Source organism: Empedobacter sp. ULE_I140, assembly GCF_053482575.1.
In genome coordinates this window covers 865,070-922,740 of the sequence record NZ_JBQMTX010000001.1, presented here as the reverse complement: position 1 = coordinate 922,740, position 57,671 = coordinate 865,070, and the positions used below count along the sequence as shown (strand labels likewise).

Sequence of the window (57,671 nt, the reverse complement as noted above, 5' to 3'; positions counted from 1 at the left end):
ATTGGTCGACCTTCTACGCGTGCAAATATTATCGAAACCTTGTTTCGTAGAAAATACATAGAAAAGAAAAAACGTAATATTATCGCCACACAAACTGGTATTGATTTGATTGATACCATTCAAAATGAATTATTAAAATCTCCTGAATTGACAGGTGTTTGGGAACGAAAACTTCGTTTGATTGAAAAAGGTGAATACGAATTAGAACAATTCAAACAAGAATTGATCGAAATGGTTTCGAAACTAACATTTGATGTAAAAAATAGTTATTTCAGACCGATTGCTTCGCATCAAAATTCAGTTCAAACAGAGGAAAAACCTAAAAAGGAACGTAAACCAAAAGAAGAAATTAATTTGGAAGACGCTACTTGCCCAAAATGTAAAACACATAAACTAGTAAAAGGAAAAGCAGCTTATGGTTGTGCAAACTTTGCAGCATGTGGATTCAAAATTCCATTTGAGTTTATGAGTAAAAAATTAACCGATAAACAAATTTTGGATTTGTTAACCAAACAAAAAACTGGCAAAATGGCTGGTTTAATCAATCCTGAAAATGGAGAAAAAGTTACTGGTAAAGCTATTTTTGGAATGAATTTCGATTTAGAATTTGAAGAAATGTAAAAATAAAGTGAGTTTCGAAATTCGAAACTCGCTAATTATATTTCTCCAACGTTTCTTTTAAAATTGTTTTGACTTTTTCTTTCAATTTTTTAGGTTCGATAATTGTAACTGAACGACTCATAGAAAGAATTTCGCTGATAAAATCTTCGGTCAAAAATAATTCTAATCCAATTAAAACTTCATCGTTTTTAGTTTCTAAAATTTGTTGAGATTCATGCAAAGGCAAAGATTCTAAATACGCTGCTTGTTTTTTGGTCACAGAAAGCACTATTTTTTCTGGTTTTTCTGAACATGGAACAATAATCCCGAACGAATATTTGTACTTATCATTGTAATTAAACTCGATATTATCGTCAATTTTATCTCTAAAAATCGAAACTCTATTCATTCGTTCCAAACCAAAATTTTTGACAATTCCTTTATCATCCGCAATCAAATACCATCGGTTATTGTGCTCTCTAATTGCAATTGGAGAAACTTTACGAATCGTTTCTTTTTCCTCTCCAAATTTTTGATAATGAAATTCAATTTTCTTTTTTCCTTGAATTGCTTGTACAATATCTGGTAAAAATTCGGCGCGTTTTGGCTTTCTTTTTTCCAAATACACAATAGATTCGAGCGAATTTGTCAATTTCAAAGCAGAAAAACTATTAATTTCTTCTAAAGTTTTCAGAAATAAATCAGAGCTATAATCGTCTTGAATAATATAATATCCACGCTGACTGCGACTATACATTATATCAATTCCCAATATATTTCTGATTTCTTGAATATCGCGCTGTAATGTACGTTTAGAGAAATTAAACTCTAATGTATCATCATTAAGTTGAAGCATTTCAAATTCTCGTTCCAAAAAACGCTCTAAATCTTCATAAGAACAATATTTTTGTTGTGATAATTTACGAACAATATTGAAATAACGCGCGATATAACCTTGTTTTGACATTGAATTGGAAGTGTTTGAGCAAACTTAAGTTATCTGTAATTAAAAACAAAAAAAAGTAACATTTCATTACAAAATGTTACTTTTTCTTCATTAATAAAAATGAAATATTCGAAAAAACGGATTCTATTTTTTAGATTTTTTTACTTTTGTTTTTGCATCTTTCGTAGCTGCTTTTACATCTTGTACCGCCGCTTCTATTGTTGTTGTAGCTGAGTCTACCGTAGCTGCCGCTGAATCTACTACTACTTCTGATGTTATTTCAACTGGAGTTGTGCTATCTTCAACTTTCGCTGTTTCGATGAAATTAGAAAGTTTATCAACAATTTCTGCGTTAGAAGTTGGTTCATTCTTCACTTTTACGCTTAAGAAAATTGATGGTGCAGCATTATCTTGAATATAATTTGATTCGTTTTGATAAACTCCGTCATTTTTAACAGCTGTTGAATTTAAGTTTTCTGTTAACTCTTTTGCTACTTTAACTGTTTCGTTAAATGCAACATTTTGTTTAAAAACAACTGCGGCAACTTTATTTGTATTATCATCAGTTTTTTCAAAATTTAATGTCATGATTAACTCAGGTTTTAAACTATCGATGATTGATCTTTTCTCTTCATCTTTTAATCCTTTCGTTAAATCTTTCCATAAAAGAACCTGAACATTTTCTTTATTCAAAGATTCTAACTTTGTTTTAAATTCTGATGCGATATTTGTTCCTGATTCTACAGCGATATTATCTACAATATCTAAAATGACAACTTTAGGTGCATCTTCTACAACTTTATTTGTAATTTCTGTTGTAGGAACTTTTATTTCATTTTTTGTAGTAAAAGAGAAAGAAACTAACCCTATTGCTACGACTCCTAATACTTGCGTCAATTTTTTCATAATAAATGTGTTTTGTTTAAAAATGATACTTTTTAAATAGTTAGTACATTTTAGAACTTTGCAGACACTGTTCCGAAAACTCTTAATTAATCCTAATAAATGTTATAGTTTTCTTAATTGACTGATTTTATAAGGGATTCAGAGGAGTTAAATTTATCATTTTTCAAAATTTAGAAAATATAAAACATAAAAAAAGCTCAACTAAGTTGAGCTTTTATATTATTTACATGCAGCAATTATCTGCACAAAATCATCATATTTTAATGAAGCACCACCAACAAGACCACCGTCGATATCTGGTTGAGCAAAAATTTCGTTCGCATTCTGTGCATTTACACTTCCTCCGTACAAAATACTTGTATCATTCGCGACTTCTACGCCAAATTCATCCTTCAAAACTTTACGAATAAATGCATGAATTTCTTGCGCTTGCTCTGGTGTAGCTGTTTTTCCTGTTCCAATTGCCCAAACTGGTTCGTAAGCAATAATCAAACGAGAAAGATCTTCTGGTTTTTGTGCAACTAAAGCATCCATTAATTGAGTTTTTACAACCTCAAAGTGTTTATCAGCTTCACGTTCTTCTAATTTTTCTCCAACACAAAGAATTGGATTAATTTGATATTTAAAAGCTTGTTTCAATTTTTCAGCAATCACAATATCCGTTTCTCCTTGGTATTCTCTACGCTCAGAATGTCCAATTATAGCGAAATCTAATCCGATACTATCCAATTGTTCTGCAGAAATATCTCCTGTATAGGCTCCTTTCTCGTGAGCAGAAATATCTTGCGAAGAAATCTTAACATATTGTTCATCTACAGCTTCTAACAATGTTTGTAAATAAATAGAAGAAGGCGCAATAATAACTTGTGCAATTGGATGATTATCTGCCACCCAAGCATTAAGGTTTGTTGCTAAATGAATCGCTTCTTCATAATTTAAGTTCATTTTCCAGTTTCCTGCTACTATTCTATCACGCATAAAAAAGTGTATTTTATTTGATTTTGGTTTTAATATTTACTGCAAGATAATTATTTATCGTGAAATTATTACTGATTTATTTTATGCGAACGCGAGGATCTAAAATTCCGTAAAGAATATCGACCAAAATATTAATCACAATAAACATCACAGCAATCACTAAGACAGCTCCCATCACAATTGGTAAATCTAATGTATTCAATGCATTTACGATTTCTTTTCCTAAACCATTCCAACCAAAAACAAATTCCACAAAAACCGATCCTGCCAACATCGACGCAAACCAACCTGAAATTGCTGTAATTACAGGATTTAAAGCATTTCGTAATGCATGTTTTGTAATCACCGTTTTTCTAGAAAGTCCTTTTGCAAAAGCTGTTCGGATATAATCTTGGTTCAAAACTTCTAACAACGAATTTCGTGTTAATTGCGTAAAAACCGCTAACGGACGCGAACCTAATGTAATTGCTGGAAGAATTAAATTTTTCAACATCAAATGTTTTCCTTCTCCCAAATCATCCACTTCATATAGACTTCCAATCATATTCAGCCCTGTAATATCATGCATTAAAAAAGCAAAAATATAGGCAATGATAATTGCCGAAAAGAAAGACGGAATACTCATACCAAAGCTTGTTACGACCAACAAAACTCTGTCAATCCATGTATCTTTCATCAAAGCAGAAACAATTCCCAACACAACACCAATTATCGTTGCAATAATAATGGCTGCAATTGCCAAAACCATTGTATTTGGTAAAGTTTCTCCAATAATTGTACTGACGCTTTTTCCTTGTTTTTGAAAAGATTCACGCAAATAAGGCGTTTTCAAAACCATTTCATTTGTTCCGAAATCTATCAATTTTGTGTAATTGTATTTATCAGAACTTAATGAAGTATATGTTGTATTGTTTTCGTCAATATTATGAAAAGAAATCGGTGACAAATCATTAATATAAAACGCATATTGTTTCCATAAAGGTTGATCTAAACCTAAGTTTTTTCGAATTTGAGCCAATTGCTCTGGATCTTCTTTTTGATCAAGCATCATACGCGCAGGGTCTCCAGGAAGTACCGAAAACAATAGAAAAACTACACTTACTACACCAAAAAGTGTCAAAAATCCGTAGAAAATTTTATTTAAAATATAATTAATCACTTGTTAAAATAAATCTTCTAATTGATTAAGCGAAGGAAAATCATTGTCATGATATTTCGCTTTCACCGTTCCTTTTTCTAAAATCATCACACCTGGATTAGAGCGAATAATTGTTTTCATTGTTGTTTGATCCATAAAACAATTTTCAAGTTCCAAACCTTTAATCGGATTATTTGAAACCGAAACAACTCTATATCCTTTATATTTAGAAGCTTCTTTTCCTAAAATATTCAATTTTTCAATTTGCTTCTCATTTACCTTTTCAACAAAAGAAACAACAAAAACAATCGCTTTCGGAGCATTTAGAATCTCAGAAGTTTTATCAATGCCATTACAATCAAAACTAAAATCATGAATTGGAGGTTCGTACCCTTTTTTCTCGACAATAGTTCGTGTTTTATCCGCTTCAATTACCCAAGGCGTTCCGTGTTTGTACCATTTGTCATCAGCAATATATTGCGCATCATCAATTTCGACTACTTTACCATCAACACTGTTTTTCATCGTGTAAATCGTTTTATACGTTGTTGGTTTCAAACCTAACTCTTGCGGAGATTTCATTCCTTCAATCAAATTTTTGCCAACTGCATAAGATCTAAAATCGATAATTGGTAAATGATTAATTCCGATATAAGCAATAATTGCAGAACCTAAAATTGTTATAAAATTGATTACGTAATTCGCTTTTTCGACAAATAATGGTTTGATATATTTTTGACCAATCACTAAAATAATGATCAACACCAAAAGCACAACATCTTTGTAAAATGATGTCCAAGGTTCTAACTTTAGTGCATCACCAAAACATCCACAATCGGTTACTTTGTTGAAATAAGCTGAATAAAATGTCAAAAATGTAAAGAAAATAATCGTTAACAATAAAGCTATTGTTGTAAATCTTTTCCAAACGCCAAGCAATAATAAAACGCCTAAAACTATTTCAAAAAGTGAAAAGAAAGTTGCCAAAGGCAAACTCAAACCTTCTAAAAATGGAATGTTAAGAACTGTTGGCGAAAAATATTCTTCTAATTTGAAACTTAACCCAATTGGATCTACATTTTTTACAAATCCAGAAATTATAAAAATAACTCCAACTATAATTCGGGCAAATTGAACTAAATACCTCATGAAGCTTTCTTTTCGTTAATTAAAATCATTGCGAAAATCGAATAATTAATCATATCCAAATAATTTGCATCTAAACCTTCAGACACAATTGTTTTTCCTTTATTATCTTCGATACTTTTTGTGCGCAAAACTTTCTGATAAATTAAATCTGTGATCGAACTTACACGCATATCTCTCCAAGCTTCACCGTAATCATGATTTTTTTTCATCATCAAATCGTGCGCAATTGTTGCATATTTATCATAAAATTCGATAGCTTGTTCGTCTGTCAAATCTGGCTGATCTGCAAAACCAAGTTCCAACTGAATCAATGCCATAATCGAATAATTAACGATTGCCACAAATTCTCCTTCTTCGTCTTCATCAACCAAACGCTCCGCTGCTTCTTGCAACGTACGAATACGGTTTACCTTGATAAAAATTTGATCTGTTAAAGACGGCAAACGCAGTACACGCCAAGCTGGACCGTAATCTTGTAATTTTTTTGTATATAAATCTCGACAAACAGAGATGATTTCTTTAAATTGAATTGAGGTATTTTTCATAATTTCGTTTCGATTTCAAAAATAATTGAAATTGCTTAAAGAACTTCTAAGATATGACAATTAATTGTAATGGTCGTTTGATTGATTTGAACGAGCCTAAAATTATGGGAATTTTGAATACAACGCCAAACTCTTTTTACGATGGTGGCAGTAATCAATCGATGAATTTGATTTTAGAAAAAGTTGAAAAACACTTGTCCGAAGGTGCCGATATGATTGATGTTGGTGGTTATTCGACAAAACCTGGAGCAGAAAATATTTCGGAGCAGGAAGAAATTGATAGAACTGCACCAATTATCGAAAAAATTATTGAAGAATATCCAGAATTGATTATTTCGATTGATACTTTTCGAGGAAATGTTGCACGTGAAGCTGTAAAAGTTGGTGCTTCTATTATAAATGATGTTTCGGGTTGGGAGTTAGACGAAAATATGTTTGATGCAATCAAAGAACTTCGAGTTCCATACATTTTAATGCATATGAAAGGAACGCCAAAAACAATGCAAAATAATCCTGCATATGCAGATATTACGCTGGAAGTAAACGAATATTTTTCCAAAAAAATTGCGCAATTAAAAGCTGCAAAAGTGAATGATATTATTTTAGATCCTGGTTTTGGTTTTGCAAAAACATTGGATCATAATTATGAATTATTCAATAAAATGGAAGCTTTAGGTTTTGAAGGTTTTCCTTTGCTGATCGGAATTTCGAGAAAATCGATGATTTATAATTTATTCGAAACAACTCCGCAAGAAGCTTTAAACGGAACTTCTGTCCTGAATATGGTTGCGTTACAAAAAGGTGCAAAAATTTTGCGTGTGCACGATGTAAGAGAAGCAAAAGAAACCTTACAAATTTTCCAAAAATTGAATCAAAAATAAATAAGAAAGCCACTAAAAAGTGGCTTTTATTTTTAATCAATGATTTTACTATTTGGAAAGAAAACTTTGAACGTATCAACAATATTGATATCCGAAGTCAAAATTTGCCAATGTGAATCTTTCACAAATTCAAACACAACTTCGTTGTCGTATAAATTTTCATCCTCAATATTTACATGCAAATTATTTTCTTTTCTATCTCCAATAATCAACGCCTCCGTTACATGTTCCATTTTATAACACAAACTTTCTAACTGATCATATTCCACAAAAATTCCGTCTTGTTGATCAATCACTTCTTGCAATTCGAAAACCGAATATTCGTCCGTTTCACTTTCACCATCAACCCAAAGAATTTTCCAAAAATAATCCTGTATATCTTTTATTGGAGCAATCACCTCTTCCATTCGTTGAATTTGGTTTTCGTCTTCTCCGTAAATTTCTATTTTATAAGTTTCCATATCTATTACAAAATTAAAAAAGTAACTTCAAACGGAAGTTACTTTTTTACAATTTTATACTTTTTCTAACTCATGTTTCACACGTTTTTCAGATTTGATATCCATAACCTGAATCGATTCTTTGCTAAAAATCTTGAACGAATGTTCATGTTTTTCTAAGAGAAAATCATAAGGTCCTTTTGGTGCAATTAATTTCACTAAAACTGGCGCAGTTTCTAACGAGATAAACACAAGAGCTATAAAAATAGCTGCAGTCCCTAAAATTGGATTATTAACTGACAATTCGTCTAAAGCCTGCATACGTGCAGCAAAACCATTGTAATTCTCTTCGGTTGGTTTAGCCGCATCAATTTCTTTTTCTTTTGCAACATTCAATCGATCTAATTCTTTATTAATTTCAGCTAAACGAGGCGCAGATTGTTGAATATAAGTTTCGATTTCGGCAGCTTTTTGTTTTTTCAATTCTGCTTTTCGTTTCGCATTTGGTCCATAACCTTCGCGTCCAGTTGTTGTTTCAGTTTGTGTACCAACAACTTCTTTTTCCAACTCGGTAGAAGCTGAATTATACTCATTTCTTAATTTATCAATTTCTGCATAAATTTCTTTTCGTTCATTCGAAAAAGGCGTTCCCAATTCAGCATAACGCGCATCAATTCCTTTTTGTAATTCCGTTTTATTTCGATTGACAATAATATTTAATTGCTTGTTAATTTCTTTCTCGAAAATTTTTAATTCTAACGGTTTCGAAATCACAATACCTAATAAAATTGCAACCAAAATACGTGGCAAAGCAATAAAAAACTGACGAAAAAATCCACCTGACTTTTTCATTGATGTGACAATATATCGGTCAAGATTAAAAATCATTAATCCCCACAACAAACCAAAACCTGTTGCTGCATATATATTATCAAAAACAGTATTCAGCGCATATCCAGCAGACAAAGCCGCCAAAATTCCTGTAAATAATATGACACCTCCAATACCAACATGTTTGTTGATATCTGTTGGTGTTTTTTTCAAGAGTTCAAGACTACTCCCTGAACAGATGATTAAAAATTTCTGTAGTCCATTCATTTTGCAAATATAGTACTTTGTATAACATATTATTAAATATCGTGCCAAAAAAAGCTGACAATCAAATTGTCAGCTTATATTTTCAAAAAATTTACTTAAACAAAATTAAGCTTGTTTTTCGATTTTAATTCTCCATCCATAAGGATCTTCTGCTAATCCGTATTGAATATCTTTTAATTTCTTTTTCAATTGTAATGCAAAAGAATCTTCTTCAGCTAAAGTTGGTAATTGAGCACGCTCTTCACCAAATCCAACTGCATCGTATTGTGTAATTACAACAGCAGTTCCACATCCAAATACTTCTTTTAATTCTCCTGATTTGTAAGCATCATACAATTCTTGTACTTCTACAGGACGTACTTCTACTTCATATCCACTATCTTTTGCTAAAGTTAAAACAGAATCACGTGTTACTCCGTTCAAAATACGCTCAGACGTTGGCGCTGTTAAAATTTTATTTCCGATACGTACCATCACATTCATTGTTCCTGCTTCTTCAATGTATTTATGCTCGATAGAATCTGTCCAAATTACTTGATCATAACCATCTTTTTGAGCTTCAGAAGTTGGAAAGAAAGATCCAGCATAGTTTCCTCCACATTTTGCAAAACCAACACCTCCCTGAGCTGAACGACTATAATAATCAGCAATTTTTACTGATAAAGGTTTATCGTAATAATTAGGAGCATAAGCTAATAAAATAGCAAAAATATATTCGTTAGATGCCCTAGCAGAAACTGCTTCTTCTGTTGCGAACATTACTGGACGAATATATAATGACGTTCCGTAATCTTTTGGTACCCATTGACGATCGATATCAATAATAGCTTCTAAACCATCAATAAAAATTTCTTTCGGAATTTGAGGCATATTAAGACGTGCCGCAGATAAATTAAAACGCTCGAAGTTTTTCTCTGGACGGAAAATAAACACTTCTTCGTTATCATTTTTGTAGGCTTTCATTCCTTCAAAAATTGTTTGACCATAATGGAAAGACATCGCTGCTGGAGTCATTGAAATTGGTCCGTAAGGAACAATTTTTGGCTCATCCCATTTACCATCTTTGTAATGCGCGATCAACATGTGATCTGTAAACTCTTTCCCAAAAGTAGTAGAGTTAAAAACTGAATCGTTAAATTTTGATTCAGCAATTTTTTCTATAATCATTTTATGATATATTTTGTTTGTGCTTATCAAAGGTACATTTTATTTGCACTTTTTCATAATAAATATCATAACTTTCGACGATGAAAAGAATTATTCAAGAAACGGAAGATGGATCTAAAACTATCTATATTGAAGATTGGGATGAATCTTATCATTCTAAGCATGGCGCTGTACAAGAGGCTTTTCATGTATTTATAAAAAATGGATTTCATCATTTTACAGAAACAAAAAATCCTATAAAAATTATAGAAATTGGATTAGGTACGGGACTTAATTCTTTCATTACTTTGATGGAAGCTGAAAAACATAAAACTCCAGTGCAATATGTTGGAATTGAAAAATTTCCAGTTTCTGATGAAGAATTTGAATTGGTGAATTATTTCGAAAATGTTTTCAAACTTTATCCGGAATTTGAACATCGAAAAGAAGAGTTTTTAGATTATTATCAACAATTATTTCATTCAAATTGGGAAAATTGGAATAAAATTTCTCCATATTTTGAAGTTAAGAAAGTAGAAGAAGATTTTTTCAATCTGAAAAATATCAACGAAAATAATTTTGATTTAGTTTATTTTGATGCATTTGGTTCTCGTGTTCAACCAGAATTATGGGAAAAAGAATTGTTAGAAATTGTTGATTCTTTAACTAAAAAATCTGCCATTTTTACCACTTATGCAGCGAAAGGAACCATAAAAAGAGGTTTGAAAGATTTGGGCTATATTGTACAAAAACGTCCTGGGCCTCCAGGAAAACGTGAAATGATGGTTGGTTTGAAGGACTTTCCATTTGATAAATAATCTCCTTTATCATTAATTATAAAAATCGTAAATTTGCGCTGGAAAACAATTTGATGTTTTCTACATTTTTTTATGACAAATTATATCGAATATAAATTTAAAGTTGCGGAAGTAGAGCCTTTTAATGAAATTATTATTGCAATGATTTCTGAACTACCCTTTGAAAGTTTTGTTGAAAACGAAGAAGGTTTTGATGCTTACATGCCAAAAACTGACGAAAATATTGACCAAGTAAAAGAAGTGATTGATTCTATCGAGAATATTGATTTTTCTTATACGCGTCAAGAAATTGAACAACAAAATTGGAATGCAACTTGGGAAGAAAATTTCACGCCAATTTTAGTGAATGACCAATGTTTGATTCGTGCAGAATTTCACGAAACAGTTGAAAATATTCCGTACGAAATTATCATTCAACCAAAAATGTCTTTTGGGACTGGACATCACTCTACAACACATTTGATGGTAGAATATATCTTGGAAACTGAATTTACAGGAAAAGATATTTTGGACATGGGCTGTGGAACGTCAATTCTTGCAATTTTAGGAATGAAACGTGGTGCAAATTATGCAGAATGTATCGATATTGACGAGTGGGCTGTGGAAAATTCTATCGAAAATGGAAAACGAAATGGTGTTAGTTTAGATGCGAAAATGGGTGATAATTCACTTTTGGGAAGCAAACAGTTTGACATTATTTTAGCGAATATCAACAAAAATATTTTAATCAGTCAAATTCCTTCTTACATCAATGTTTTGAATGAAAATGGTGATTTATTTTTAAGTGGATTGATGGAGCAAGATTTTGATGATATCTTAGCTTTTTGTACAGAAAATGGTTTGAAATTTGTATCTAAAAAACAACGAAATGAGTGGATTGCGCTACATTTCAAAAAATAAAATGATATGACAAAATACGCAACGCAACCCATGTGGGAAACGGAAAAAGATTCGGCTGTTGATGTATTGGAACAGGAATCACACAAATATCAAATTATTGTTTACAATGATGATGTGAATACTTTTGATTGGGTAATCGAATCGTTGATTGATGTTTGTGAACACACGCCAGAGCAAGCGGAACAATGTTCTATTTTGATTCACTACAAAGGTAAATGCGAAGTCTTGACGGGTGAATTAGAAGATTTAAAACCTCGATGCACAGAATTATTGAACCGAGGTTTAAGTGCAGAAATTATTTAGAATTTCTTAATAATCATATAAAGCAAAATCAGAATCGTCTAATGTTACATTGGACGATTTTTTGTTTTGATCACTCACTATATACGAATCATAGATCTTCTCGTAAACATGATTTTCTGTTTTTGTATCCACAACTTCTGTAGATTTTTCTGTAGAATTAATCACAAAAGGAGTTACAACCAATGCTAATAGCAATATACAAGCAGCAGCCCACCAAATATTGAAATGTACAACTTTTGTTTCTTTTTTATCAATAGTTTTCGATAAAATTGACTGTTCTAAATCGTCAAAATAATTAGTAGGGGTTGTATAATTTTCCTTTTGTTTTAAGCTTTTAAAATAAATTTCATCTTCTAAATTCTTAAAATAATTCTCTGGAACCTTAAAATTATTTTTTAATCCATTTTCTTTCATATCATTCATAAGACAAAAAAAAGTTAAAAAGGTTTAATCTTCATCCTCTAAAAATTCTTTAATTTTTGTAACTGCATGATGATAAGACGCCTTTAGCGCACCAACAGATGTTCCTGAAATTTCAGAAATTTGTTCATATTTCATTTCATCATAATATTTCATCATAAATACTACGCGCTGCTTTTCTGGCAAACTTGCAATCGCTTTTTGTAGTTTCAACTCAATTTCATCACCTGTAAAATACTCATCCGTAGATAAATCATCTGCAATATTCATCGAATAATCTTCAAACGAAACATTTTGTTCTTTAGCATTTTTATGAATAAAATTGATGGTTTCGTTATAAGTAATCCTAAAAATCCATGTCGATAATTTTGATTCATTTTTGAATGAATTCAAATTTTGATAGATTTTTATAAAAACATTTTGAGCAATATCATCTGCGTCTTCATGAATCAAAACCATACGACGAATTTGCCAATAAACTCTCTGATGATAATCTTTTACAAGAAGTTTAAAAGCCTGTTCCCAATCCTTATCTAAAATGTGATCTAATATTTTCTGATCCAATTAAGTAATATTAAGCTGTAAAGCTATTAAATTTCAAATGATAAACTTCTAATAATTTTGAACATAGTTTATATTTTATATTTTTTTTATGAAATCAAATCCATATTCCACATATACTTAAGTATGAACCTATCAATAAAAGTATATTTCTATTGAAAAATTTATTTGGGCATTCACTCGCTCTATTCCTCGTATTTATACAATCTCCCTCAATTATCTCTTAATAATTCAATAACAAGAAATGTAAATCGCTCGGTCGGGCTATCCGTTGCAATCTTTTGTAGAATAAAATTCTATTACAAGTAAGAAAATCCAATTTCTACAAAAGGATTTAGACTACTCTCCCTAACGCTGGTTGTAAGTTCTGAGTTAGTTGCAAAAAGGAAGCTTCCTTTTTATCAAGAAGAAGCTTCTAGTTGACTAATTAGAAGCTCTTGTTGGATGAAAGCAAGCTTCTTGTTTTATAAAACATAGTCTGGAGATGTGGTAGCTTACATTTTACTTTGTACATTTTACAAAAAAGTATACCCACAAAAAAAGCCTCAAGTTGTTCACTTGAGGCTTTTAATAAAAACTGGCGACGACCTACTCTCCCGTAAGTAACAGTACCATCGGCGCAGGCAGGCTTAACTTCTCTGTTCGGAATGGGAAGAGGTGAGCCCTGCAGCTATAGTCACCCTAATATTTTTGTATAGGTCTTAGTTCCTAGTATATTTTGACATTATTAGATAGCTTTATGCATTAAGCTTAAAGCTTTAGGCCTAAAGCCTTCACACAATCTTTGGTATTACTCTATTAATCCAAATAAGATTAACTAACCTTCTCTATGACGATTAAATCAATCTTAGTATTTAATCTTTTTTATTTTTGATATTGCTATCATTAGCTTTGATTCGTTCTACTTTTTTAGAAAAAGTCTATGGGTAATTAGTACTACTCGACTATGACATCACTGCCTTTACATCTATAGCCTATCAACGTTGTAGTCTACAACGACCCTTTAAAGAAGTCTTATCTTGCGGCGAGTTTCGCACTTATATGCTTTCAGTGCTTATCTCTTCCAAACGTAGCTACTCAGCGGTGCACCTGGCGGCACAACTGATACACCAGAGGTTTGTTCAACACGGTCCTCTCGTACTAGAGTCAACTCCGCTCAAACTTCTAACGATCACAACAGATAGAGACCGAACTGTCTCACGACGTTCTGAACCCAGCTCGCGTGCCACTTTAATGGGCGAACAGCCCAACCCTTGGGACCTTCTCCAGCCCCAGGATGTGACGAGCCGACATCGAGGTGCCGAACCTCCCCGTCGATGTGAGCTCTTGGGGGAGACTAGCCTGTTATCCCCGGAGTACCTTTTATCCTTTGAGCGATGGCCCTTCCATACGGAACCACCGGATCACTATGTCCTGCTTTCGCACCTGATCGACTTGTTGGTCTCACAGTCAAGCACCCTTATGCCATTACACTCTACGCACGGTTACCAAGCGTGCTGAGGGTACCTTTGAAAGCCTCCGTTACTCTTTTGGAGGCGACCACCCCAGTCAAACTACCCACCATGCACTGTCCTTCCATAAAGAAGTTAGGCTCCAAGTAAATAAAGGGTGGTATTTCAACAATGACTCCACAATACCTAGCGATACTGCTTCATAGTCTCCCACCTATCCTACACATTATTTACCCGAAGTCAATACAAAGCTATAGTAAAGGTTCACAGGGTCTTTTCGTCCCGTTGCGATTAACCGGCATCTTCACCGATACTACAATTTCACCGAGATCATGGTTGAGACAGTGCCCAGATCGTTACACCATTCGTGCAGGTCGGAACTTACCCGACAAGGAATTTCGCTACCTTAGGACCGTTATAGTTACGGCCGCCGTTTACTGGGGCTTCAGTCAAAACCTTCGAGTTACCTCTAAGCTCCTTCCTTAACCTTCCAGCACCGGGCAGGTGTCAGACCCTATACGTCATATTTCTATTTTGCAGAGTCCTGTGTTTTTGATAAACAGTCGCCTGGGCCTTTTTACTGAGGCTGACATTGCTGTCAGCGACCTTTCTCCCGAAGTTACAGGTCTATTTTGCCTAATTCCTTAACCATGAATCGCTCGAGCGCCTTAGGATACTCTCCTCGACCACCTGTGTCGGTTTACGGTACGGGCTGCACATCTCGCTATTTCTTGGAACAATTTTCAGAGGATTATCACTCTAACCGAAGTCTTCGTGTACTATCCCTACTTTACGTAGGTTCAACGTACTATTCCGTCAGTACGCACCTCCTACAATCATTCGTCACTTTTATTGAGTGCAGGTACGGGAATATTAACCCGTTTGCCATCCACTACCCCGTTAGGGTTCGTGTTAGGTCCCGACTAACCCTCAGCTGATTAGCATAGCTGAGGAACCCTTAGTCTTACGGCGAATAAGTTTCTCACTTATTTTATCGTTACTCATGCCTACATTTTCTTTTCTAAAAGCTCCACCATCCATTACCAGATGACTTCTGCGCCGTTAGAATGCTCCCCTACCAGTAGTACTAATGTACTAATCCATAGCTTCGGTAATATGCTTATGCCCGATTATTATCCATGCCGGATCGCTCGACTAGTGAGCTGTTACGCACTCGTTAAATGAATAGCTGCTTCCAAGCTAACATCCTAGCTGTCTATGCAATCCAACCGCGTTTTTTCAACTTAGCATATATTTGGGGACCTTAGCTGATGGTCTGGGTTCTTTCCCTCTCGGACATGGACCTTAGCACCCATGCCCTCACTGCCTAGAAACATATATTAGCATTCGGAGTTTGTCAGGAATTGGTAGGCGGTGAAGCCCCCGCATCCAATCAGTAGCTCTACCTCTAATATACTTTACTAAACGCTGCACCTAAATGCATTTCGGGGAGTACGAGCTATTTCCCAGTTTGATTGGCCTTTCACCCCTACCCACAGGTCATCCGAAGACTTTTCAACGTCAACCGGTTCGGTCCTCCACTTTGTGTTACCAAAGCTTCAACCTGCCCATGGGTAGATCACAAGGTTTCGCGTCTAATACTACTGACTATAGCGCCCTATTCAGACTCGCTTTCGCTACGGCTCCGCACCTGAAGTGCTTAACCTTGCCAGCAACATTAACTCGTAGGCTCATTATGCAAAAGGCACGCCGTCACACTTACGTGCTCCGACCGCTTGTAGGCGTACGGTTTCAGGTTCTATTTCAACTTTCTATTCGAAATGCTTTTCACCTTTCCTTCACAGTACTAGTTCACTATCGGTCTTTGAGGAGTATTTAGCCTTGGAAGATGGTCCTCCCATATTCGGACAGAATTTCTCGTGTTCCGCCTTACTCGTTATCAACTTAATAAAAATTTCATTTACGGGACTATCACCCTCTACGGTTAACCTTTCCAGGTTATTCTATTATCCTTATTAAGTCTTTAGGGCTAATCCGCGTTCGCTCGCCACTACTTACGGAATCTCAATTGATTTCTTTTCCTATTGGTACTTAGATGTTTCAGTTCCCAACGTTCGCTCCCATTGCTGGGTGACATGCCTTCAACATGCCGGGTTGTCCCATTCGGAAATCTACGGATTAATGCGTATGTGCCGCTCCCCGTAGCTTATCGCAGCTTATCACGTCCTTCATCGCCTCTCAAAGCCTAGGCATCCGCCGTACGCCCTTTGTAACTTTTTTCTCGATTTAACCGTCATATTATTGAGCGGTTATGTTAATCTTACTCGTTTTCTTGATTAATTGTATACCTTTATAAAACTTTAATTTATTTCTAAATCTGTTTGTTTTTGATTGTATGCGATTATAAATAAATTTATAATCTGTTTCTAATAATGTCAATGAACTCTTCTCTTATTGCTTAAAGAATTATGCTTTAAGCCTTAAGCTTGTGGAGAATATCGGAGTCGAACCGATGACCTCTTGCGTGCAAGGCAAGCGCTCTAGCCAGCTGAGCTAATCCCCCTCTTTACTATATTAGTAGTCTCAGGCAGACTCGAACTGCCGACCTCTACATTATCAGTGTAGCGCTCTAACCAGCTGAGCTATGAGACTCTTTAATACTCTTAAAGAGTGGTCTTTTTAGTTGTAAGATTTTAGTATTGAGATATGAGTATTTAGATTTATCTAAGTTCTCAATTCTAATATCTAACTTCTAATATATTTATAAATATTACAGAATAAAAAGCCGAATCAAAATCAATCTTCTTACAATAGAAGAAAATTCGTCGTTCTCTAAATATGAGATGTTCCAGCCGCACCTTCCGGTACGGCTACCTTGTTACGACTTAGCCCTAGTTACCAGTTTTACCCTAGGCAGCTCCTGTTACGGTCACCGACTTCAGGTACCCCCAGCTTCCATGGCTTGACGGGCGGTGTGTACAAGGCCCGGGAACGTATTCACCGCATCATGGCTGATATGCGATTACTAGCGATTCCAGCTTCATAGAGTCGAGTTGCAGACTCCAATCCGAACTGAGATAAGTTTTTGAGATTCGCATCTTGTTGCCAAGTAGCTGCCCTCTGTACTTACCATTGTAGCACGTGTGTAGCCCAAGACGTAAGGGCCGTGATGACTTGACGTCGTCCCCACCTTCCTCGCGGTTTGCACCGGCAGTCTCATTAGAGTCCCCGTCTTTAAACGCTGGCAACTAATGATAGGGGTTGCGCTCGTTGCAGGACTTAACCTAACACCTCACGGCACGAGCTGACGACAGCCATGCAGCACCTTGCATTCTGTCCGAAGAAAAAACTATTTCTAGTTCTGTCAAATTGCATTTAAGCCTTGGTAAGGTTCCTCGCGTATCATCGAATTAAACCACATGCTCCACCGCTTGTGCGGGCCCCCGTCAATTCCTTTGAGTTTCATTCTTGCGAACGTACTCCCCAGGTGGGATACTTATAACTTTCGCTTAGCCACTGAATCCGAAAACCCAACAGCAAGTATCCATCGTTTACGGCGTGGACTACCAGGGTATCTAATCCTGTTCGCTCCCCACGCTTTCGTCCATCAGCGTCAGTTAATGTTTAGTCACCTGCCTTCGCAATTGGTGTTCTGCGTAATATCTAAGCATTTCACCGCTACACTACACATTCCAGCAACTTCAACATCACTCAAGACTAACAGTATCAATGGCAGTTTCATAGTTAAGCTATGAGATTTCACCACTGACTGATTAATCCGCCTACGGACCCTTTAAACCCAATAAATCCGGATAACGCTTGCACCCTCCGTATTACCGCGGCTGCTGGCACGGAGTTAGCCGGTGCTTATTCTTCTGGTACCTTCAGCTACTTACACGTAAGTAGGTTTATCCCCAGATAAAAGTAGTTTACAACCCATAAGGCCGTCATCCTACACGCGGGATGGCTGGATCAGGCTTCCACCCATTGTCCAATATTCCTCACTGCTGCCTCCCGTAGGAGTCTGGTCCGTGTCTCAGTACCAGTGTGGGGGTTCACCCTCTCAGGCCCCCTAAAGATCATCGTCTTGGTGAGCCGTTACCTCACCAACTAACTAATCTTACGCATGCCTATCCTACTGCGATAAATCTTTCAAAATCTAATGATGCCATTAAATCTGTTATAAAGTATTAATCCTCCTTTCGAAGGGCTATCCTTTTCAGTAGGGCAAGTTGCATACGCGTTACGCACCCGTGCGCCGGTCTCTAGTTCCCGAAAGAACTATACCCCTCGGCTTGCATGTGTTAAGCCTCCCGCTAGCGTTCATCCTGAGCCAGGATCAAACTCTCCATTGTAAATAATTTCGTTTGGTATTGCTACCTATGTTTTTACAACTTCGAATTTCCTATAGCTCCATTATTAAAGGATTGACTTCGTTTTATTCGGCTATTTTTTCTTCTGTATATTTTATAATTTCAAATGAACTTCTCATTTAGCAAAACCTCTCGGCATTTGCGGTTGCAAAGGTAATACTTATTTTTTTAACTAACAAAATTTATTTTGATAAATTTTTAAAGTTTTTATTTCAACAAGTCAAATTTACTCTCACTTTCAAACTCCTTTCGGAATCGGTTTGCAAAGGTAAAACTTATTTCTAAACTCGCAAATTTATTTTTAAATAATTTTGTCGCTATACAAGTCCTTATGTCAATTTCAATACTACTCGTCTTTCGTATTGGGATTGCAAATATACGCACCATTTTTCCGAACTTCCAAACATACTTTACATTTATTTTACATTCTTCCCTTAAGTTGCTGGTACGATGGGAAATATTTTTTGAGAATTTTAGATATGAGAAGTAAGATATTAGATTTTTGACGAGAAAAGCTCTTTTTTACCGCATGAAATGATTAGACTTTTTGCTTTTCTTACCAAAAAGAAAAGTAAAATGGATACTTTTGAGTTAACTATTCGGGAGAAATTGCACAAAGCGAAACTCATTTATTCAATATAGTTAATACCCGTTGTACATTTTAAATAATTTGGGTTTTTAGCTTATTAATATTTCGATTAAAGTATGTTTTATTAATGTACTGAACCACAGTAAGTGCAGTAATTTTAGCTAGAATTCTGGTTTTAAACCCCTCAAAAGTCTTTGTATAATTACGTCTAATCATAAATTAATCGCATAGTTGAGAAAATAAAGTTTCAATTCTTTTTCGGTACTTTTTGAAGAGATAAAACTGAGGTTTATACTCTTTTTGATTGGATCTTTTCGCTGTTTCTAATCAAATATTAGCTTCATTAAATAAGTCAATTTGAATTGTTTGTAACAAATAATCTCTGTCATCAAGTAGTATTCAATATGATAGTTGAGATTTTATATATTTCAAAAAATGAAAATCATGAACAGATGCAGGACTAATATCAATACTCTGGAAAACACCTATTAAAGAACAAACAGCATAAATTTTATAGTCTTAAAAAGACATTTGCTGAGAAGCACAAAAACCTCTATTTAGTACACTATACTGATATTCCTTTCAAATTTTTAAGCGATTAATTCTTGCTATTTTACACACTTCAAATGGTATACTATCAACGATAAAACAATTTTCAAATTCATTAAATTCTTTCGCTAATTTGAGTTGAATACTATTAATTTTCGCTGATAATCTCCCTTAAGTACTACGATTGTAAATACTTCGCTCAATTTTACACTTAGCACTATAGGAAGATTTCGAAATAAATGATTTTCACTATCAATACCCATAAATTGAGCTGTTAAAACATGATTTATAAATCAAAAAGTTTAGGTCTTCTACGTTGATAAATTAAAAGTGTATCTGTGGATATTTTTAGTAGAACTTCTAATATTCTTTCGCAATTCGAAAGTAAGTTGTTCATTGTAAATATTTTGTATTCAAATTAATTTACTTATTTTCAATTAAATGGACAACTTTATTATTTATTAATCAAATGTATAACAGGTATAAAGCTTTAGTTATAATACGATCTTTGAGTTTAATAATAATTTACAATTTTTAAAATATGTAGCTTTATTTATACTGGAAAATTCAGGGAGATATCCAACCCTCTCAATACTCATATCTAGAAACATAATGTTTACATTTCGATACACGAACACCGAACAAACCATACGGAACGGATATACAATGGATACAGAATGGATACAGCGCGGATACACAACCGATACAGAAAAGTGTCATTTTCGATATACACCGATACAGGAATTTAACACTTTTTAACACACTATTTCTCTAAGCAAAATATAAACATAGGTTTTTTTAACCGTTTTTCACTTTAAATAATTTGAGTTTTTAGATTATTAATATTTCGATTTAAGTGTATTTTAATAATGTACTGATTCAATGTTTGTGCAGTAATTTTAGCTAGAATTCTGGTTTTAAACCCCTCAAAAGTCTTTGCATAATTGCGTATAATCATAAATTAATCACATAGTTGAGAAAAAAAAGTTTCAATTCATTTTTGATATTTTTTGAAGGGACCTTTTCGGTGTTTCTAATTGTATATGAACTTCATTAAATAAATCAATTTGAATTGTTTGTAACAAATAATCTCTATCACCAAGTAGCACTCAATCTGATAGTTGAGATTTTATATCTTTCAAAAAATAAATATCATGAACAGATGCGGGACTAATATCAATACTCTAGAAAACACCTCTTAAAAAACAAACAGCATGAAGTTTATAGCCATAAAAAGACAATTGCTGAGAAGCACTAAAACCTCTATTTGGTGCACAAAACTGATGCTCTTTGCAAAATTTAGAGTGATTAATTCTTGTTATTTCACAAACTTCCAACGGCATAATATCAACGATAAAACAATTTTTAAATTCATTAAATTCTTTCGCTAATTTGAGTCGAATATTATTAATTTGCTCTGATAATCTTCGTTTTCTACGATTGTAAATACTACGCTCAATTTTACAACTTAGCGCTTTAGGAAGATTTCGAAATAAATGATTTTCACTATCAATACCCATAAATTTATCTGTTAAGACAAGATTTATGAGTTATAAATCAAAAAGTTTAGGTCTTCTACGTTGATAAATTAAAAGTGTATCTGTGGATATTTTCGTAGAACTTATAATATTCTTTCATAATTTGTAAGTAAGTTGTTCATTGTAAATGTTTTGTGCTTAAAACAATTTACTGATTTTCAATCAAATGAACAACTTTATTATTTAGTAATCAAAATGCACAACGGGTAAAACTAATATTTTTAATCATAATTTTGATTTAAGTTTTGTAAAAAATCAGCCATATCCTCAATTCGTAATTGCAGCTTACTCCCTACTTTAAGGCAGGATGAAGGCAACATAGTGGCAGTAGAGTGTATACAATACTTTTTTTGGACGGTTGAAAGTTGACAGCAATTCGTCTAAGTTCCCGATACTAAAATCAGAGATTTTCACTCGAACTGACGAAAAGTACAATTGTTTTTCAAGAGTTTTAATTTTGTTGACAGTTCGAGTTGAAAAAAAATGGTGAATCATTACACTCGAGTTTTGTATTTTCACTGTATGAAATGATTAGGCGGTGAATATTTGCTGAATCAAACAAATAGGCAGCGGCTACTTTTGGGTTATGGGCTCGGGAGAGGTTTCGAGAAGCGAAATAAATTAGTAACTAATCTATACTTTCATAATCTTTTTTATCGAGTTGATAATCAATAAACGATACTTTTCTGAGCTTCGCATTTCGTTTTGGAATAATAGGGTAACCTTTGGCTTCGGCAAATACTTTTGTGAATTTTGCGCCGAAATATAGAATTGTTGCAACATAATAAATCCACAACAAAAGAATAACCAACGAACCTGCCGATCCAAAAATGGTAGAATATTTGGAGTTTGCGATATAAATACCAATTAAATATTTTGCAATAAAGAATAGAATCGCCGTAAAAAACGCTCCTACAAAAGCTTGTTTTGCTTTGATACGTGCATCGGGAAGAATCTTGAAGAGAATATAAAATATCAAAATCGAGATTGAAATACTCAATGTATTATTAAGAAGAATAACTGTGGTCTTCGTCATAATGGTATCGAGTTCGAAAAGACTGAAAATTTCTTCTCCAAAACTCATTAATATACTATTTAATATTACTGTTGCTATTAAAACTATTCCTAATGAAAGGATAATCAAAAATGAAAGCCCTCTATTTATTACAAATTTCAACCAAGCTCTACGAGGAACTGCTTCGACACGCCAAATAAGATTGAGACTATCTTGCATATCGGTGAACATTGTTGTAGAACCAAAAATCAAAATTCCGATACCTATATATAAAGCAAGCGAACTATCTCCTGAAATGGTAGAATTTGTAACAAAATTTTGTACAGCTAAAGCGACATCTGGACCAACAATATTTTTAAGCTCATAAAACATTCGGTTTTCGATAGCATCTTTCTTAAAGAATAAACTTGCACTGGAAATTACAATCAGAATTAATGGTGAAAGTGAAAACAATGCGTAATAAGTTAACGAAGCGCTCAATTTCATAATTCGGTCCTCACCAAATTCAACAATTGTCTGTTTTAAAATATTAAAGTAGAATTTTAGTTGCTTCATTAAATTAATTACTTTAGAGATTAAAGATACAAATTCATAAAATCTATAACAAAAAAAAGACCATTCGATGAATGGTCTTTAAAAAAATATATTAAATCTTAGCTTACACTAACATTGTAACAGGATTTTCGATGTACATTCTTAATGTTTGTAAGAATTGTGCACCTGTTGCTCCGTCTACTGTTCTGTGATCACAAGCTAAAGATAATTTCATTGTGTTACCAACTACAACTTGTCCGTCTTTTACAACTGGTTTTTGAATAATTGAACCAACTGATAGGATACAAGAGTTTGGTTGATTGATAATCGATGTGAATGATTCGATTCCAAACATACCTAAGTTTGAAACAGAGAATGTTGATTTTTCCATTTCATCTGCTTTTAATTTGCGATCTCTTGCACGACCTGCATAATCTTTGACCTCAGCAGAAATTTGAGCAAATGATTTTTGATCTGTATTTTTAACAACAGGAACCAATAAACCATCTTCTACAGCAACTGCCACACCGATATTGATATCTCCATGTTGAATAATTTCTGTATCTGTCCAAGTAGAATTAACAGCTGGATGTTTGCGTAAAGCCATTGCACATGCTTTCACAATCATATCGTTGAATGAAATTTTCGTATCAGGCACTGAGTTTAATTGTTTGCGCGCAGCAATCGCATTATCCATATCCAACTCTACATTTAAGTAATAATGAGGAGCTGTAAATTTAGATTCAGCCAAACGTTTAGCGATAACTTTTCTCATTTGAGAATTTGGAATCACTTTATCTTCTCCAGAAACAAAAGTTTGAGCTGGTTTAACTGATTCAGATTTTGCTTCCGCTTTTGGTTGAGCAGATGGTTGATAATTTTCGATATCTTTTTTCACGATACGTCCATTATCACCAGAACCTTTCACCTCTGCTAAATTAATTCCTTTATCTTTTGCAATTGTTTTTGCTAATGGCGATGCAAAAATACGATCAGAAGAAGAAGTTTCTTCAACCTTATTATTTACATCTAATTGTACAACTACTGGTTTTTCGTCATCAACAACTTCTGTAGAAACTGCTGGTGCAGCAACTTTACCTCCGTTTGCTACAATTGCAGAAACGTCAGTACCAGCTTCACCAATAATTGCTAAAACAGAATCTACTGGTGCAGGCTCGTTCACTTTAGCTCCTTGATATAATAAAACACCATCAAATTCTGATTCGAATTCTTGCACTGCTTTATCTGTTTCAATTTCTGCTAAAATATCACCTTCCGCAACTTGATCTCCAACATTTTTGTGCCAAACAACTACAGTTCCTTCTTCCATTGTATCAGAAAGACGAGGCATTGTAATTACTTCCACATTTGCAGGAATTTCTGCAACAGGTTTTGCTTCTTCTGTTTTTGTTTCGCTGGGAGTTGATTTTTCTTCTTTAACTTCAGTCGTAACTTTTGCTCCACCCCCGATTAAACCTGAAATATCTTCTCCTTCATTTCCGATGATTGCTAAAACTTCATCAACATTTGTTGACACTCCTTCTGCAACACCTTGATATAATAATACTCCATCAAATTCTGATTCGAATTCTTGGATTGCTTTATCTGTTTCGATTTCTGCTAAGATATCACCCTCAGCAATTTTATCTCCTACATTTTTGTGCCATTTTACAACAGTTCCTTCTTCCATTGTATCGCTTAAGCGAGGCATTGTAATAATTTCTGCCATGGTTTTTAGTTGTTTTCGATTTTATCTAAGAATGGATAATTTTCTTCTGAATAGATATAATCATACATTACGTGTTCTTCTGGATAGTTAGAGTTTTCTGCAAATTCTGCACATTCTTCTACCATCACTTTTACTTCATCAATAATTGCATCTAATTGTTCTTTAGTTGCCCAATTGTTTACTAAGATATGATTCTCAACATTCAAGATTGGATCTTCTTGTTTGTACTCTTCCACCTCTTCTTTTGTACGATAAGGCTCAGCATCAGACATAGAGTGACCTCTATAACGATATGTACGTACATCTAAGAAAGTTGGTCCATCTCCACGACGCGCTCTTTCAATAGCTTCGTAAGCTGCTTCTGCAACTTTTACAGGATCCATACCATCTACAGGCATACAAGGCATTTCGTATCCTAAACCTAATTTCCAAATATCTTCGTGGTTAGCAGTACGAGAAACAGAAGTTCCCATAGCGTATTGATTGTTTTCGCAAACAAAAACAACTGGTAATTTCCAGTTCATCGCCATGTTAAATGTTTCATGTAATGTACCTTGACGAGTTGCGCCATCTCCCATTAAACAGATTGTAACACCATCGCGATTAAAGAATTTATCACCAAAAGCGATTCCTGCTCCTAATGGAATTTGCCCACCAACGATTCCGTGTCCACCATAAAAATTATGCTCTTTACTGAAAACGTGCATAGATCCTCCTAAACCATGAGAAGTTCCTGTTTCTTTACCACATAATTCAGCCAAAATACGTTTTGGGTCTACACCCAAAGCCATAGGCCAAACGTGACAACGATAAGCAGTAATCACATGATCTACACCAGGTTTCATTGCATGAATAAAACCGGCTGGTAAAGCTTCTTGACCATTGTATAAATGTAAGAAACCTCTAATTTTTTGCTTTAAATATAATGAACGACACTTATCTTCGAAGCGACGCCAAAAAGTCATATCACGATACCATTGTAGGTACGTTTCTTGCGTTAATTTTTCCATAATTGCACAATTCCGTTGGAACAAATTTAAACTAATCTATTTAGTGTACAAAATTGCTACCCTAAAAATTCGTCAGTAAAATGTAATGGAAGCAAATCTTTAGCAGAATTTATCACCAAAACATCACCTTCTTTTCCAGATAAAATAATTTCGATTGGTTGCGATTGTTTCTTTTCAATCTCTAAAATATATTGTCGACACATCCCGCATGGAGGCAATGGATAATTGACATTTGGCGTAGAAACAGCCAATTTTTCAATCTTAATATTTGGGAAGTTTGCATTTACATAAGCCAATAAACCTCTTTCGGCACAAGTTCCGACTGGATACGAAGCATTTTCTTGATTTGAACTCGAAAAAATTTCTCCATTTTCTAATTGAACAGATGCACCAACATTGAAATTAGAATAAGGCGCATATGCATTCAACGAAATATCATAAGCCTCTTCTACTACTTTTTTTTGTTCTGCTGCAAGCTCAGATTTACTCTCGAATCGTTCAAATTCAAAAGAATATTTTTCTTTTTTCATATAGAATTTACACCAAAGTGTATTATTTAATTAATTATTAAATACTTAAATCCTCTCAGCTATTTTATTCAATAGAAAAAGGAAGTAAATTTATAAAAAAATATTTTATGTTAGTGAAAATTTTTGCAAGTGCTATTTTCGGAGTTTCCGCAAAAACAATTATTGTGGAAGTTAATATTGATCAAGGTGTCGGGTATCATTTGGTTGGTTTGCCCGATAGCGCAATAAAAGAAAGTAATTTTAGGATAAATGCTGCACTAAAAAATTCTAATTTGAAATTACCTGGTAAAAAAATCACGATTAATATGGCGCCAGCAGATTTACAAAAAGAAGGTTCTGCCTATGATTTACCAATCGCAATTGGAATTTTAGCAGCTTCGGAGCAAGTAAATTCTGAACAACTCCATAAATTTATAATGATGGGCGAATTATCGCTAGATGGTTCACTTCGACCTATAAAAGGTGCATTGCCGATTGCAATACAAGCAAAAGAAGAAGGTTTCGAAGGAATTATTTTACCCAAACAAAATGCAGACGAAGCAGCTGTTGTAGAAGGAATCGATGTTTTTGCGGTTAATAACATCAGAGAAGTTGTTGATTATTTTAACGAAGAAATCATTTTACAACCTCATCAAGTTAATTTAGATGATTATTTTTTTAGTGAAATGAATAATTATCCTTTCGATTTTGCTGATGTAAAAGGTCAAGAAAATGTAAAACGTGCGATGGAAATCGCTGCTGCAGGAGGACATAACATTATTTTGATCGGTCCTCCAGGAAGTGGAAAAACAATGTTAGCCAAACGAATTGCTTCAATTCTTCCGAAAATGACCGTACAAGAAGCGCTCGAAACAACAAAAATTCATAGCGTTGCTGGAAAATTATCTAACAAATCATTAATTGTAAGTCGTCCTTTTTCTAGTCCACATCATTCTATATCGGATGTCGCCTTAGTCGGCGGTGGTTCTTATCCACAACCTGGAGAAATTTCTTTGGCGCATAATGGTGTTTTGTTTTTGGATGAATTACCCGAATTTAAGCGAACTGTTTTAGAAGTTATGCGTCAACCTTTGGAAGATCGAGAAGTCACAATTTCGAGGGCAAAATTCACTGTGAATTATCCTGCGAGTTTTATGTTAGTAGCTTCTATGAATCCAAGTCCGAGCGGTTATTTTATGGATGATCCAAACAACACTTCCTCTTTAGCGGAAATGCAACGTTATATGAATAAAATTTCTGGACCACTTTTGGACCGAATTGATTTACATATCGAAGTGAATCCTGTTCCGTTTGATGATTTGTCGCAAGAACGTCGTGGCGAAAAAAGTGCTGTGATTCGTGAACGTGTCATTAATGCAAGAAATATCCAGACCAAACGATTTGAAAATACAAAAGTCCATTACAACTCGCAAATGGGACCAAAAGAGTTGGATACTTTTTGTGATTTAGATGATCATTCGAAGCATTTAATCAAAGTTGTTATGGAAAAATTAAATCTTTCTGCTCGTGCGTATGATCGAATTATTAGGGTTGGACGAACAATTGCAGATTTAGATAATTCTGAAACTATTCTTTCAAAACATATTAGTGAAGCTATTCAGTATAGAAGTTTGGATCGAAATCAGTGGATGTGAGTTTAATTATTAATGATGAATGATGAATTATGCGTTATGCAAAAAAAAGGAATCTCTTTCAAGATTCCTTTTCCATTTACTAAAATTCAAATTCACCAACCAAAATTCCTTCGCCGCCAGAATTTGGCTTGTTATTCTGGAAAGTAATCATTTTCTTCACTTGTTTTCCTGAGCTATACATCAAGTAAATCTCTGCCGAAATAGTTGTTGGCCCTGAAATACTCATTTGTCTTTCTCCGAAAAAATTCGTTTCTATTTTATATTTTCCTTTGATCGCTTTTTTTAACATAAATTGTTCTGGTCCGAAACCTTGCGTCACATCCTCACTCATTCGTCCACCAATCGCAGTTGTACGATGTCCGTAAAAACATTTCTCGCCATTTGGATCCGTCACCCACAAATCAATATCGGTCATATCTTTATTCCAATTCATCACCACACGAATATCAACCGGAATATCAACAATGATATCTTTATTAATTTTCGATAAATTCAATTCTTTTCGATGAAGCGAAATCAAATTATTAACTTCAGGAACAATAATCTCCGTAATATCTCGATCACGATTAGCAATTTCTATCGAATAATCGTTGGTCAATACTTTATATAAATGCTCTAAAGCCGATTGATATTGCTCATTATCTTGTAACGCCAACGCATAATCTCTATAACTTTGCGCATCAAAAGGTCGCCAATCTAATACTTTTTTCGTGATAAATAATTCTGTTTGATACTCCTCAATTTCTTTCAATTTGTACGCTAACATTTTATACAATTCAGCATCTTCCAAACCTAAATCTGCAATCGAGCTTAAAATTTTAAGACCAGTTTCTTTTTCTTTTTTCTGAAAGAAAAATGTTGCCACATCAAAATAATACGCAGGTGTTTCGGCATAATCTTTTCTCAAATCTAAATAAGTTTGATATGGATTTTTAGACGCTTCTATCAACTTCATGTATTGTTTATCCGATTTTACATTGACTATTTTAATTTCTGGAACCGAAGCTGATGATTCATCCTTCATTTTTATATCAACAGAATTATTCAAACTTGACGCTCCTCTAATTCTCATATTAGATGTTGTAGTTGGACTTCCTTCAGTTCTAACTTCCATTGCAGCCATAGCTCTTGGTTCTGGCATTACCATATTCACTTGCGCAGTCTCTTCTAAATAAGTTATAGAATCCCCAACAGGTTTTGGATATTTTGGTTTTATATATTTAAAATCTTTCTTCCACCATTCTTTCAATTCCTTTGCTTTCACAATTGCATTTTTCAACAAATCAGCTTTTCGAGTTTCTTTTTGTGCAAAACCTTGTTTCGATAATTTATTAAATTCATTTTGTAATTCCGCTGGAGGATTGATTTTATATTTCACATAATCCGAAACATTTTCCAAAACAATCAAACTTGTGTTCGACGTCACAATCGAAAATTGTTTCCCAATTTCTTCTATCTCTGTTTTATATTGTTCTAGATTCAATTCCAAATAATTCACTTTACTCTGCGCCCAAATTTTACTGATTTCAAGATTTTGAGTTGCTTTACTCAAATCCAATTCTTTGTTGAATTCCACTTTTCCATTTCGTCCAAACATCATCGTTAATTTTGCATTTGGATACTGAGAAATTCCCGCAATCGAAATTCCATTGTTCACATCATTTATCGAAATTGGATAAACTTCTCCCGCTGTATTGTTGATAATTCCTAAGAATTGAACCGAACTTTCATTGATTTGTTTGAACGCATTTTCTACAGAATTTTCATTTAGATTGATAAATTTTCCTCCAACTTTTTGCGCAATCATTTTCAAAACGCCATAATTAGAAGTCGGCGAAGACGCAATTGTATAGAAAGGTTTATCGATATTAAATATATTCGAGCCAAAAGACGAAATTCCATCCGAAAACAAAAGATATTCGTCTGCTTTCAGATTTGTTGGAAGAATTTTCGCATAATTTGTTCCTCCATCATACGTCACATTTTCCAAATATTTTTTCAATTCTGACCAATCACCATTTTTAATTTGAAAAAATCTCGATTTTTCCAAAGAAAAATTCAATAACGAAACTTCAATATTTAGATTTTTTTGTTGAGAAATAATTTTATCTAAAAATTCTAACTCTTTTTGATGATTTCGTTTCAAACCACTCAACGAATTATCCCAGATAATTCCAATATTTTTTGACCAAACTTTTGGTTGAGATTTTGCATCAACCAATAAATTCGCATAAAAATAAACCGAACCATCTACATTTTTCTGAACAAAAGATTCTACATTATTCGGCGATTTCGGAAGATTAATAATCAATGATTTTTTAGGTGTAAAATCTGTTTTCGACAAATTTGCTTCATATATATTACTATTTTCCGAAAAATTGAACGAACCATCTGGCGTTACAATCAATTGTGGTTTTCCAGCAGCATTGTACACTTTTGTTGTCAAATTAAACTTCGCAATTTTTTTCGAAGAATCTAACGGCAAATGATATTGATACGACGATTTATCCAATTTTAATTCTTGGTAATACGATAACTGAATCGTACGTGAACCTTTTGCTGGAATCGGAGAAATACGAGTTCGAAAATTATTTCCTTCTACTTTTTCGATGATTCCAGGGTCGATATTTTGCTTCTGAATACTTTCGAAAACCTCAACCGCACGCACTTTTGTAACAGGAACTGCATTTCGCAATTTTCCATTAATATCAATTGCATATCCACTAACAGTCGTGTTTTCGGGCAAAGGGAAAACTAAATTCCCTTCAAGATTTCGACTTGATGAATTTGTAAAAACTAAAGTTGTTGTCGTTTTGGCCAAATTTCCAAAAATCTCAACTTGCACATCCATCGATTGCAAACTCACAGAATTTTCGTCTGGGCGTTCACCAATTTCGATACGCGGAAATCCGATTCGAATATCTTGCGCATTTATTTTTGTAGAAAAAAACATTCCAACAAAAACAAAGAAAAAAGAAAATAACTTTTTCATATTGTTTGATTTGTAAGTTAGATGCAACAAATTACAAAAAGGTTGGTTGATGTGAAAAAGTTTTAAGTGTTGAGTTGTTAGTTATAAGTTTATTTCAAATTTCCCCTTTTGTCAGAATCACATTTACTTGATTCGCATTATCAAAATTATCTTTCTGAACTTGATTTTAGAATCGAATATTTTTTTACAAAATCAGAAATAAATCATTATATTTGATTGAATTACAATTTATAATAAAATGAAAAATATATTATATATAACGGGATTAGTTTTAATATTAACTTCAATTTTATTAATCTTAGAATTTTCTGATTCTAATAGAATGAGCTTAATTGCAGGAATGATTTTGCCAATAGGATTAGTATTTAACATTTTAGGTTTTACTTTAAAAACTAATCCACTAAAAGAATAATTTAATATTCTGCCATAAATATTAAATCGAAAAGCCAATTGCTCTTAGAAACAATTGGCTTTTTGATTTATTTTTTAATATCTATTTTCTCTCGCTCTTTATCTTCACTCACTTTGTAAGCTTTCAAGACTTCGCGAACAATTTTGTGTCGAACAACATCTTTATCATCCAAATAAATAAATCCGATATCTTTTACATCTTTCAATATATTAATCGCCTCACGTAAACCAGATTTTTGTTTTGGTGGTAAATCGACCTGACCAGGATCTCCTGTGATAATAAACTTAGAATTTTTTCCCATACGCGTCAAAAACATTTTCATCTGAGCATAGGTTGTGTTTTGCGCTTCATCAAGAATTACAAAAGCTCCGTCCAATGTTCGACCACGCATAAATGCTAAAGGCGCTACTTCTATCACTCCTTTTTCGGTATAAGACGAAAGTTTCTCGAACGGAATCATATCTTTCAAAGCATCATACAAAGGTTGTAAATATGGATCTAATTTATCTTTCATATCACCTGGTAAAAAACCTAAATTCTCGCCAGCTTCTACGGCAGGACGTGTCATAATAATTCGGCGAACTTCTTTGTTCTTTAACGCTTGTACCGCCAACGCAACAGCAGTATAAGTTTTTCCCGTTCCAGCAGGCCCAATTGCAAACACCATGTCTTTGTTGTAAACAGTTTGTACCAGCTTTTGTTGATTAGGCGTTTGAGGTTTGATGATTTTACCATTTACACCGTGTACAATAATTTCGTCTTCTTTTTTTATTTGAAGCATTTCATTATTATCTTCGGTCATAATAATTTCGAGTTCGCGATCAGATAGTCGATTGTATTTGTGAATATGCTGAATTACTCGTTGCATTTTTTGGTCAAATACTTTCAGAACATCTTCATTTCCAAATACTGTTAACTCTCTTCCGCGAGCAACAATCTTTAATTTTGGATAATATTCTTTGATTCTTTTTAGATGTTCATTATTAGCACCATAAAAATCTTGAGCATTAATTTCGGCTAATTCAATATTAATTTCTGTCAAATGAGATTGTTTTTTTGGTTCACTTACACAAAAATAAAGAATAATAAACAATATATTTGCTAATTATTAGAGAATAGTGGCAATTATTACATTAACATCGGATTTTGGAGTCAAAGATTACTTTGTTTCTAGCGTTAAAGGCGCAATTCTAAAAGAATTGGCCGATGTTACAATTGTAGATATTTCGCATCATGTTAATCCCTATGATTTATCTGAAGCTGCCTATATCATTCGTAATTCTTACGAAGAATTTCCCGACGGAACTATACATATTATTGGAATTAATGCCTTAAGTACGCCTTATCAGAAGCCGATTTGTGCATTAATCAATCATCATTATTTTATTTGTGCAGATAATGGAATTTTATCCTTGATTTGCCAAAAAAATCAACCAGAAGAAATTTACGAAATCACTGCTTATCCAGAAGGAATAGACAGTTTATTTCCAATGAAAAATTGTTTTGTACCAGTTGCATGTCACTTGGCGCGCGGCGGAGTTCCTGCTCTTTTAGGGAACAAACGTACCGAAATGAAGCAATTGAATGAGTTGAAACCAATTTATCGCGATGATAAATATATCATAGGAAATGTGATTTATATTGATCATTTTGGAAATGTTGTGAGTAATATTTCGAAAGATTTTTTCGATGAAATTGCACAAGACAGAAAATATAAAATTTTGCTTCGTCAGAAAGATTTCTCGATGACCGATATTACTGTTATTTATGAGCATTACAACGAAGTTGTACAAGATTTTAACAAAGAAGTGCAAGCTTTTGGACGAACATTGTGTTTGTTTAATTCGGCAGGATTTTTAGAAGTTACTTTATACAAGAGTAATCCAACAATATCAGGAGGTGCAAATCAGTTAATGGGATTAAAGAAAAACGATACAATTACAATTGAATTTGAAAATTAACGCTGAGAAAATTTAGTATTAGAGAGTTTACAATAACTATATGACTTATAATTATTTAATATACAAAGCAATACACGTTATCTTCGTGGTAAGTTACTTTGCTGGTTTATTTTACATTGTTCGTTTGATGATTTATCATACAGAAACGCAACAAATGGAAGAACCAAAAAAATCAATTTTGCAGGATCAATATACCTACATGGAGAAAAAATTATGGAATGTAATTACCGCTCCTGCTTTGGTTATTTTGATTACAATGGGATTGAATATGCTTTACAAAAATCAAGGTTTATTACAAATACCGTGGATGAAAAGTAAATTAGGAATGATAAGTGTTTTATTAATTTATCATTTTTGGTGCTGGCGAACGTTGAAACAAATCCAAAATAAAGTTTTCAAATACACTTCTGTTCAATTGCGAATGATGAACGAATTGGCGACTATTTTATTATTTGTTATCGTGTTTGCTGTGATTCAAAAAACAGATTTTGGTCAAAATTGGTATTGGTCGATTGTCAGTTTCTTTGGTTGTGGTATACTACTTATGCTTATTGTGCGTTTAATTAATCGTAATAATAAAAAATAACATGTGGACAATCTTCAAAAAAGAGTTTTCCAATTTTTATTTAGGCTTCAACGCTTATTTAGCAACCGCAACATTTGTTATCGTTTCGGTTTTATTCCTTTGGTTTTTTGATAACGAATTCAATGTTTTCAATACTGGAAATGCTTCTTTAAGTAGTTTTTTCTTTGTTGGACCTTGGATTTTTCTATTCATGATTCCAGCTTTAACGATGAAATTAATCGCAGAAGAGCAAGCAAACGGAACACTATTGTGGTTATTCACACTACCTATAAAAAATAACCAAATTATTTGGGGCAAATATTTAGCAGTCGTTTCAGTTGTTGTTTTTTGTTTACTTTCAACTTTCTTGTTCACTATTACGTTGCAAGAATTTTTGATGCCCGAACAAGAATTAGATTACGGAACAATTTTTTCTGGTTATTTAGGACTTTTCTTTCTAGGAAGTTTATTCGCCGCAATTGGTTTATTTACTTCATCTATTACCAAAAATCAAGTAATGGCTTATGTTTTGGCGGTTTTCTTTTGCTTCATTATTTTTTATGGATTCGAAAGTTTAGCGTCATATAATTTACTTGGTTCGATGGATTTCTATGTTCAAAAAATTGGAAGTTTTACACATTACAACCAGTTTTTGAAAGGAATTATTGACACACGAGATTTACTTTACTTTTTGATTTTGATTGGAATCTTGAATCAAATTTCAATTGTTAATCTTGAAAATAAAAAATAGTGCCATGAAAAAATTAAACAAAAAACATCTAATTACTTTCATCGCATTTATCGCGCTTTTTATCATTGCTCAATTTTTTTATACGCGAATTGACATGACAAAAGACAAACGTTTTACGTTAACTTCTACAACCGAAAAGTTAGTAGAAAATGTAAAACAACCGCTTAAAATTGAAATTCTTTTGGGTGGAGATTTAACAGGTGATTACAGAATTTTGAAGAACGAAATTCAATTTTTATTAGACGAACTTCGCGAAAAAAATAGTAATATTTCTTATTCTTTTGTTGATCCTGTAGATTTAGGACAAGCCGAATTAGAGCAAAATAAATTAGCTCCAGTTCCAATTAAAACAGACAAAGGAATTTTGAATGTTTATCCGTATGCAAAATTAACTTACGGTGACAAATCGACTTATATGGAGGTTTTAGTGAATGACCCTTCTACTCCATTTGAAAAATTAGCATTAGCATCTACTGAAAAATTAGAATATTTATTTGCCGAAAAAATTCAGAAAGCAACCAATTTTGAGCGCAAGCGTATTGGTTTCATTGTTCATCATGACGAATTACCTGAAGCAAATATTCAAGGGTTAGGCTCTGCTTTGTCAGAAAAATATGATGTGGAGATTTATCTAAATCCAATTGCAAACAAATCGTTTTCTTTACAGCCTTCTGATTTCGATAGTTTGAAACGTTTTGATGCCTTGATTGTAGCAAAACCTACATTACCTTTTTCTGATATGGATAAATTGGTTTTGGATCAATATATCATGAATGGAGGAAAAATGATGATGGCTGTTGAAACTGTGGATGCTGAAATGGACTCTATTTTCCGAAGTGGAAAAATCGTTGCTTTTCCAAGAGATTTAAAGTTAAATGATTTCTTATTCAATTATGGTGTTCGTATTCATCCGGCTGTTATAAAAGATATGAATGGTGCACAAATTGTTTTGGCAGATGGCGAAACAGCAGGAAATACAAGTTACAATTATTACAATTGGCCTTATTTTGAGTTAGGAATTAAAGGAGAAGAAAACCCAATTACAAGTTCCATAGATCCTGTTTTATTTCAATTTGCGAATCCGATCGAATTACTGAAAAATCCAAATATCAAACAAACTGTTTTATTAAGTTCTTCTGAACAATCAAGTTTGAAACCTGCTTTAAATTATATTCAATTAAATGAAGTCGAAATCGAGAATCCTGAAGAATATAAAATGGGAAAAATTCCGATGGCAGTTTTGTTAGAAGGTAATTTCAATTCGGCTTATGCTTCGCGTTACGAACGTAAAGAATTTCCGAATTTCAAGCCAAAAACTACCGATGGTAAAATGATTGTCATTTCGGACGGAGATGTTTTAAAAAATGCTTTATGGAGAGGAATTCCAATGCAATTAGGAGAAAATAAATTTTCGGTTCGTCCAGATAATCCAGATGGAAAACCGAAAACATACGCCAACCAAACATTTATAATGAATGCAATGGATTATTTATTAGGTGATACTGATTTCTTGGCTTTACGCAATCGTAAATTAGAAATTCCGTTGTTAAGTGAAACAACTGTTTTACAAGAAAAATCGACTTGGCAAATGATTAATTTACTTGTTCCAACTGCTATTATTGGTTTATTGGCTGGAATTGGATTTTGGATTAGAAAGAGAAGATATTCTTAAAAAAACGAATTTCGAAGCTCGAGTTTCGAGTTTCGAAAATTAATAAAATGCAATAGGGATTGAAGTGGAAATCCTTTTTTGATAACTGAGCGAAGTCGAAGTTTGAGAAAAAGATTGGAACGAAAAGCCCGCCCGAAGGGATTGCCCAAAAACTAAAAAACCTCTCAAATTCTGAGAGGTTTTTATATGTAAAGTTGTGACGATTTTACTCTAAGTGCATAAACGCTTTTTTACTCAAAAGGCGCTCTTCGCTTTCTACGTGGTTATCATCAGGCACACAACAATCCACCGGACAAACTGCCGCACATTGTGGTTCTTCGTGGAAACCTTTACATTCAGTACATTTATCGGGAACAATGTAATAAACCTCATCACTCACAGGATCTTGCACCGCATCAGCGTCAAAAGTTGCGCCGTCTACGTTTACAATTGTTCCGCTAAGAGAAGTTCCATCAGAATATTTCCAATCTACCGCAGCTTCATAAATCGCGTTATTTGGACATTCTGGCTCACAAGCTCCACAATTTATACATTCATCTGTAATAATTATAGCCATTGTATCTGTTTTTTTATTTCCTACATTTGCAACTACAAAATTACATTTAATTTTCAGAAAAAATGACATTTGAACAAAGGATTTCAGCATTTAACGAATTGGGGCAGTTTTTTAATTTTATTATAAATAATGATTCGATTAAAGACACAGAACTGACAGAAAAATTCGAGAATTGGAAAGAAGAAGCTGAATATGCAGTGAGCGATGCAGAAGCCTACAACAATTGGTTTACAAAAGATAATATTACGTTAGCCTTGAAAAGTTGGGCAGAAGCTTTAACGGAAGAAAATTTATTGGCTTGGTCGAAAGATTATCCTTTTGCTGAAACGCAAAAAAATGTCGGAATTATCATGGCTGGGAATTTACCTTTGGTTGGTTTTCATGATTTACTTTCTGTTGTTATTTCTGGAAATAATTCGTTGATTAAAACTTCGTCTAAAGATGATAAATTAATCAAATTAGCGATAAAATATTTGTATTCGATTGATGAAAATTTCAAATCGATTATTCAAACTGTTGAACGATTAGAAAATTTTGATGCAGTTATTGCAACTGGAAGTAATAATACGGCACGCTATTTTGAACAATATTTTGGTAAAGTTCCTAACATTATTCGTAAAAATAGAACTTCAGTTGCTGTATTAAATGGTTCGGAAACTGATGAAGAGTTGAAAAAATTGGGTAACGACATATTTATTTATTTTGGATTAGGTTGCCGAAATGTGACGAAACTTTATGTAAAAGATGAAGCGCAATTACCAAAAATATTCGAAGCTATTTTTTCATGGGGCGATGTGATTAATCATCCTAAATATGCAAATAATTACGATTACAATCGTGCAATATTTTTGTTAGGAAAAGATGAATTTTTAGACAATAATTTTGTTCTAATGAAAAAAGATACAGCTTTACATTCTCCTATTGCAGTTGTAAATTTTGAAGTTTATGAAGATGTGAATGATGTAAAAAATTATTTGATCGAAAATGAGAATCAAATACAATGCGTGGTTGGAAACGATATGAAAGACAATTCGAATTATGTTGAATTTGGGCAAACTCAATTCCCGAAATTAACTGATTATGCCGATAATATTGATACGCTGAAATTTTTGGCGGAGTTATAAATATTAGAAAGCTAAAATTTATACTTATTAAAAACAATTAATATGTCTTGTTGAACTCGTTTCAACATCACAGTCAAATTATAAATAAACAAAAAGAGAATCCTAAGGATTCTCTTTTTGTTTATTTATTAAAATGTCGCTGCTCCTGCAGTTTCATTTTCTAATTTTCGATTGATACTTGTTTTCTTACCTGTAGCAAAATCAAAACTCAAACCAACGACAAACATCGATTTGTTGTTCCAAATTTTTCCTACACGAGAATAATCCACATATTGTTTATCCATCGTTTTTTGCTTGTAAGTCGACGGCATTCCAATCCAATACATTCCAGTAGAAAAAGTCCAATTATTGTATTTATAACTTGCAAAAGCATGGTTCATGTTTTCTTGTGTGTACAACAAAGCTCCGCCTAATGTGTAATACGGAATATTAAATTGATAATCTACACGAAAGTTTTTGTAAACAGATGATAATGCAAAATAATTTCCGATATAATCATTCTTCAAAATTCTACCATCTTTCGTTTTGAAACGTTCTGTTGCTGGCGCTACATTCACTTTTACAGTTAAAATATCTGTTCCAAAAGGTTTGATAGAACCTGTAATTTGAACACCGTAACGTTGCGAATTTTGAGCATTCTCGTAGGTTAATTTATATCCTTCTACATTTCCATTTATGATATTTTGCAAATACAATTGATTAATTGGATCTTTTGTATAATGATAAAATGCATTTGTATTTAAATCAAAATATTTTGAATTGAAAGAGTAAATCAAATTATTTCCAAACGATTTCTGAATGGTTAAATACGGATTTCCTTCTTGTGTAATGTTTTCTACAACCTGAATCACGTTTTTACTCAATGCCGAATTCCAAGGACTGGTTGGTTTGTATGAACTCGAAAAACGTAAATTTTGATTCTTCGCTAATTCATAACCCAATACTAATTTTGGTGTAAACGTCCACGTATCTGTGTTTGTATCTTCATTCTTGTTATGAACATTCGTTAATCCAACACCCAAACGATATGACAACTTTTTCGCTTTTCCAGAATATTCAGAATAGATATATTGTTCTAAATAATTTACTTTATTATTCGAAGGACCATTTAAGTTTTCTAATTTATTATCAATTGAATTATTCGAAATTCGATAACCAGAATTTAATTTTCCTTTCTCGAAACTATGTGTATACGCTATTTCTCCTACAATTCCTTTTTGATCAGCTTCTAAATTTGTCAAATAATTATATTGTTCAGCACCAGAAATTGTTTCCCATTCGCGCGTTTCGTCAATCGATTTCGTTGTATACATCGATCCAACTACATTTAAACTTAACTCATCTTTCTTTCCTAATTTTCTCGAATAATAAAGATCTAATGTTGGTTTTGAATAATTAGAATTAGAATGTTTATAGGTTGAATGATTGTTTAATAAACTATTTTGATAGAACAAACTTGTTCCATTCGCATAAGCAAAACTCGAACTGATATTCATATCCAACTTTGCTTGAAAAGCATATTTATCCGAATCCGAATTGGTATATCGCAATGCAATTGTTTGATCCGTATATCCAAAATATTCGTTGCGCTGATTTTCTGTTCTGTAATGAATATTATTTAAGTTATAATCATAAATATTCATCGAAGTACGATCTTTATAATCTCTCAGATAAATGTTATACTCTAATCCAAAGTTACTTTTTCCTTTCGTAAAATTCGCATAAGCAGAACCATTTATAAAACCTGTTGTAAACGCCGAAGTGAGATCCGCACCATATACATAACCATTTTCTGGATTACGCGTAATCAAATTCACCACTTGATCTGCACGATTTGCATAACGCGCTGGCGGAATATCAAAATACTCAACACGCACCACATCTTGCGGTTTCACAGCACGAATTTGATTATCTGTTGCCTCAATTCCATTAATCAATAACAAAGTCGTTCCACCTTTTGTACTTTGTATCGTATTCGAAATTGGATCAACTTGTAATTCTGGTAACGTATTTAACAAATCTTTTGCGTAACGCGCTTTTTCCAACGCTTCTTTATCGAAGGTATAAACTGTTTTGTCCGCAAACATTTTTTTGCGTTGCGATTGAACTAAAACTTCTTTTATTTCGATTGGATTATAGTCGGTTGAGTCCTGCTTTTCATCTTGTCCAAAAGCAAAAATTCCTGATAATGTAACAGCAAGTACAAAAAATTTCTTCATGGTTAATTCTTCTATTAAGAGTTAGTGTATATTTATATGACGCATGAAGAACAAATAAGTTACATAAGAATTGCAATTATTTTTGATAACTTTACGCTAAACAAGATTTTTGAGTTTGAAAAAATTATTTCTTTTTATCGCACTTTTTACAAGTTTCAATTTATTATATGCGCAAGAGCAAGCCGAACGTTCGTTGACAGAATATCGTGTCGAAAGTTTTCAAACGCCTTTAGTTACGAAAAAAATGCTATACGATTGGTTAGGAAAATGGGACAATGTTTTGTACACTGAAAACAATCAACCGTTGTTAGTTTGGTCAAATAAAAATATCATTAATGAATCAAATGAAACTTTTACTTTGATTGCATCGAGTGTAGAAAATGATGAAGAAATGTATGGAACTGTTCAGATTTTGACAAGCAAAAAACAAGATGCTTTAGCGAAAGATTCTCCTTTTAGAGAATATTTAAACGAGTTTCTAAAAACCATTTCGAAGAAAGAAAATAAAAACAAAAAGTTTTATAAAGAATATATTAAGGTGATTTATTAAAACTATATCATAAAAAAATCCTTCAAGAAAAACTTGAAGGATTTATATTTTTATAGGAATTAAATTTCTTAATTATTTCGTTTGAAGAAAGAATCGACAAACTCCATTTTATTGAAAACTTGCAAGTCATTGATTCCTTCACCAACACCAATGTATTTAACTGGAATCTTAAATTGATCTGAAATTCCAATTACCACTCCTCCTTTTGCTGTTCCATCTAATTTTGTAACCGCTAAAGAAGAAACTTCTGTTGCTTGTGTAAATTGTTTTGCTTGCTCAAAAGCATTTTGACCTGTAGAACCATCTAACACTAATAAAACTTCGTGAGGCGCATCTGGAATTACCTTTTGCATCACACGTTTTATTTTTGTCAACTCGTTCATCAAGTTAATTTTGTTGTGCAAACGTCCTGCAGTATCAATCAAAACAACATCTGCATTTTGCGCAACTGCCGACTGAATGGTATCAAATGCAACCGAAGCAGGATCAGAACCCATTGCTTGTTTTACAATTGGTACACCTGCACGCTCCGACCAAATTACTAATTGATCTACAGCCGCCGCACGAAACGTATCAGCTGCTCCCAGAACCACTTTAAGTCCTTGTGATTTGAACTGAGAAGCCAATTTACCAATCGTAGTTGTTTTACCAACTCCATTTACTCCGACCACCATAATAACGTATGGTACATCTTTCTTCGGAATCGAAAAACCGTTTGTATCTTCTATATTATTTTCGGAAAGTAAGCCTGCAATTTCTTCGCGAAGAATTAAATCTAACTCAGAAGTCGAAACATATTTATCACGTTCTACACGTTCTTCTATTCGACGAATAATTTTGATCGTTGTTTCAACACCGACATCAGAAGAAATCAATACTTCTTCTAAATCATCTAAAACCTCATCGTCTACTTTAGATTTACCTACTACAGCACGACTGATTTTATCAAATAGAGAAGTTTTAGATTTTTCTAATCCTTCATCTAATTTTTCTTTGCTTTCTTTACCTAATATCTTTTTGAACCAACTCATTAATAAGCTAAATTTCTTAAAATTTTGTACGAAGATACATAAAATATAAGGAAATAAAAAAGCCGCCCTGAAAACGAGGCAGCTCAATTAACCTTAAATATTTTTTGTTAAGGAGATGATTTGATTATTTCGTGAAGAAAGAATCTGCTTCATCAGCGTTAACTACTTTTTCAACAAATACGTAAGCTCCAGATTTTGGAGATTTTACCATTTTGATAACTTTGGTCATTTTTTTAGACCCAGTTTGTAGGGTTGCTACCGTTTTCTTTGCCATCGTCTAAAATTTTATTATTTAATCTCCTTGTGAATTGTATACTTTTTCAATACTGCGTTGTATTTTTTCAACTCAATACGATCTGGAGTATTTTTTTTGTTTTTAGTTGTGATATAACGAGACATTCCTGGCATACCACTTTCTTTATGCTCTGTACATTCTAAAATAACCTGTACTCTGTTTCCTTTTTTTGCCATGGTGTCTTAAATTATTTGATTAAACCTTCTTTACGTGCACGTTTAACAGCCTCATCAACTCCTAATTTGTTGATTGTTTTTAAACCGTGTGCAGAAACTCTTAATGTAATCCACTCACCAGTTTCTGGCATAAAAAATCTCTTTTTGAACAAATTCACTTCAAAAGTGCGTTTTGTTTTATTATTAGCATGAGAAACATTGTTTCCCACTAATCTCTTCTTACCTGTAATTTGACAAATTTTTGACATCTTATTTTGTATTGTCCTATTTTAAACGGAGTGCAAAGTAACAAATTATATATTACTTATACAACTCTTTAGGTTATTAATTTTATATTTTTTTCTTATTTTGTTTATATAACAACTTCTGCGCAAGAGTATAAGCCAAGATAATTCCCATTACCAACAGCGCTATTCTCGCGATTACATCGCCATATTTTGTGTAAAACGTTAATTCACTATTCATTAAAATTGTACCATTTAAGGCACCCTGCTCTCCATATGGTAAAGACTTCATTATATCTCCTCGCTGATTAACGAAAGCCGAAATACCTGAATTTGCAGATCTAACGATAGCGCGTCTATTTTCAATAGCTCTCAAATTACCATATAATAGTAATTGACGATGACCATCGGTAGAGCCCCACCAAGAATCGTTGGTCATTGTGAATATAACATTTGCGCCTTCTCTCACATATTCTGTCGTATAGTCTCCGTAAATAGATTCGTAACATATAACCGGAGCAACAGTAGCGTTGTTTGTTTTATTCTTGAAAACAGAACGATGAGGTTGAATCCCCAACGTTTTTGTTGTGCCGCCAAAGTTAAGCATAAATTCTCCAATAATTGGCATTAAAATGTTTCGATATGGAAAAATTTCTACTCCAGGTACTAATTTACTCTTATGATAAACTTCTATAGAATCGTTTCCGCTTATCTGCAAAGCCGAGTTATAAGCGTCGTACCACGTAATTCCATCTCTCATAACAGATGCCGTTTCCGATGCTAAAGATTGCATTGGATAAATTCGCATGATAGATGCTCCTGTTACAAAATGTAAATCTTTTTTGGTTTTTGTCCATTGCTGAATGTCTTGTATAATTAAATCATCATACATATTATCAAAAATCAAGGCAGATGATCCAGGTACAGCAGTTTCTGGCGCGACAACAAATTGAGTTTTTGGTTGAATATTTTTCAATGCCAATTGTTTCAATTCATCATAAATCTGCAAACCATCTTTCATATACTTTTCATTGTATGGATCAAGATCTGGTTGAAGAACTAACACATCAAGTGCTTTTCCTTTTTCTTCGTAATTCGCATAAATAATATAAGAAATACCAATTGGCACAGCAATTAATAATCCAGCGTAAATACCTAATTTATTTAGATATCTCATTTCTTTCTTATTAATATAAGCCGTCAAATAATAGAATACCGTAATATTAACTAACCAAATCCAAAGTGCACCTCCAAAAGTTCCTGTGTATTCGTACCATTGCACCCATTCGTAATATTTTGCAAAACCATTTCCAAGATTAAACCAAGGCCAAGTCAACTCCCAATTCAAGGTTAGTTTATCGAAACTCATCCAAATCGCAGGAAGAAAAACCAATCCATATAAATTACCAGCTTTTGTTTTGACAAAATGATACAACTGAAAAACAATTGACATAAACAACGAATTCGCCACAACGGGAATCAAATAAGCGCTCCACGAATTGTACAAATCTCCATTCGCGTCCGTTTCTTGTGCATAATGCAACCACCAAATTACAATCGCATTCCAAATAAAGAAAGCTAAAAACGAAAGTCCGAAAATTTTACGTCCTTTTTTCTTAAATTCTGCGCGTTGCGTGATTTGATGTTCTGCTAACATCAAGGGTACAAATCCTATAAATAATAACAATGGAAAACCATGCGATGGCCAACCTGCTGTTAATAATAATCCTGATAAGATTGCGTATGCAATATATTTTTTCATGTCACAAATTTATAATTTCATCATTCAATAACCGATGATATTTGTTTGGAATATTTTATAAATCATTTTGGATGAGAACCTGAAAACAAGTTCAGATTGACTTTCCTTGTCATATTGAACTTGTTTCAATATCTCATTTAGTTTTAATAAATAATATGTGAATCGATATAATAATTTGGATTAATTGTTACATCAATCGCTTTTGTAATCGTTGAATTATTAATTGTTTGCCAATTAGTCGTAGGATTGATTGTTATATCAGAATCTTTCAATCGCAAAGCCATCGTAAATCCATCCACCACATTCGTATATCTATATTCAACTTTATTTCCATTTTGTTTAAGTTCTAAAGTAGGTACTTTAACTGTTCTTAAATATTGATTGAAAAAAGCGTTCAAATTTAAACCAGAAAACTTCGCAATATAATTTTCAATTTCCTCTGTAGTTACAGTTTGATGATAAAATTCTTTATTTAATCCACGCAACATTTGTCTGAATTTTTCATCATTATTCATCCAAGTTCTCAACGTATGAATCATATTTGCACCTTTATAGTACATATCGCCACTACCCTCTTGGTTTACGCCATACACACCGATAATTGGAATATCATTTTGGATTGCCTTTCTCGTTCCACGCACATATTCGCTTGCCGCATCTTTTCCATAATAAGTTTCTGTGAACAAAGTTTCCGAATAAGCAGTAAACGCTTCGTGAATCCACATATCTGCCACATCCTTTTCGGTAATATTATTCCCAAACCATTCGTGACCAGCTTCATGAACGATGATAAAATCCCATTTCAATCCCCAGCCAGAACCTGATAAATCACGACCTAAATAACCATTCTCGAATTTATTTCCGTACGCAATTCCAGATTGATGTTCCATTCCCAAATGCGGAGCTTCTACAATCTTGAAAGAATCTTCGTAAAATGGATAAGGTCCAAACCAATGCTCGAAACTTTTCAACATCAATTTTGCTTGTTCAAACTGCGATTTTGCTTTATCTATATTATAATCTAATACATAATAATCTAAATCCAATTTACCTTTTTCGCCTTCGAAAGTATCTTTGAAATTGACATAATGTCCGATATAAGGAATGATATTATAATTATTGATTGGATTAACAACTTTCCATGTAGAAGTTGTTTTACCATTTTTTTCTTTTTTAGAAACTAATCGTCCATTACCAACTCCTACCAAATCTTTTGGTGTGATAATTTCCAATTCCATTCCATTATCTGGTTCATCGCCTAAATAATCTTTGTTCGGAAACCAAGCACTTGCACCCAAACCTTGCACAGCAACAGACATCCAATCGCGACCTTTTTCATCTTTCGCAAAAATCCAACCACCATCCCAAGGTGCTCTTACCGCAACACGAGGATTTCCGTTGTATTCTAATTCTAATTGATTCGACGTATTCTTGATATTTTTTCCGACATTAATAAAATAAACATTTCCATCACGTTTGAAATCAGAAATTTTCTTTCCATTCAATTTTACAGCCGAAACCATCATTGGATCTTGTAAATCTATCTGTAATAAATCTGATTGTTGAGGAGTAGTTTTATCAAACGTAATTGTCGTTTTTCCTTTTATCGATTTTGACTGATAATCTGGTTCTACACTTACTTTATATTTTTTGACATCCCACCAATTTCGGAATTCATTATTCGTTCCGCGAAGCGAATCTTGTCGCGTAAACTCTTGTTTGTTATTAAGTACTTGTGCATTTGTTGTTATCGAGATCAAACCAAGTAATAGTACTAATTTCTTCATAGTCATTTTTAAAACATATCAAAAATAAGATTATATATTTGATAAATAAGCCAAAAAGCTATGATTACAGAAAAATTTAAAGAAAGAATAAATTATTTAAAAAATAATCACTTAATCGTTGAAGCATTGTACGAAATTTTAGATGAATTGAAATTAAAACATAGTGCTTTTACAGGTTTTACGTTTCGAGAAGAAATCGATCCAAAAAGTTTTTTATTAACTGCAGAAGGCGAAGAAAAAACTGGAATTACGATTCGTGTTCCACGTAACATTCTGGATTTTGATTTGGTATTACTTTCTAACGTTTTGATCCACGAAATGGTACATGTTTTTCAGCGTTCGGGCGAAAATCAAATCGAATTGCGAGAAGAACGCGAATGGCAAGCGTATACAGAAATGATTTTTCATAAACGATTTCCAAACGTTCCACCATTGAACGATTTTTATATCAAGCAGTTTGGCGAAAAAGCTTTGACGTATTACAACCGAATGCCTGATAACTTGAAAACGAAATATGCGGATGAAAAAACGGATTTAGAAAAAATTCTACAAACAATATACGACAAAGAAAATAAACCAAAAGAAGAACCAAAACCTGAAAATAATACTGAAACAATTTCTTGGCAAGATTTCGAAAAAGTTGATATGAGAATTGGAACAATTATCAGTGCAAATGATTTTCCGAAAGCGAGAAATCCTACTTATCAATTAGAAATTGATTTTGGTCCGTTAGGAATCAAGAAAAGTTCGGCACAAATTACGTCGCTTTATAGCAAAGAAGAATTGATTGGAAAACAAATAATGGCTGTGGTTAACTTTCCGAAAAAACAAATTGCCACTTTTATGAGCGAATGTCTCGTGATGGGCGTTTATGGAAATAATAACGATGTTATTCTCTTGAATCCCGAACGAAAAGTTGAAAACGGAAGTAAGATTGGGTAGTATTGAGGTTGACGTTGAGGTTGATTAAAAACTGAGGAATAATCAGATATTGAAACAATTATTTTCAACAACATAGATTGAGATTGTGGCTGAAGAATAATTTAGACATTGAAATGATTATTTTAACAACATAGAAACATAGTTTATTCTTATTGATTTTATTTAGTTGTCTTTGACAAATACATAGATTAAGACTGAGGTTGAGGTTGAGATAAAGTTTAAGTATAATTTAACGCTGACATTTTATCAACCAATGAACTGACTTTTTTATCGATAAATAATCAAATCATTCATCATAATCTGACAACATGACATTTTAAAAATTGAGATGTCATCATTTTCTACGTTGGCACAAAGATTGACTATTCTGTTGTAGCATCATTTTTGATGATGTGTAAAAGTTTAAAATAAATCATTAATAATATAAAAAATAACTAAAAATATGAGCAAAATAATCGGAATCGACTTAGGTACAACGAACTCTTGTGTTTCTGTAATGGAAGGTAGCGAGCCAGTTGTAATTCCAAATGCAGAAGGTAAAAGAACTACTCCATCTATCGTAGCATTCGTAGAAGGAGGAGAAATTAAAGTTGGTGACTCAGCAAAACGTCAAGCTGTAACAAACCCAAAGAAAACGATTTATTCTATTAAACGTTTCATGGGAACTAAATTTAATAATGATGCAGATGAAATCGGTCGTGTTCCTTATTCAGTTGTAAAAGGAAACAATGATACGCCAGCAGTTGAAATTGATGGACGTAACTATACTCCACAAGAAATCTCAGCAATGATTTTACAAAAAATGAAAAAGACTGCTGAAGATTATTTAGGACAAGAAGTATCAAGAGCGGTAATTACTGTACCAGCTTATTTTAACGATGCGCAACGTCAAGCAACTAAAGAAGCTGGTGAAATTGCAGGTCTTAAAGTAGAACGTATTATCAACGAGCCTACTGCAGCTGCATTAGCTTATGGATTAGACAAAGCAAATTCAGATAAAAAAATCGTTGTTTACGATTTAGGTGGTGGTACTTTTGACGTATCTATCCTAGAATTAGGTGACGGTGTATTTGAAGTATTATCTACAAACGGTGATACTCACTTAGGAGGTGATGATTTTGATGATGCAATCATCAATTGGTTAGCTTCTGAATTCCAAGCGAAAGAAGGTGTAGATTTGAAAAAAGACTCAATGGCTTTACAACGTTTACGTGAAGCTGCTGAAAAAGCTAAAATCGAATTATCTTCTTCTGCTCAAACAGAAATTAATTTACCATACGTTACAGCTAACGAAACAGGACCAAAACACTTAGTAGAAACTTTAACTCGTTCTAAATTTGATCAGTTAACAGAAGATTTAGTACGTCGTTCTATGGAGCCTTGTAAAAAAGCATTATCTGATGCAGGTTTATCAATCAACGATATCGACGAAGTTATCTTAGTTGGTGGATCTACACGTATGCCAAAAATCCAAGAAGAAGTAGAAAAATTCTTCGGTAAAAAACCATCTAAAGGAGTTAATCCAGACGAGGTTGTTGCAATTGGTGCAGCTATCCAAGGAGGTGTATTAACAGGTGATGTAAAAGACGTATTATTATTAGACGTTACACCATTATCTTTAGGTATAGAAACTTTAGGAGGAGTATTCACAAAATTAATCGAAGCGAATACAACAATTCCAACTAAAAAATCTGAGGTTTTCTCAACTGCAGTTGACAATCAACCAGCAGTAACATTAAGAATTGGTCAAGGCGAGCGTCCATTATTCAACGATAACAAAGAAATCGGACGTTTTGACTTAGTAGATATTCCACCAGCACAAAGAGGTGTTCCTCAAATCGAAGTAACATTTGATATTGATGCGAATGGTATCTTAAGTGTATCTGCAAAAGATAAAGGAACAGGAAAAGAGCAATCAATCAAAATTGAAGCTTCATCTGGATTATCTGATGCTGATATTGAAAGAATGAAAAAAGAAGCACAAGAAAATGCTGCAAAAGACGAAGAAGCAAAAAACAAAATTGAAAAAGTAAATGCTGCTGACGCGTTAATTTTCCAAACGGAAAAACAATTGACTGAGTACGGAGATAAAATTCCTGCTGACAAAAAACAACCAATTGAAGAAGCTTTAGCTGAGGTTAAATCTGCTCACGCTGCTCAAGACGTTGCTGCAATTGATGCTTCTATGGAAAAATTAAATACAGCTTGGAATGCTGCTTCACAAGAAATTTATGCTGCAATGAACGAAGGTCAAGAAGGTGGTGCACAAGCGCAACCAGGAGCTGATCAAGGTCAAGCAAAAAATGATGGTGTTGAAGACGTAGACTTCGAAGAAGTTAAATAATAGAATTTCATTTATCAATAGGAAAGCCTCGCATTGCGAGGCTTTTTTATGTTTATTAATATAAATAGTTTATTTTTTAAATCATCTCGGTTTCATATAATACAAAAAATCCACTTAAATGATTTTAAGTGGATTTTTTGTATTATAAATTTTATATTTTACTGATGTTGTTGTGCATCAATTACAGCAATGGTAACCATATTCACAATTTCGCGAACAGTACTATCCAATTGTAACAAATGAATTGGTTTTTTCATTCCGATCAAAATTGGTCCAACCGCTTCTATATTTCCTAATTCTTGTAATAATTTATACGAAATATTCGCTGATTCAAGATTTGGAAAAACTAATGTATTCGCATGCGTTCCTGCTAATTTAGAAAATGGAAAATTACTTTGTAATTTCTCTCTGTTTACTGCAAAATTTGCCTGAATATCGCCATCAACTAAAACATCTGGATGATTTTGATGTAGATAATTCACTGCATTCTGAACTTTAGAAACCGTTTCTCCTTTATTTGATCCGAAGTTTGAATAAGATAATAATGCAATCTTTGGTTCAATTTTAAATTTCTTAATTGTTTCGTTAAATTGCAATGTAATGTTAACTAAATCCTCTGAAGTTGGATCTAAATTAACCGTTGTATCACCTAAGAAAACTGGTCCTTTTTCTGTCAACATCATATACATACTCGCAACTTTTTGACCTTGTTCCGCTCCAATTAATTCTAAAGCTGGACGAATCGCTTGCGAATAATTTTTCGTCATTCCCGAAATCATTGCATCTGCATAACCAAACTCAACCATACATGATCCAAAATAATTACGATCTCTCAATAATTTTTTCGCATCAGATTTTGAGATTCCTTTTCGTTGACGTTTCGAATAAATAAAATCAACGAATTGATTGTATCTGTCAGAATCTTCTTCTGCATTTGTATCAACAATTTCAACATCTTCCAAATCCAACATATAATCTTTAATCATTTGTTGAATTTTATTTTTCTTTCCTAAAATAATTGGAATAGCGATTTTTTCTTCCTTTACAATTTGCGCTGCACGAAGAATTTCGAAACGATCTCCTTCAGCAAAAACAACACGTTTTGGATTTGATTTTGCCGTTTGTGTCAAATTACGCATAATCGTACTTTCTTTTCCGATTCGCTTAATCAATGACAATTTGTATTCTTCGAAATCTGTAATGATATTTTTAGCAACACCAGTTTCAATCGCCGCTTTTGCAACCGCAGCCGAAACTTCTGGTAACAAACGTGGATCATTAGGTTTTGGAATAATATAATCTTTTCCAAATTTGATCGAATGATTATTGTATGCTTGCGTCACAACTTCAGGAACTGGTTCTTTTGCTAATTCTGCAATTGCTCGAACAGCAGCAATTTTCATTTCCTCATTAATTGTCGTCGAACGAACATCTAACGCTCCTCTAAAAATATACGGAAACCCAAGTACATTATTCACCTGGTTTGGATAATCAGAACGCCCAGTTCCCATAATAATATCTTGACGCGTCGCAACTGCTAAATCGTACGCAATCTCTGGATTTGGATTTGCCATTGCTAACACAATTGGATTTTCTGCCATTGTATTCAACATATCTGCTGATAAAACATCTGCAGCCGATAAACCGATAAAAACATCTGCATCTTTAACAGCATCTGCCAATGTCGAAATATCACGATCTGTTGCCCATTCTGCTTTAGAAGGATCAAGATTATCACGGTCAGAACGAATAACACCTTTACTGTCTAACATCACGATATTTTCTTTCGTTGCACCAACAGAAATATACATTCCTGTACACGAAATTGCCGCAGCACCAGCTCCGTTTACTACAATTTTAACTTTAGAAATATCTTTTCCTTGTAATTCACATGCATTAATCAACGCTGCACCAGAAATAATAGCTGTTCCGTGTTGATCGTCGTGCATAACTGGGATATTCATTTCAGCTTTCAAACGTTTCTCAATTTCGAAACACTCAGGCGCTTTAATATCCTCTAAATTGATTCCTCCAAAAGTCGGCTCTAAAGCTTTTACCGTATTGATAAATTCATCAACATTTTTTGTATCCAATTCGATATCGAAAACATCAATATCAGCAAAAATTTTGAATAGAAGACCTTTACCTTCCATCACCGGTTTTGAAGCTACCGCACCAATATCTCCCAAACCTAAAACGGCTGTACCGTTACTAATAACTGCAACCAGATTTCCTTTTGCTGTGTACTTATAAGCATTTTCTGGGTCTTTTTCAATCTCTAAACAAGGCTCCGCAACACCTGGCGAATAAGCAAGCGATAAATCACGTTGTGTATTCGTAGGTTTTGTAGGCACTACTGCAATCTTTCCTGGTTGACCCATCGAATGGTAATTCAATGCATCTTTCTTACGATTGTCATTCATTTCTCTGTGGTTTATATTTTTTCAAAATAAATTTAGGTAAAATATATTCAACCCACTTATGACAGATGTTAGATTTTAATATTTTATTAAAATAAATTATCGAGTTATATAATTTTGAAGTTAATAATTATGAGGTTGATAAATTAAAAATTGAATCTCGTTGTTAACATAATTTGTGTTGGTCTCAACTTATAGATAAATCGTTGTTCGAAATTGGAAGAAAAACTGTTTTGAGAAAAATATTTTTCATTAAAAAGATTATAAGCAGACAATTCAAAATCTATTTTCTTCTTTTTTAATGAATAACGATACATTAAATCTCCGAAAGTAGAATTTGGATTTAATCTTGAATCATCATTAACATACAAATCAAAATTAAGTTTTATATAATGCTGATCTGCAGGAAAAAAATGTAATCCTATTTGGTGGATTTGATTGGTGATTGATCGTGAACTTGAGTTTCCTGATAATTTATTTTTATAATTGGTTACACCATATTTATACTCAAACGTCATCCAACTTAATAATCTGAAAGATGCATCAAAATTAGAAGTTAAAATGGTATTGTGAATTTCGATTAAATCATCATTTAATAATTGATCGTAGGTTGTAAAATTATAACCTCCAGCTAAATTAAATGTTGTCTTAATTTTAGAAAAATATTGACTTATTTTAGCATTAACAGAATGTGTTTTTTGATGATTTTTTAAGTTCAAAGCTTCTAAAACAGTACTTGCATCCGCATTATAGCTGTAATTGTAGATTAAGTTATTTTCTGACCAATTGTACGAATATCCAAAATTGATAAACCTAGATTTTATCGGATTTTTATACTCGAAACGTAAAGAAGAATTCCATTTTTTTACTTCGTTAAAATTTCCGTCATTTTGTTGAATAGAATTGTATCGATACAATATAAATCCTTCGTGCAAACGTGTTAAACTCCCCAAATCATTAGAGAAATTATGCGAGGTTGATACTTTCCAGAATTTTGAAAATTCTAAACCTATATTAAATTTTGGTTCGATGTAAAAACAATTGTATGAAGTTTTATTTCCAAAAGAATTATTCTCTAAATTATACCACTGAAAAGGAATTCCAAAAGAAAAATTAAGTCGATTCTTTCTGTACGAAAAGTTATTTTCTACATACGGATTTAAAGTTGACCAGCGTGTATTGTTCTCAAAAGAAGAATTTATCGTTTGCTCATCTGCCAACAAATTACTTTTCATCGTATGATTGATGTACTTAATTCCAATTTTAGACTGTAAGACAAACGCTTTTATTCCTTTTGAAAACTCAGCAAAATTATTTGTTGAGAATTTATCGAAATTAATTTGTTGAAATGCATTTTGATAATCAGTTCCGTTATTTATAAAATCAGTAAAAACTCCTGGCGTAATGCTCAAATTTTCGCTGTAATTTTTATATGCAATAAGAGAACGCAACGTAATTAATTGTTTACCAATTTTTCTGATTGTTTTAAATTGATTAGAAAATTCTCTATTCGGTTGAGCTAATTTTTGCGAAATATAGTTATTGTTTTGATAGAGATTTCCTCTCGAACTATTCCAATCTCCTTTAAATTCCAAGACATTTTCAAGATAATTTTTAGAACTATTTTGAGATAATGTTGCTTTTAGATTAAGACTTTCTATTTGCAAATAATTTTTTTTGATTTCGTTGAGAAATATATCTCCCGTTGGTAAAAAATATTGTGTGTTTGTTTCTCCGAATCGCTTTTGAAAATCGTTGTGATAAGACAAATTAATTCGTAAATCTAACTCTTTTTTTAACTTAAAAAGATGATTCCAAGTTCCAATATTTATTGCATTATCTAACCAACGTTCGCCATCAAAATTAGGTGTTTGTACGCCCGCAATAGACAACCAACTTTCGTTCGAAAATTTTTCAGATTCATTTAAAAAATCTTCAAGACTTAAGGTTTTTAATTGACGAGAAACATCATTTCCATGATTATTTCCTTGATAAGAACCTATCATTTGTTGCTTTTTTGTGAACAACATTGGTGTAATATTCGCCTGATACAACAATGGTGAAGCGCCAAGACCAACTTCTGCTTTACCAGAATAGGTAATTTTGCTTTTTAATTTGATATCTAATGCGGCTTTAGAGCTATAAACCAAACTGTCTAAAATCTTGATGGGCTGATGATTCTCTAAAATTTGTACTTTATCCACGGCATCCGCAGAAAGATTTTCGTTTGCTAATGCATATTTTCCACCCAACAAATCCATTCCTTCGATGTAGTATTTATTGATTGATTCGCCTTGATACAAGATTCTACCAGAATTTTCGATTTCTATTCCAGGCATTTTTTTGATCACATCAGCTATAGAACGGTCTTTTATATCTTTAAAATTACTGACATCATAGGCAATTGTGTCGCCTTTTTTGCGAATTGGAGATTCTTTTAATTTAACTTCTTTTAACTCGATAGCTTTTTCTTGTAAAGTGAAATCAAAGTTTGTGGAAGATTCGTTTACCAAATCTGAAGTAAAAGCATAATTCATCGCACGAACTTTTATTTCATAGGTTTCGTGCGATGGATTATCTATTTTGATAGAATATTTACCGTCCGATTTTGTAATAAAATATGCCAACGTTTCGTCTGAAGTACTTGGTGAAATGGTAACATTAGCACCAGAAATAGGTTTTCCTTCTTCATTTTTAACAACACCAGAAATAGTAAGTTGTGCAAAAATAAAGTGCGAAAGTAAAGCAAATAATAGTGTTAATTGATATCTCAAATTGATAATGATATTTTAAAGGTATAGCATTAAATCTTTAATTATAAATCTATATTTTTGATTTTTTAAAAACTCTCTTATTTTTGTTTTTTTATCTTCGGAAACTTGTATTCCAGCACTTTCAATTGAAATAGTTGGGTCCATGAAGTCCTGATTTATGATATTATTAAATTCTTTATTTGAAAGTTTAATTGCTTTTTTAATTCTTTTAGCTAAAATTTCTTTGTTTTGATTATTAACATCGTATTTATATTGGGATAAAGTCCAATTGTAATTATTTTCTACATCATATAATTCTACAATTAATCCTGGTAAATTTTTGAAAATAAATGGACCATCGTTAATGGGAATATTATCATTATACCAAGCAATCCACTGACGCCCTAAGTAAGTAGTAATAGCTTTTTTTAATTCAATATTATTTTTATGCTTTGGATATCCTAACGAAAGTTCCAGAGTAAGAAAAGGTATATAATACTTATCTTACAATTATGAAAGGAATAAAAAATCATTACGATGCTTCATTTAAATTACGAGCGGTAGAATTGAGTTATGAAAGAAGTAATATATCGGAATTAGCAAGGGAACTTGGAATAAAAGCCTCCTTATTATACAAATGGCGCAAAGATTATCAAGAATACGGATCCAATAGTTTTCCAGGAAAAGGTAATTTAAAACTAACGCCAGAACAGGAGCGAATAGTTGAATTAGAAAGAAAGCTTAAAGATGCAGAATTAGAACGTGATATCTTAAAAAAAGCAATCAGCATTTTCTCCAAGAACGGTCGATGAAATATAGATTTATAAAGAATCACGATTGCCAATTTCCGATTGAGAAAATGTGTATTATCTTAAAAATCCACTCCAGCAGCTATTATAAATGGAAAAATAAAGGTTGCTCCAATCGACTTTTGAGAAAAAATTTGATGCTAGATAAAATAAAGTATCTATATTTTAAATTCAAGCAGAGATATGGAAGTCCTCGAATTCATTCAGAATTAAATGCTTTAGGTTACAGAATATCAGTTAAAACAGTTGCTAAATATATGCAAGAGCTTGGTTTAAGAAGTAAATTAAGTAAAAAGTTTAGAGTTACAACAAATTCTAAACATAATTATTTAACTGTAAATAATCTTCTTAATCGAGATTTTTACGCTTCAAAACCTTCTATGAAATGGGTATCAGATATTACTTATATTCAAACTCAAGAAGGATTTTTATATTTAACAACAATTATCGATTTATATGATAGAAAGGTCATTGGTTGGAGTTTGAGCAATACGATGAGTACTGAAGATACAACTTTATCAGCATGGCGTATGGCTATAAAGAATAGATCGATTAAAAAAGGAATGCTATTTCATTCTGATCGAGGAATACAATATGCGTCAAAGAAGTTTGCAAATACGCTTGATTCTTATGGTGTTATCCGTAGCATGTCAAGGAAAGGGAATTGCTGGGACAATGCTGTGGCTGAGAGTTTCTTTAAATCGTTAAAAACTGAAATGATTTATGGAAATAAATTAATTACAAGAGAGAAAATGAAAAAACAAATTTTTCAGTATATTGAAATTTGGTATAACAGAAATAGAAGACATAAAGCTTTGAATTATAAAACTATTTTTGAGTTTAATAATAATTTACAATTTTTAAAAAATGTAGCTTAACTTACACTGGAAAATTCAGGGGGATATCCACTTTTCATCTTTTAAATTCCATATGATATCAGGAAAACTTAATTCTGTTTCATAATTGATTGTTCCTAATTTAGAATTAAGAATCATTGTATTTGAAGCTTTCTCGTAGATGATAGTGGTTAGTTTAGAATTAGGAATTTGACCTAATTTACTCCAAGTTGTTTGAGGATTCTCGTTATTGAGGTTAGCTAAATACTCAATTTCATTAATGTTGTAAGTATTTTTAGAAACATAATATCTATCGATATCGTTTCTTAAAACAAATATATCTTCTTCAATTATATTATTAGGATGTAAACTGTCATATTTATATGTGTAACTATATACAAATTCATATGATTGACATAAAGAGATAATTGGTATTAATAATAATATATATAATAGCTTTTTCATGGTATCGATAAATGTAGATAACTAAATAATATTTATTTAATTATCAACATAATTTATTAGATTATTACTTTAATTTGCAGGTGGAATAGATTCTATTAATTTTTCCATTTCACATAACTTTTTATCTGCTTCATTTATTGCTGCTAAATCCCAAGTTGCGTCTTTATCTTTGCAAGCCATTATATAACCTCCACATTCTGTACTTGATTTAAATAAATCACATTCTTTTTCTACAACTGTAGTAGTGTTAGTTTCATTTGCCATTACAAAAGTTCCGATAAGTGCAAAAGCACTTGCTAATAACATTTTTTTCATTTTTTAAGTAATTTAGTTTTTTAATAATCAATCATAGTTTGCAACCTACAATTGCCTCATTAACGTTAATTACATCAATAATAATAAATGAATAAAACAAATCGTTTTGTAATTTAAGTAATTAAAAACGAATAAAATATATTAAATTCTTACTCCAATTCAATAGGGTTATAAGGCATTTCACCAAAATTGGTTATAGCTTTCTTATTTTCGTCAAGTGCAACTCCTTTTAGTCTTTCACCTGCATTTTCGTTGTAATCTTTTTCGGCTTTATAGAATTCTGTTTTCTTAACTTCTATAGGTGTTTTTTCACCTTGTGCTAAATAGATTTGTTTAGGATTTTGGTTGATAGCGTTTGCTGTAAAATGATAATGTTCTTTATCATCATAAATCTCTAAAATAAGACCAGGCAAACCATAAAATTTATACGGACCAGCATTCATTGGGATTTCGTCAGTGTACCAAGCCGTCCATTTTCTACCACCGTAGTTTACAGTCGCTTTTTTTGCAGTATAATTCAATATTTGTTTGGTATCATTCAGTAGTTTCCAATCTAATTTTGGTAACGTTTCTTTGTAAAGAAAATCATTCGGAGAGATTCTATCAACAAATGTAAGTTCATCATTTTCTTTCTTTAGAATAAGTTGATATTTAAAAGCAGATTTAAAACTTTGAGACATTATTTGATTAAATTCATTCGTCTTAATTGTAGGTAAATGACTAAAACTTTCAAGAATAGAATCCGTACCGATTTGATTGTAATCGACGAATTTATTGTAACGTTTACCAATTTGTAAAAGTGCTAAACCAGTTTTTGTTTTTTCAGGTTTTTTTACATTACGAACAATTTTGTAGTCATAAATAATGTTGTAATTGGACAACTCGTAATTCGTTTGCGAATATTTAATAGGCGCAAAGGATATATCAGTTTTTATTTGTGGCTGTGCATATACAATGCAACCAATAAA

General features: G+C 32.8%; 47 protein-coding genes, 2 tRNA genes, 3 rRNA genes and 3 pseudogenes (2 of these 55 running past the window's edge). 16 read left to right on the top strand and 39 right to left on the bottom strand.

Annotated features, from left to right (window positions below; translation table 11 throughout):
* Positions 1 to 621, top strand: the final stretch of a protein-coding gene (locus tag ACTS9J_RS04440) for a type IA DNA topoisomerase (protein ID WP_416410994.1). 1,521 nt of this gene lie to the left of the window's left edge; only the last 621 of its 2,142 coding nucleotides appear in the window; its start codon lies off the left edge, out of view; it ends in the stop codon at positions 619 to 621.
* Between the two features lie 31 nt (positions 622 to 652).
* On the opposite strand, the gene ACTS9J_RS04435 is transcribed toward ACTS9J_RS04440, so the two are convergent.
* The 6 genes from ACTS9J_RS04435 to ACTS9J_RS04410 all read right to left on the bottom strand — a co-directional run bounded on the left by ACTS9J_RS04435 (position 653) and on the right by ACTS9J_RS04410 (position 6,262).
* Positions 653 to 1,567, bottom strand: coding sequence for a helix-turn-helix transcriptional regulator (locus tag ACTS9J_RS04435; RefSeq protein WP_448352918.1), 915 nt, complete (start codon positions 1,565 to 1,567; stop codon positions 653 to 655).
* A 123-nt stretch (positions 1,568 to 1,690) separates the two neighbouring features.
* Entirely contained in the window at positions 1,691 to 2,452 is a 762-nt protein-coding gene (locus ACTS9J_RS04430) for a hypothetical protein (RefSeq protein WP_038336870.1), read from the bottom strand.
* 219 nt (positions 2,453 to 2,671) lie between these two features.
* Positions 2,672 to 3,430, bottom strand: coding sequence for a triose-phosphate isomerase (tpiA, locus tag ACTS9J_RS04425; RefSeq protein ID WP_114999079.1), 759 nt, complete (start codon positions 3,428 to 3,430; stop codon positions 2,672 to 2,674).
* Between the two features lie 76 nt (positions 3,431 to 3,506).
* The gene (locus ACTS9J_RS04420) at positions 3,507 to 4,589 is read right to left on the bottom strand and encodes an ABC transporter permease (protein WP_291052799.1); all 1,083 of its coding nucleotides are present in this window, start codon (positions 4,587 to 4,589) and stop codon (positions 3,507 to 3,509) included.
* Positions 4,590 to 4,592: 3 nt separating this feature from the next.
* A complete protein-coding gene (locus tag ACTS9J_RS04415) occupies positions 4,593 to 5,717 on the bottom strand; it encodes a BT_3928 family protein (RefSeq protein WP_416410993.1) in 1,125 nt (374 codons plus the stop codon).
* Positions 5,714 to 6,262, bottom strand: a complete 549-nt coding sequence (locus ACTS9J_RS04410) for a DUF1599 domain-containing protein (protein WP_038336876.1) — start codon at positions 6,260 to 6,262, stop codon at positions 5,714 to 5,716. Before ACTS9J_RS04410 ends, ACTS9J_RS04415 begins: the two co-directional genes overlap by 4 nt.
* Before the next feature lie 53 nt (positions 6,263 to 6,315).
* Between ACTS9J_RS04410 and folP the strand changes: the two genes are divergently transcribed.
* Positions 6,316 to 7,143 (top strand): dihydropteroate synthase, encoded by an 828-nt coding sequence (gene folP, locus ACTS9J_RS04405; protein WP_291069215.1) that lies wholly within the window; start codon positions 6,316 to 6,318, stop codon positions 7,141 to 7,143.
* A gap of 32 nt (positions 7,144 to 7,175) precedes the next feature.
* On the opposite strand, the gene ACTS9J_RS04400 is transcribed toward folP, so the two are convergent.
* The 3 genes from ACTS9J_RS04400 to ACTS9J_RS04390 form a co-directional block, all read right to left on the bottom strand.
* Positions 7,176 to 7,604 (bottom strand): hypothetical protein, encoded by a 429-nt coding sequence (locus ACTS9J_RS04400; RefSeq protein WP_125350302.1) that lies wholly within the window; start codon positions 7,602 to 7,604, stop codon positions 7,176 to 7,178.
* Positions 7,605 to 7,658: 54 nt separating this feature from the next.
* Positions 7,659 to 8,681 carry a DUF4407 domain-containing protein gene (locus ACTS9J_RS04395; protein WP_286496044.1) on the bottom strand — a complete coding sequence of 341 codons (1,023 nt, stop codon included), beginning with the start codon at positions 8,679 to 8,681 and terminating at the stop codon, positions 7,659 to 7,661.
* A 105-nt stretch (positions 8,682 to 8,786) separates the two neighbouring features.
* Positions 8,787 to 9,848 carry a branched-chain amino acid aminotransferase gene (locus tag ACTS9J_RS04390; protein ID WP_280038161.1) on the bottom strand — a complete coding sequence of 354 codons (1,062 nt, stop codon included), beginning with the start codon at positions 9,846 to 9,848 and terminating at the stop codon, positions 8,787 to 8,789.
* 80 nt (positions 9,849 to 9,928) lie between these two features.
* Here ACTS9J_RS04390 and mnmD point away from each other — a divergent pair, with 80 nt between their 5' ends.
* The 3 genes from mnmD to ACTS9J_RS04375 all read left to right on the top strand — a co-directional run bounded on the left by mnmD (position 9,929) and on the right by ACTS9J_RS04375 (position 11,848).
* Entirely contained in the window at positions 9,929 to 10,645 is a 717-nt protein-coding gene (gene mnmD, locus ACTS9J_RS04385) for a tRNA (5-methylaminomethyl-2-thiouridine)(34)-methyltransferase MnmD (protein ID WP_114999065.1), read from the top strand.
* A gap of 72 nt (positions 10,646 to 10,717) precedes the next feature.
* Positions 10,718 to 11,545 (top strand): 50S ribosomal protein L11 methyltransferase, encoded by an 828-nt coding sequence (gene prmA, locus ACTS9J_RS04380; RefSeq protein WP_038336885.1) that lies wholly within the window; start codon positions 10,718 to 10,720, stop codon positions 11,543 to 11,545.
* 6 nt (positions 11,546 to 11,551) lie between these two features.
* Positions 11,552 to 11,848 carry an ATP-dependent Clp protease adaptor ClpS gene (locus ACTS9J_RS04375; RefSeq protein WP_180905936.1) on the top strand — a complete coding sequence of 99 codons (297 nt, stop codon included), beginning with the start codon at positions 11,552 to 11,554 and terminating at the stop codon, positions 11,846 to 11,848.
* A gap of 6 nt (positions 11,849 to 11,854) precedes the next feature.
* Here ACTS9J_RS04375 and ACTS9J_RS04370 read toward each other — a convergent pair whose 3' ends face one another.
* The 13 genes and pseudogenes from ACTS9J_RS04370 to ACTS9J_RS04310 form a co-directional block, all read right to left on the bottom strand.
* A complete protein-coding gene (locus tag ACTS9J_RS04370; RefSeq protein ID WP_125350307.1) occupies positions 11,855 to 12,271 on the bottom strand; it encodes a hypothetical protein in 417 nt (138 codons plus the stop codon).
* A gap of 24 nt (positions 12,272 to 12,295) precedes the next feature.
* On the bottom strand, positions 12,296 to 12,832 hold the full coding sequence (locus tag ACTS9J_RS04365; protein ID WP_125350308.1) for an RNA polymerase sigma factor: 537 nt from the start codon (positions 12,830 to 12,832) through the stop codon (positions 12,296 to 12,298).
* A gap of 572 nt (positions 12,833 to 13,404) precedes the next feature.
* Positions 13,405 to 13,513: ribosomal RNA gene (gene rrf, locus ACTS9J_RS04360) — 5S ribosomal RNA — on the bottom strand.
* Between the two features lie 226 nt (positions 13,514 to 13,739).
* Positions 13,740 to 16,521: ribosomal RNA gene (locus ACTS9J_RS04355) — 23S ribosomal RNA — on the bottom strand.
* A gap of 209 nt (positions 16,522 to 16,730) precedes the next feature.
* Positions 16,731 to 16,804: transfer RNA gene (locus ACTS9J_RS04350), tRNA-Ala, on the bottom strand.
* A gap of 15 nt (positions 16,805 to 16,819) precedes the next feature.
* A tRNA-Ile gene (locus ACTS9J_RS04345) sits at positions 16,820 to 16,893 on the bottom strand.
* 184 nt (positions 16,894 to 17,077) lie between these two features.
* Positions 17,078 to 18,596: ribosomal RNA gene (locus ACTS9J_RS04340) — 16S ribosomal RNA — on the bottom strand.
* Together the 16S, 23S and 5S rRNA genes with 2 tRNA genes alongside form the textbook arrangement of a ribosomal RNA operon.
* Before the next feature lie 679 nt (positions 18,597 to 19,275).
* Positions 19,276 to 20,149 (bottom strand): annotated as a pseudogene (locus ACTS9J_RS04335) (IS982 family transposase).
* Between the two features lie 417 nt (positions 20,150 to 20,566).
* Positions 20,567 to 21,412 (bottom strand): annotated as a pseudogene (locus ACTS9J_RS04330) (IS982 family transposase).
* Positions 21,413 to 21,918: 506 nt separating this feature from the next.
* The gene (locus ACTS9J_RS04325) at positions 21,919 to 22,860 is read right to left on the bottom strand and encodes a YihY/virulence factor BrkB family protein (RefSeq protein WP_038337079.1); all 942 of its coding nucleotides are present in this window, start codon (positions 22,858 to 22,860) and stop codon (positions 21,919 to 21,921) included.
* A gap of 103 nt (positions 22,861 to 22,963) precedes the next feature.
* Positions 22,964 to 24,568 (bottom strand): pyruvate dehydrogenase complex dihydrolipoamide acetyltransferase, encoded by a 1,605-nt coding sequence (locus tag ACTS9J_RS04320; protein ID WP_125349668.1) that lies wholly within the window; start codon positions 24,566 to 24,568, stop codon positions 22,964 to 22,966.
* 5 nt (positions 24,569 to 24,573) lie between these two features.
* The gene (gene pdhA, locus ACTS9J_RS04315; RefSeq protein ID WP_125349669.1) at positions 24,574 to 25,578 is read right to left on the bottom strand and encodes a pyruvate dehydrogenase (acetyl-transferring) E1 component subunit alpha; all 1,005 of its coding nucleotides are present in this window, start codon (positions 25,576 to 25,578) and stop codon (positions 24,574 to 24,576) included.
* 56 nt (positions 25,579 to 25,634) lie between these two features.
* Positions 25,635 to 26,108, bottom strand: coding sequence for a cytidine deaminase (locus ACTS9J_RS04310; RefSeq protein WP_038337075.1), 474 nt, complete (start codon positions 26,106 to 26,108; stop codon positions 25,635 to 25,637).
* A gap of 107 nt (positions 26,109 to 26,215) precedes the next feature.
* Between ACTS9J_RS04310 and ACTS9J_RS04305 the strand changes: the two genes are divergently transcribed.
* Positions 26,216 to 27,742 carry a YifB family Mg chelatase-like AAA ATPase gene (locus ACTS9J_RS04305; RefSeq protein WP_114999055.1) on the top strand — a complete coding sequence of 509 codons (1,527 nt, stop codon included), beginning with the start codon at positions 26,216 to 26,218 and terminating at the stop codon, positions 27,740 to 27,742.
* A gap of 79 nt (positions 27,743 to 27,821) precedes the next feature.
* Here the strand turns inward: ACTS9J_RS04305 and ACTS9J_RS04300 are convergent, their stop codons facing one another.
* The gene (locus ACTS9J_RS04300; protein WP_448352917.1) at positions 27,822 to 30,734 is read right to left on the bottom strand and encodes a VIT domain-containing protein; all 2,913 of its coding nucleotides are present in this window, start codon (positions 30,732 to 30,734) and stop codon (positions 27,822 to 27,824) included.
* 238 nt (positions 30,735 to 30,972) lie between these two features.
* On the opposite strand from ACTS9J_RS04300, the gene ACTS9J_RS04295 reads away from it, so the two are divergent.
* Complete coding sequence (locus tag ACTS9J_RS04295; RefSeq protein WP_280037895.1) at positions 30,973 to 31,146, top strand: hypothetical protein; 174 nt, start codon at positions 30,973 to 30,975, stop codon at positions 31,144 to 31,146.
* 67 nt (positions 31,147 to 31,213) lie between these two features.
* On the opposite strand, the gene ACTS9J_RS04290 is transcribed toward ACTS9J_RS04295, so the two are convergent.
* A complete protein-coding gene (locus tag ACTS9J_RS04290) occupies positions 31,214 to 32,188 on the bottom strand; it encodes a PhoH family protein (RefSeq protein WP_115001971.1) in 975 nt (324 codons plus the stop codon).
* 76 nt (positions 32,189 to 32,264) lie between these two features.
* Between ACTS9J_RS04290 and ACTS9J_RS04285 the strand changes: the two genes are divergently transcribed.
* From ACTS9J_RS04285 to gldG, 4 genes are read left to right on the top strand one after another with little or no spacing between them, the layout of a single operon-like run.
* A complete protein-coding gene (locus ACTS9J_RS04285) occupies positions 32,265 to 33,107 on the top strand; it encodes an SAM hydrolase/SAM-dependent halogenase family protein (RefSeq protein ID WP_114999051.1) in 843 nt (280 codons plus the stop codon).
* A 40-nt stretch (positions 33,108 to 33,147) separates the two neighbouring features.
* Positions 33,148 to 33,693 (top strand): CopD family protein, encoded by a 546-nt coding sequence (locus ACTS9J_RS04280; RefSeq protein ID WP_291064987.1) that lies wholly within the window; start codon positions 33,148 to 33,150, stop codon positions 33,691 to 33,693.
* 1 nt (position 33,694) lies between these two features.
* Positions 33,695 to 34,423: an ABC transporter permease subunit gene (locus tag ACTS9J_RS04275; RefSeq protein WP_219034141.1), complete on the top strand. Its 729-nt coding sequence runs from the start codon at positions 33,695 to 33,697 to the stop codon at positions 34,421 to 34,423.
* Positions 34,424 to 34,427: 4 nt separating this feature from the next.
* Positions 34,428 to 36,095 (top strand): gliding motility-associated ABC transporter substrate-binding protein GldG, encoded by a 1,668-nt coding sequence (gene gldG, locus ACTS9J_RS04270; RefSeq protein ID WP_291064984.1) that lies wholly within the window; start codon positions 34,428 to 34,430, stop codon positions 36,093 to 36,095.
* Positions 36,096 to 36,300: 205 nt separating this feature from the next.
* On the opposite strand, the gene ACTS9J_RS04265 is transcribed toward gldG, so the two are convergent.
* The gene (locus ACTS9J_RS04265; protein ID WP_114999046.1) at positions 36,301 to 36,651 is read right to left on the bottom strand and encodes a 4Fe-4S dicluster domain-containing protein; all 351 of its coding nucleotides are present in this window, start codon (positions 36,649 to 36,651) and stop codon (positions 36,301 to 36,303) included.
* 62 nt (positions 36,652 to 36,713) lie between these two features.
* Here ACTS9J_RS04265 and ACTS9J_RS04260 point away from each other — a divergent pair, with 62 nt between their 5' ends.
* On the top strand, positions 36,714 to 37,775 hold the full coding sequence (locus ACTS9J_RS04260; RefSeq protein ID WP_286495367.1) for an acyl-CoA reductase: 1,062 nt from the start codon (positions 36,714 to 36,716) through the stop codon (positions 37,773 to 37,775).
* A 128-nt stretch (positions 37,776 to 37,903) separates the two neighbouring features.
* Here ACTS9J_RS04260 and ACTS9J_RS04255 read toward each other — a convergent pair whose 3' ends face one another.
* Positions 37,904 to 39,994 (bottom strand): outer membrane beta-barrel protein, encoded by a 2,091-nt coding sequence (locus tag ACTS9J_RS04255; protein WP_286495366.1) that lies wholly within the window; start codon positions 39,992 to 39,994, stop codon positions 37,904 to 37,906.
* Positions 39,995 to 40,109: 115 nt separating this feature from the next.
* Between ACTS9J_RS04255 and ACTS9J_RS04250 the strand changes: the two genes are divergently transcribed.
* Positions 40,110 to 40,544: a hypothetical protein gene (locus ACTS9J_RS04250; RefSeq protein WP_147279960.1), complete on the top strand. Its 435-nt coding sequence runs from the start codon at positions 40,110 to 40,112 to the stop codon at positions 40,542 to 40,544.
* Between the two features lie 68 nt (positions 40,545 to 40,612).
* Here the strand turns inward: ACTS9J_RS04250 and ftsY are convergent, their stop codons facing one another.
* The 6 genes from ftsY to ACTS9J_RS04220 all read right to left on the bottom strand — a co-directional run bounded on the left by ftsY (position 40,613) and on the right by ACTS9J_RS04220 (position 45,819).
* Complete coding sequence (ftsY, locus tag ACTS9J_RS04245; protein ID WP_291095936.1) at positions 40,613 to 41,575, bottom strand: signal recognition particle-docking protein FtsY; 963 nt, start codon at positions 41,573 to 41,575, stop codon at positions 40,613 to 40,615.
* Positions 41,576 to 41,699: 124 nt separating this feature from the next.
* A complete protein-coding gene (locus tag ACTS9J_RS04240) occupies positions 41,700 to 41,849 on the bottom strand; it encodes a DUF4295 domain-containing protein (protein WP_084106961.1) in 150 nt (49 codons plus the stop codon).
* A gap of 14 nt (positions 41,850 to 41,863) precedes the next feature.
* On the bottom strand, positions 41,864 to 42,046 hold the full coding sequence (gene rpmG, locus ACTS9J_RS04235; RefSeq protein ID WP_038337065.1) for a 50S ribosomal protein L33: 183 nt from the start codon (positions 42,044 to 42,046) through the stop codon (positions 41,864 to 41,866).
* A gap of 11 nt (positions 42,047 to 42,057) precedes the next feature.
* The gene (gene rpmB / locus ACTS9J_RS04230; protein ID WP_038337064.1) at positions 42,058 to 42,294 is read right to left on the bottom strand and encodes a 50S ribosomal protein L28; all 237 of its coding nucleotides are present in this window, start codon (positions 42,292 to 42,294) and stop codon (positions 42,058 to 42,060) included.
* An 82-nt stretch (positions 42,295 to 42,376) separates the two neighbouring features.
* On the bottom strand, positions 42,377 to 44,032 hold the full coding sequence (gene lnt / locus ACTS9J_RS04225; protein ID WP_416410075.1) for an apolipoprotein N-acyltransferase: 1,656 nt from the start codon (positions 44,030 to 44,032) through the stop codon (positions 42,377 to 42,379).
* 143 nt (positions 44,033 to 44,175) lie between these two features.
* The gene (locus tag ACTS9J_RS04220; RefSeq protein ID WP_448352916.1) at positions 44,176 to 45,819 is read right to left on the bottom strand and encodes a M1 family metallopeptidase; all 1,644 of its coding nucleotides are present in this window, start codon (positions 45,817 to 45,819) and stop codon (positions 44,176 to 44,178) included.
* Positions 45,820 to 46,434: 615 nt separating this feature from the next.
* Here ACTS9J_RS04220 and ACTS9J_RS04215 point away from each other — a divergent pair.
* The gene (locus tag ACTS9J_RS04215; RefSeq protein WP_448353464.1) at positions 46,435 to 46,761 is read left to right on the top strand and encodes a tRNA-binding protein; all 327 of its coding nucleotides are present in this window, start codon (positions 46,435 to 46,437) and stop codon (positions 46,759 to 46,761) included.
* 442 nt (positions 46,762 to 47,203) lie between these two features.
* Entirely contained in the window at positions 47,204 to 49,105 is a 1,902-nt protein-coding gene (gene dnaK / locus ACTS9J_RS04210) for a molecular chaperone DnaK (protein WP_448352915.1), read from the top strand.
* 158 nt (positions 49,106 to 49,263) lie between these two features.
* Here the strand turns inward: dnaK and ACTS9J_RS04205 are convergent, their stop codons facing one another.
* The 4 genes and pseudogenes from ACTS9J_RS04205 to ACTS9J_RS04190 all read right to left on the bottom strand — a co-directional run.
* The gene (locus ACTS9J_RS04205; protein ID WP_312356026.1) at positions 49,264 to 51,528 is read right to left on the bottom strand and encodes an NADP-dependent malic enzyme; all 2,265 of its coding nucleotides are present in this window, start codon (positions 51,526 to 51,528) and stop codon (positions 49,264 to 49,266) included.
* A 143-nt stretch (positions 51,529 to 51,671) separates the two neighbouring features.
* A complete protein-coding gene (locus ACTS9J_RS04200) occupies positions 51,672 to 54,299 on the bottom strand; it encodes a carboxypeptidase regulatory-like domain-containing protein (protein ID WP_448352914.1) in 2,628 nt (875 codons plus the stop codon).
* Between the two features lie 15 nt (positions 54,300 to 54,314).
* On the bottom strand, positions 54,315 to 54,443 hold the full coding sequence (locus ACTS9J_RS04195) for a hypothetical protein (protein ID WP_448352913.1): 129 nt from the start codon (positions 54,441 to 54,443) through the stop codon (positions 54,315 to 54,317).
* A gap of 21 nt (positions 54,444 to 54,464) precedes the next feature.
* Positions 54,465 to 54,716 (bottom strand): annotated as a pseudogene (locus ACTS9J_RS04190) (GLPGLI family protein); the annotation flags it as partial.
* A gap of 74 nt (positions 54,717 to 54,790) precedes the next feature.
* Here ACTS9J_RS04190 and ACTS9J_RS04185 point away from each other — a divergent pair.
* A protein-coding gene (locus ACTS9J_RS04185; protein ID WP_448352912.1) for an IS3 family transposase occupies positions 54,791 to 55,965 on the top strand; the annotation gives its coding sequence in 2 pieces (ribosomal slippage) (positions 54,791 to 55,058 and positions 55,058 to 55,965; 1,176 coding nt in all).
* 15 nt (positions 55,966 to 55,980) lie between these two features.
* Here ACTS9J_RS04185 and ACTS9J_RS04180 read toward each other — a convergent pair.
* The 3 genes from ACTS9J_RS04180 to ACTS9J_RS04170 all read right to left on the bottom strand — a co-directional run.
* Positions 55,981 to 56,388 carry a hypothetical protein gene (locus tag ACTS9J_RS04180; protein ID WP_448352911.1) on the bottom strand — a complete coding sequence of 136 codons (408 nt, stop codon included), beginning with the start codon at positions 56,386 to 56,388 and terminating at the stop codon, positions 55,981 to 55,983.
* Between the two features lie 69 nt (positions 56,389 to 56,457).
* Entirely contained in the window at positions 56,458 to 56,694 is a 237-nt protein-coding gene (locus ACTS9J_RS04175; RefSeq protein ID WP_448352910.1) for a hypothetical protein, read from the bottom strand.
* 158 nt (positions 56,695 to 56,852) lie between these two features.
* Positions 56,853 to 57,671 carry the 3' portion of a GLPGLI family protein gene (locus tag ACTS9J_RS04170; RefSeq protein ID WP_291074832.1) on the bottom strand. It continues 27 nt past the right edge of the window, so the window shows 819 of its 846 coding nt (coding positions 28-846); its start codon lies off the right edge, out of view; it ends in the stop codon at positions 56,853 to 56,855.

Excerpts from the sequence above, each read along its gene's own strand:
- ACTS9J_RS04435 (WP_448352918.1), bottom strand. The coding sequence starts at position 1,567 with ATGTCAAAACAAGGTTATATCGCGCGTTATTTCAATATTGTTCGTAAA.
- ACTS9J_RS04430 (WP_038336870.1), bottom strand. The coding sequence starts at position 2,452 with ATGAAAAAATTGACGCAAGTATTAGGAGTCGTAGCAATAGGGTTAGTT.
- tpiA (WP_114999079.1), bottom strand. The coding sequence starts at position 3,430 with ATGCGTGATAGAATAGTAGCAGGAAACTGGAAAATGAACTTAAATTAT.
- ACTS9J_RS04415 (WP_416410993.1), bottom strand. The coding sequence starts at position 5,717 with ATGAGGTATTTAGTTCAATTTGCCCGAATTATAGTTGGAGTTATTTTT.
- ACTS9J_RS04410 (WP_038336876.1), bottom strand. The coding sequence starts at position 6,262 with ATGAAAAATACCTCAATTCAATTTAAAGAAATCATCTCTGTTTGTCGA.
- folP (WP_291069215.1), top strand. The coding sequence starts at position 6,316 with ATGACAATTAATTGTAATGGTCGTTTGATTGATTTGAACGAGCCTAAA.
- ACTS9J_RS04400 (WP_125350302.1), bottom strand. The coding sequence starts at position 7,604 with ATGGAAACTTATAAAATAGAAATTTACGGAGAAGACGAAAACCAAATT.
- ACTS9J_RS04395 (WP_286496044.1), bottom strand. The coding sequence starts at position 8,681 with ATGAATGGACTACAGAAATTTTTAATCATCTGTTCAGGGAGTAGTCTT.
- ACTS9J_RS04390 (WP_280038161.1), bottom strand. The coding sequence starts at position 9,848 with ATGATTATAGAAAAAATTGCTGAATCAAAATTTAACGATTCAGTTTTT.
- mnmD (WP_114999065.1), top strand. The coding sequence starts at position 9,929 with ATGAAAAGAATTATTCAAGAAACGGAAGATGGATCTAAAACTATCTAT.
- prmA (WP_038336885.1), top strand. The coding sequence starts at position 10,718 with ATGACAAATTATATCGAATATAAATTTAAAGTTGCGGAAGTAGAGCCT.
- ACTS9J_RS04375 (WP_180905936.1), top strand. The coding sequence starts at position 11,552 with ATGACAAAATACGCAACGCAACCCATGTGGGAAACGGAAAAAGATTCG.
- ACTS9J_RS04370 (WP_125350307.1), bottom strand. The coding sequence starts at position 12,271 with ATGAATGATATGAAAGAAAATGGATTAAAAAATAATTTTAAGGTTCCA.
- ACTS9J_RS04325 (WP_038337079.1), bottom strand. The coding sequence starts at position 22,860 with ATGAAGCAACTAAAATTCTACTTTAATATTTTAAAACAGACAATTGTT.
- ACTS9J_RS04320 (WP_125349668.1), bottom strand. The coding sequence starts at position 24,568 with ATGGCAGAAATTATTACAATGCCTCGCTTAAGCGATACAATGGAAGAA.
- pdhA (WP_125349669.1), bottom strand. The coding sequence starts at position 25,578 with ATGGAAAAATTAACGCAAGAAACGTACCTACAATGGTATCGTGATATG.
- ACTS9J_RS04310 (WP_038337075.1), bottom strand. The coding sequence starts at position 26,108 with ATGAAAAAAGAAAAATATTCTTTTGAATTTGAACGATTCGAGAGTAAA.
- ACTS9J_RS04305 (WP_114999055.1), top strand. The coding sequence starts at position 26,216 with ATGTTAGTGAAAATTTTTGCAAGTGCTATTTTCGGAGTTTCCGCAAAA.
- ACTS9J_RS04300 (WP_448352917.1), bottom strand. The coding sequence starts at position 30,734 with ATGAAAAAGTTATTTTCTTTTTTCTTTGTTTTTGTTGGAATGTTTTTT.
- ACTS9J_RS04295 (WP_280037895.1), top strand. The coding sequence starts at position 30,973 with ATGAAAAATATATTATATATAACGGGATTAGTTTTAATATTAACTTCA.
- ACTS9J_RS04280 (WP_291064987.1), top strand. The coding sequence starts at position 33,148 with ATGACTTATAATTATTTAATATACAAAGCAATACACGTTATCTTCGTG.
- ACTS9J_RS04275 (WP_219034141.1), top strand. The coding sequence starts at position 33,695 with ATGTGGACAATCTTCAAAAAAGAGTTTTCCAATTTTTATTTAGGCTTC.
- gldG (WP_291064984.1), top strand. The coding sequence starts at position 34,428 with ATGAAAAAATTAAACAAAAAACATCTAATTACTTTCATCGCATTTATC.
- ACTS9J_RS04265 (WP_114999046.1), bottom strand. The coding sequence starts at position 36,651 with ATGGCTATAATTATTACAGATGAATGTATAAATTGTGGAGCTTGTGAG.
- ACTS9J_RS04260 (WP_286495367.1), top strand. The coding sequence starts at position 36,714 with ATGACATTTGAACAAAGGATTTCAGCATTTAACGAATTGGGGCAGTTT.
- ACTS9J_RS04255 (WP_286495366.1), bottom strand. The coding sequence starts at position 39,994 with ATGAAGAAATTTTTTGTACTTGCTGTTACATTATCAGGAATTTTTGCT.
- ftsY (WP_291095936.1), bottom strand. The coding sequence starts at position 41,575 with ATGAGTTGGTTCAAAAAGATATTAGGTAAAGAAAGCAAAGAAAAATTA.
- ACTS9J_RS04240 (WP_084106961.1), bottom strand. The coding sequence starts at position 41,849 with ATGGCAAAGAAAACGGTAGCAACCCTACAAACTGGGTCTAAAAAAATG.
- rpmG (WP_038337065.1), bottom strand. The coding sequence starts at position 42,046 with ATGGCAAAAAAAGGAAACAGAGTACAGGTTATTTTAGAATGTACAGAG.
- rpmB (WP_038337064.1), bottom strand. The coding sequence starts at position 42,294 with ATGTCAAAAATTTGTCAAATTACAGGTAAGAAGAGATTAGTGGGAAAC.
- lnt (WP_416410075.1), bottom strand. The coding sequence starts at position 44,032 with ATGAAAAAATATATTGCATACGCAATCTTATCAGGATTATTATTAACA.
- ACTS9J_RS04220 (WP_448352916.1), bottom strand. The coding sequence starts at position 45,819 with ATGAAGAAATTAGTACTATTACTTGGTTTGATCTCGATAACAACAAAT.
- dnaK (WP_448352915.1), top strand. The coding sequence starts at position 47,204 with ATGAGCAAAATAATCGGAATCGACTTAGGTACAACGAACTCTTGTGTT.
- ACTS9J_RS04205 (WP_312356026.1), bottom strand. The coding sequence starts at position 51,528 with ATGAATGACAATCGTAAGAAAGATGCATTGAATTACCATTCGATGGGT.
- ACTS9J_RS04195 (WP_448352913.1), bottom strand. The coding sequence starts at position 54,443 with ATGGACCCAACTATTTCAATTGAAAGTGCTGGAATACAAGTTTCCGAA.
- ACTS9J_RS04180 (WP_448352911.1), bottom strand. The coding sequence starts at position 56,388 with ATGAAAAAGCTATTATATATATTATTATTAATACCAATTATCTCTTTA.
- ACTS9J_RS04175 (WP_448352910.1), bottom strand. The coding sequence starts at position 56,694 with ATGTTATTAGCAAGTGCTTTTGCACTTATCGGAACTTTTGTAATGGCA.